The organism is Vibrio sp. Y176, assembly GCF_033438945.1.
On record NZ_JAWOQS010000002.1, the window covers coordinates 346,028 to 403,698 of the forward strand.

The window sequence follows — 57,671 nt, forward strand, 5'->3', positions numbered from 1 at the left end:
CTGTCCAAACACGCTTAAGATGCTCTAACGTCATGTGTTTCGCAGCGTCAATACGAAAACCTTTCACACCAATAGCTTTCAGCGCCGTTAGGTACGCTCGCTGCTGTTCAACGACATGGTCACAAACACGAAGAGTTGGCAAGCCAGGGTCGGTTGGCCCACCTGTGATACGTCCGTTTTGAACCTGCCACTTATCTTTCCAGTCTTTGATGCCGAATGCTTCAACAAAGTCCTCTTCATCAAAAAGTGGTTGAGATAGATCGCCAAACAACGCTAGCGACTGATATTTCTGTTTGTTGTTCTGGTATTCCTCCAAGACCTCTTGTCTTGGGTACTGAAGGTCTCTGCGAAGGTGGGCCTCATTTGCCATATGGTTAAACACTACGTCGGCATAAACCCACACACCAACTTGCTCCAGTTCACGAACCATATGAATAAAATCTTTGGTATCACCCAAGGCATTATCGATAACACGATAATCCTGTGGTTGATAACGCTGCCACCAGCGCTCATCGTGTGCGCTTTTCATTGGTGGCGAAACCAACACAGAGCCATAACCAAGCTCGCGGATTTCTTTTGCTCGTTGGGCAATGTCAGCATACTTCCAATCAAACGCATGTAAGATAACGTTTGCACCGAATGATTGTGTTTCCTGTGAGCCACTCATGTTGTTCTCCTGCTCGTTTCCACTCACGATTACTTGTTTGCATTTTTTTGTGAGTGAATTCAATAATCGAAATTATAAAAGCTATTCATCAGAGGCACTCACCCTTTTAGCACTAACTCAAGGCTGAAATCGAAGGCGTAGCGACTCATCCATTGCACAGCGATAAATCGTTCTGAGTGAATAACGGGCACACGACATACAACCCGAACAGACCAACACAAAACTAAGGCATTGTTTTGATTAACAAAAACTTAAATTCAAAAAGATAGAACATAAGACCTATGTACGCCCTAAAATAGGCCCAAAGGATAAAAATAGCCAAGCCAACCCGTTGAGTAATCAATTGTTAATAAAACGAAACTGGCAGATGGATCACGTTTGGCGCGTTTCAAAAATCCAGTAAATCACCATACCTAGCGTTAAAAGACTAAAGATTTCTGTTTGTATCTGTCCCGAAATGACTTCAAAATGCGAAACTTAGCTTATCTCTATGGGGTATGCTCTACCTTGGAGGATAATAATGAATATCAAAGAATTTTCTGACCTCGTCGGGCTATCTGCTCATACACTTCGATACTATGAAAAAATCGGTTTACTTAAACATGTCCATAGAAACGCGAGTGGACATCGAATGTATAGTTCGAAAGATCTAAACTGGATAAGCTTTGTTAAGCGTTTAAAAGAAACTGCAATGCCACTTGAAGAGATTCTAGAGTATGCCAAATTAAGGGAAGTCGGCTCTCAATCTGTACCACAACGTCAAGCCCTGTTAGAACGCCACCAAGAAAACCTCAAACGCCACATTGAACAACAGAAAAAGCACTTATCGGCTCTAGAAGAAAAAATTGCCTTGTATAAAAGCGGAAAAGTTCGTTGACTTAGAGTTAACTCTAACGATTAAGGTGTGTTTACGTTTATTCACTAGGAACATACCGATGGAACAATCACGCTTTAACAAAGGATTAGAACTACTCTCTCAAATTGATGGCGACGCTGGTCATAATGTCATCGAAAGCTTACAAGATATTTGTCCAGATTTAGCTCAGTACACCATTGAGTATCCGTTTGGCGATATTTATGCTCGCCCGGGCTTAGACCTAAAATCGAGAGAAATCGCAACCGTCGCCGCGCTAACGGCAATGGGGAATTGCGCGCCGCAACTAAAAGTGCACTTAAATGCAGCGCTGAATGTAGGCTGTAGCGAGGATGAGATTAAAGAGATCATTTTGCAGATGTCCGTCTACGCAGGGTTTCCCGCGGCATTAAACGGCATGTTTGCATTCAAAGAAGTGCTAGCGGAAAGAGCAGAGCAATAACGACGTTGAAATCAATTTAACCGCAATTAAAAACGGCCCTTGGGGTTCGGGCCGTGATTAAAACAACGAGTGAATTAGCGCTCAGGAGTTTCAAGCAGTTTAACCGCGCAATCTACCGCGTTGTTAATGCCTTGACTGCTCTCCAACTTGCCTGAACTTGCAGGACCAAGAGCACAAGAATACAAAGCCAGCTGCTTATCGAACGGCAGATCCAACTGTTCATAGAGATTTTGTCGGATTCTTGCATGTTGTTCTGGTTCTTGGTTAGCAAGGCTAATCAACGTTTCATAAATAAGCGTTTTCATGTCTTTCCCTTTTCACTTTATTGCACGGGGTGCATATATATTGTATCCATTTGGGAAACACAAATCAGAAGCTAGGTCACAGAACGCGTCGCTAAAAAAGTTTATGTGCGCGGTAAATTGCAATACAAACCTAAAGCCGTTTAGAAAAAGGGCAACTGATAACTCGATAGATCAGCCGATTAACTAGCATTCGCCGCTGTTTGTTTATAATCGTGTCCGATATAAACAAAAACGTCGCTGTATCAGCGACGTTTTATCTCGACTTTAGTTAATCGAACCTGTTTAGTCGAAGTGCACTAGCATTTCAACGTCATCGCCTTGCTCTGGAGCCTGAAGAGCGAAGTGCACGTACCCTGCTTCAGTAACAGGAATCGCAAGGTATTCATTGCTGCCTGCATAGTTGGACGCATACTCGTGCTGCTCTACTGTAGGCCAATGCTCCCTACTCGCGTATAGATCGACATTACCAGTTTGAGAGTGAGCCGTTAGCCATACACGAACCTCTTCAACACCTTCAGGCACATAAACTGCTGCATAACGCTGCTTGTGAACGGTAAGCATTTTGGCTTCACCAGACTCTAATACCACAGGTGCTAAATCATCTTGCACTTGGGTTGGCGGTGTTTGCGCTTCCACTTCTAACGCAGCCACAAGATTCACTGAGTCATAGCTATCACGTCCAGTTAAGCTGATGTAGTAACGACCCGCTTTAACGTAACCATCTTGCTCTGGTTCAAACACAATCTCTTCATTGCTGCCATCAGCATATTGACTCATTTCGAAATCATAGTAATGCGCGACTTTGTTGTAGCTCATGTAAAGATCCGCATCACCCGCACCCTCAATAGATACATTGAAGTTAACGGTGTTGGCTGGAACATCAACGTAGAACAGTTTTTCGCTGTATGCTTCGCCACTGAGCTGAAGGCTTTGGTTCGCCGTCAATTCAGTCACTTGTGCTTCAGGGCTTGTTGGTTCTGTTGGCTCTTCTGGGTCTGTATCAGGTTGCTCAGGTTCCACTTTTAATGTGTCCAACCAACGTTCAAACTCAGCATCGTATTGTTGACCTAAAGACGTCACCTGCTGTGCCCATTGTTCGAACTGGCCAGAGCGCGACAATGCCAACAAGCTTTCGACGTCTTGTGGATGATTTTCTAACATGAATCGAACAGCTAGATAACCCCAACGATAGATACGATTGGTATCGTGAGAGTACGTGGTATCAAACACAGTGGAAAGGCTCAGTTTACCATCTGCAATCAGCTCAATCGCAGCTTGGTAACCTTGCTTGTAATGCATGTATTCAGCAAAACCTTCTAGCCACCAAACAATATGACCATGAGCCAAGTTATCGCTGAACGAACCGTATTGGTTAAATCGTGCATCTAAATAGTGCGTGTATTCATGTTCTAGGTTCAAGATAGAGAGATCTTCACCATTCGCGTAGCGATAAGCGACGAAACGCGCAGTATTGTCCGCTTTTGAAGGGTCACCTTCTAGGTACTGACCACCGTTGTCCGTTGTATTACCAAATAGGAATGAAGAGTAATCAACGTAACTAGTGTTACTCGCGAATACCGCCACTTCAACACGATCATTCAAATCATCAGCGACAGGTTGATTACCCGTATTCGCAACTCGATGGAAGTCGGCTTCTTTTGCCGCTAGCACTTCACACGCTTTCGCTGCTTGAGCATCGGTCAGATCCTCAGAGCGAATAATGGCAGGTCCCTGACATTCAAAACGATTTGGCATTACACGTGCAGCTAAATCTTGCTTGGCTTGCTCAATATTCAGACCATTTAGGCCTTCTGGTGCGTAGTAGCTCATCATTTCAACGGCAGCAAGCCATAGTTTGTCATGCTCACTACCCAGTGGATAACGCTGCATCACCTGTTGCATTACTGCCAATGCTTTGCGTTTGGTCTCCTGATCTGGGCTCGCGAGCAAACGACCAGTTTCACGTAATGCATTGAAAACGATAAAGCTTGCATCCGTATCTAATGCCCAAGCATTATCAGATGCGAATTTCACCAACGTATCAATATGGTGTGTATTGTTTGCCATGTATCGGTAGAACGCATCGTTCGCCGCATGGCCTGCCATAGAGCGGAACAAGTTGTTTAAACCATCGACCCATTGCGTGTCCTGCGCGGTTTCACGATTAAAGTGCATCAACGCGGCCATCATGCTATCCATGGTCAGCGGCAACTGCTTAACGTTATCAACCATCAAAGTCAGGCTCTTCATTGCACCAACTTGTTCACGACCTTGATCCAAAGCATGAGGGTTGTTTAGGAATAGGTTCGTCGACTGAGCAAAACGCTGACTCAACGCTTGCGAAAACTCAGGTGTACCAGTACCAGCGTTGTAGCGAACGTAGTAGGCCGCTCGAATAAATTCGCCTAGGTTCTCTAGAATACGAGCTTGATCTGCTTCACCACGATAGCGAGCGATTTCTTGATCCAGCGCGACTTGGATACGGCTTAGGCTCGCTTCACTATAGATATCATTCAGCGTTTCTGAAGGTGCTGAAAACCAAGCGTGGTAGCAATCATACTCAGCACCAGAAACGGCAGTAGCCAGATCTCGCGATTGTTGTAAATCAGCAACAGCACACTGATTTTGTGCAAAAGAGAAGCCAGACACACTCGCTAGCATACAAGCAAGCGCCAAACGATGGCGCGGGAAAAAACGGATATGAGACATAACAACACTCATTGATTATTAACATACATTGAGTGGGGATTTATATTCTTTACAGCTCAAACAGTGAAATCAGTGTCATAAAATTTATGAAACCGCTCCCAAAAATAGGTCTTTTACTCTAATTAAATGGGAGCAATCCCACTCCCCAATAACTCACAATTATCAATAAAAACATTAATTTACCTTTTTCTAAATAACGACTTTATGAGGAAAATTGACCTTAAACACCCCCCTTAACTCTTCCAGATAGAGTTCACGACAATCAAAGGTTCTAAATTAAATTTTGATGCTTGATACCATCTATTTTTATTTGTGACTCATTCCCAATAAGTCATCGAGTGCATATCAAAAGGCTGGCATTAATGGTAAATTCTCCGCCAAATCAAACACATTTACTCCTCCAGTCATTGATGAGTGAATAAAGCAGATATTTGGCTAGGGATAATACATGTCACTTTGGGGATTTTTGGGAGCGGGGATTGCCTACTTCATGACAACGTTTGCCTTTGTTTTTGGCGGCATTTTTTGGTTATGTGCTGAAGGTAATACATTAAGAGAAACTAAGCGCCAATCATCAATAATGTCCGGGGTTATTGCTTGTACTATTGGAACTTGGGTGCTTGCTTTTGGTGTTTACGTTTACGGTTACTTTTGGGATAACTCTTCTCACTATTATTTTTATTTGCTCGCTCCATGGGGACTTGCCATTTTTGGGGTAAAACTTCGTAACCGCTGGGTTAAGCAATACGCGCGTGTAAAACACGCAAAAGAAGAACAGTGGCAAAAGCGCTGGCGAGAATTATTAGGGGAAGATACTGAAGATCTTCCACCATATACACATGATTACGAGCTCTACTCGGGCATTTGGCAAGCCAATGAAGCGCTCCGAGAACAGTGTTTTGCGGCCCTTCCTCACGGGAAAGCAGTCTACGAGAGAGTGAAAGCCTTCCAAACGATGGCCTCCCACGCTGGTGACATAAACAATCAAGTTTTGCTGAGTAAACTCGATCAACTAGAGGATGAAATCATTCAAGTTCTTGAGCAACACTCGCAAAAGAAAGTAAGCATTGAAACTGGCGCTGGTACTTTACGCAAAGAGTCAAAACGCAATGTTTATCACCATGAGAATGGCCCAACAGAAGAGCAACTGTACGACTCAATCAACCTCCAACATGATTTGGATCGAGAGCTACGCAACATTATCTATGATCGGCTCGGTTACGATGGCGAAGATGAGTACTTTTTCCTCCAAGCGCCACTCGAAGAGCTTACCGAGAATGAAACCGCAATCAACTGGATGCTCTGGGGGTTAGTAAGCGACCATTTTGCTGTTGACCCATACCAAACGGCGTTGGATCTCAGCCTAATGAATGCGGAACCAAGATGGGGGCAAAATGAACGGTTTGTAATGATTACGGCTCAATAAACGCAAGTACTAAGTCTAACTTTAATACAACCTATTCTGAGACCACCCTCGCGTTGGTTAACTTAGCCAATAAGCGGCCAACGCGATCGCGCATTTCACGTCTATCGACAATCATATCTAGCGCACCATGCGCTAGTAAAAATTCACTTCGCTGAAACTCGTCTGGTAGCTTTTCACGTACCGTTTGCTCAATGACCCGTCTTCCCGCAAAGCCAATACTTGCTTTAGGTTCACCAATATTGATGTCTCCTAACATGGCTAAACTCGCCGAGACGCCACCATAAGTTTGGTCCGTCAATACTGAGATATAGGGTAATCTGTGCTCAGATAAGTGGTTTAACGCGGCGCTGGTTTTTGACATTTGCATGAGTGCCACCAAAGACTCTTGCATGCGCGCCCCTCCGCAAGCGGAAAAACATACTAACCCAGATTTTGTATTAATTGCGCTTTCAACTGCTCGGACAAACTTCTCGCCAACCACTGCGCCCATCGAGCCTGCCATGAAAGAGAATTCGAATGCGCACGCAACAACAGGCAGCCCCAATAACTTACCCTCCATCACCACCAACGCATCTTTTTCTCCAGTCGTTTTCTGTGCTAAAGCAATTCGCTCTTTATATCGCTTTAAGTCTTTAAAACCCAAAATATCTTGTGGCTCCAACTCACTTGCCAACTCTTGTTGTGTTCCATAGTCCAGAAAAGAGATCAACCTTTGACGCGCAGCCATTCTCATGTGATATGAGCATTTAGGGCATACTTCCAAATTTTCTTTTAACGCGGCACGATAAAGTATTTGTTCACACTCAGGACACTTTGTCCAAACTCCCTCAGGGATAGATGCTTTGCGCGAACCTATTATATTTTTATTCTCAAATAACCGTTCTAACCAGCTCATAAATTCACCACTATTGATTACGTTCTAGCGCGATATCTCGTTGTTTGTTCGCTTAAACTTGTAAATAAAATTGTATGTAACTTAGTACAGGGATAAAGTGCGATATGCTGGCTTGATAATCCAATAAAGTGGGATAATGAAATGTTTGATAACGTTGACCAAATCTGGTTAAAAAGTTTTCACTGTGTTTATGAGAACAACAGCTTTAAGCGAGCCGCTGAGTGTTTGAATATACCAACATCAAATATCAGCCGACACATTGCCCTGCTTGAAGAAAAGTTAAACATTAGGTTGTTCAATAGAACAACAAGGCGAATGACGCCTACCGAGGCTGGAGAAGAGCTCTATAGCAGCACTCGTCCGTTATTGGAGCAACTCAACGCCGCACTAGAAACGGTAACGCGCCACTCGCACACGGTAACAGGGGAACTGCGAATTCTTATGCCAGACACACCTGTACTGGCCAAAGCGGTTGTCACCTTTTGCACGCAATACCCGTCAATCTCTTTGTCTTGCGATACAACGCTAAACCCTAAAGATGATGTTATTGACAGCTTTGATGTCATTTTGAGTTTTCATAGAGGGACTTTGTCAGACAGTAACTGGGTGGCGAGAGAGATAAAACGCTGGCCCAGTGCCATTTTAGCCGCGCCTCAACTAATTGAGAAATACGCCACCCCTTACAAAATTACGGATCTAAGTCATGTTCCCTGCATCACGACGCTTACCGCAGTAAATGGTGCACCATGGGTATTCAGAAACCCTGCTGGGGGCCATATTACTCAAACTGTGCAATCTTCATTCAAAGTAAACAGCGGTCATCTCGCCAGATATGGCGCGTTATCAGGGCTTGGATACGCAATATTGCCAATTGAGTCATGCCAAAATGAGATCAAAAATGGTGAGCTAGAAATCGTCACTCTAGAGTACGAACCTGAGGATTTAGTGCTTTACGCCTTTTACTCGTCAAGAAAACATGTAGCTAAGAAAATATCTATGTTTGTTGAACATTTAAAGCAAAACGCAAAACTTAACGCCTAGCTAAGCTTTACTCGACTAATTTATCGTATTCTGTTTTATCGTCTAGAAAGGACAAACACCGCTAAGCGATTTGAGACTCGATTTTTTCAAATAAAAAAGCCAGCAATTAACATTTACTGGCTTTTATTAAAGAGGGTCAGTTGGCGTTTAGATTCTAAACGCTCCTACGTGACGATCGAGTGTTCGCGATAGCTCCGCGAGTTGTTGACTTGATTCTTCTAGTTGCTCACTCGCTGTTAGCGCACTTTTCACTGAGTGGCTGACGGTATCCATGTTCATATTAATTTCGTTTGCTACCGTTGATTGCTGTTCTGTTGCGGTTGCTACTTGAGTATTGATATCTGAAATAGTCGTCACTTGTGCAGCTATTGCTTCTAAAGCCTGTCGAGCTAACTCAGTTTCTGCCGTTCCTTCTTCAATAAGAGTCTTACTATTACTCATTGAATTCACCGCACTTTGAGCTTCAGTTTGTAGCTGGTGAATCATATTGTCAATTTCATCGGTAGAATGAGCCGTTTTAGTCGCTAGGTTGCGAACTTCATCAGCGACTACTGCAAAACCTCGGCCGGCATCACCAGCGCGTGCCGCTTCGATAGCCGCATTGAGAGCCAATAGATTGGTTTGCTCCGAAATACCTCTAATCACCTCTAGAATACTACCAATCGACTGAGTATTTTCAGCAAGACTCACGATAATGTTGGAAGTGCTGTTCATCTCGTTTTCAAGATTCGTCATCGCCGTTTTGGTTCTTTCTAGCGTCGTGTAGCCATCTTGCGCTTCATTACTTGCTGCACTCGCAGCATTTGCTGCTCCGGCAGCATTGGAGGCAATTTCATTGACCGTAGCAATCATTTCGTTCATGGATGTGACAACCAGCATGGTTTGCTCGTTCTGCTCTTGCCCTCTTGTGAGCGCTTGTTGAGATTGCCCACGCAAAGCGACAGCTGAACTATTAAGCTCCACACCAGTATTTACAACTTGTGTAATAATCTCATGTACTTTCCCAACAAAAACGTTGAAAGCAGAAGAAATTTGCGCGACTTCGTCATTACCTTTCGCTGGCAAACGAACGGTTAAGTCTCCGTCTCCTTTTGAGATGTCTTGTAGAGCGTCTTTAAGCGCAGAAAGCGGTCTCATCAGTTTATTTAGCAGAAGTGACAGAATCAAAACACACATAACGAAGATCGCCACCATAGAGATCAACTGGTAAGTAATAATTCCATTCGTCGCTTGGCTCACTTCGGTAATAGGAATACCAATATCAAAAGTACCGTATAACTGACCATCCACATAAATTGGTGCCATGATGTCAAACACCCATACTTTCTGGACATCGGCATACCACTTTGAGTACTGTTGAACACCTCTCGTCGCGCCTTCAACAGTATATGCATCGTTATAGGTTTTGTTCAGCTTGTGCTTATCACTGTGGGCTACTGCCGTTACGTTACGGTCAATTACAACGGCATAACTCACGTCTGAACGTTGTTTCAGCCCTTCAACAAGCGATTGTAAATCTTGCATTGGATTGGCTGAGTTCTCCAAAATATAACTCGCATTTCCCGCTAGAAACTCAGCTTGAACTTGGGATTTGTTTAAGATGATGTCATCGATTTTCTGACTCGAAATTAGGTACGTTGATGCCATACTCGCCACGACAGCAATACCAAACATGGCGCAGACTGCTAATAAGATGATTCTTTTCATTATAATTGTCTCAATACAATTCAATTGATGCTCATTAATCGAGCGCTAAGCCTTTCTTCTCCAAAACCAACCAAACTGCATTTTGGGTCTGTTTGGCAGAGCAAGACATAACTTTATAACTATGTATCTGCTTGGTTCCCGATTACTTTAGACAGAAGGAAAAAAAGTCTTCAAAACGTCACATTTCTACGAGGTTTGGCGAAGGGACGAGTACGCAAAAGGAAACGTTTGCATAGTTAAATTTAACTATGCGACCAAATTGGTATCGAACATTAAAGAAAAGAGTTCTAATTAGCGTTTTGCCGTCGGGAGCGCTGTGGTCAGTGCTCCCGTTTTATCATTTAGTATCTCAGGTTCAGATATTAGAGCCACAATCGCAGCGGTTGTAATCCGAGATGCTTGGTGAAGCGAGAATGACTTGGTTTGTAGATATGGCAGCGATGTCAGATCGAGTGATTCTCAATCAAGAATCGGCAGCAAAATATGCAAACCAAGGCATGAAGCCATTGCCCATAAAAAAGAAAGGAAAAAAATCTTTACCACAGAGTTTAACTCGTCAGCGATATGTATCCATGCATACCCATGTATAAACCAACTGCACTGATCAAGACGCCCGATAAGTAAGGAGCTCGACGTGCAACATCATTCAAACCGCTCCATTTAGATGTCGCTTTTTGCACGCCCACTGCTGCCACAACGCCAACAGCAACCAGAGTCAAGGCTAAGCCAATACTGAATGACACAACTAAAGTCGCACCAAGAGTGATTGCCTTAAGCTGCAAACAGATAAGCAAAACCGTTACCGCAGCAGGGCATGGAATCAAACCGCCCGTTAATCCAAACAGCAGAATTTGCCCATTCGTCACGTCTCGATTCTCAAAGCGCTTTTGAATGTCTAAAGCGTGAGCGCGCTCGTGAGCATCTTGATATTCCTTATCTTCGCTTTCTAAATGAGAACCAGGACGGAAATGTACATCAAAGTCATGGGTATGATCATGGTGCCCGATGATCAAAGTGACAGAAAGTCCATTAGAGACTTCAATGCAAGACGCCGATTCCAAGTATCCATCACGCTCTATAAAGTGATAGATATCAGCAGGTTGATAACCATCACTCGATACCGAAACCTTGATACCTTCAGCAGTTGAAGGTTTACCGCTGAGTGTTCGCAATTGGAAACGGTGATGCTCCCCTTCCTGTGTAATCGAAAGCGAAACATGCCCATGTCCTGTATCCACAACTTGCGTCGTCCAGTCGCGAGCATGATCCTGAGCTTCGTTCCAAGCTCGCTCATCGCTCCATGTCCGCCAAAACATCCATACGCCGGTTGTCACGATAATGACCCCAGAGATAAGTTGCATCCATGGTTCAGCCGCTTCAGCGGTGAATTTCTGGCTAATATACATCCCGCCAACAGCGATTAACCATACAATTGCAGTGTGAGAAAGTGTGGCAGCTAAACCCAGCATCACGGCTTGTTTGACCGTTCCTTTCACAGCGACAATGAACGCCGCCATCATCGTTTTAGAGTGCCCAGGTTCTAAACCATGCAAAGCGCCAAGCAAAATGGCACTGGGAATAAAGAACCACCCATTACCTTGTTGTAGTAACGCGACAAAATCCATTGTTGTTCTCTGTTGTTGATTCTAATTTATCGCAAACTATACTCCCCCCCAGTATTAAATACTACCCCCCAGTATAAATTGAGTGCTACATTATCAGTTAGAATAACTCGGCCCGTAACTTAAAGAAGATAAGACATGTCGCATACAACCAGAGATCAAAAGAAGCTCAACACTCGAGTCAGTAAAATACAGGGTCAGGTGAATGGACTTAAAAAAATGCTGGAAGAAGAGCATGAATGCCAAGATGTATTGCAGCAGATTGCCGCTATTCGGGGAGCAGTAAATGGTTTGATGCGAGAAGTAATTAAAGGTCACTTACTTGAGCACGTTGTACTTGAGGAAGACAAAACTCAACGTGAAAAAGATATGGAAGTCGTATTAAAAGTACTGGACTCTTATATAAAGTAACCCTACTTCGCTAGAGTAAAGTCACTAGAGTTAAACTCGAATAGATCCTTTATAGGTAATCGCTTACTAAGCGGGAAATAACAATTCCATTTCATATTGATTAAGTTGAAAACGGAACCTATATCGGTTCAAGTTAAATAGTTTATTTATAAGAACTAAAACGGCCCAAACATAGGGCCGTTCATACTATTAACAATCTCTAAACCATCTGATAAAAATACATGTTGTGATAGGTTTTTACTTTATGGAAGAGTACAAGTAAACCTTTATACCTCTTGTAATTCGACGTGCTTAGCGCTGTAAGATTTTGTAAATGCAACACACCCCAAAAGTACAGCAAGTGGTAACACGGGATCAAAGATTGAACCATGAGATCCGAAGAATAAGTTAAGAATCATGACTAATGAACCACCAATAGCCCAAGCAATTGTTGTTGGAATAGTCCAAATAATGAGTTGTTTCTTAACCTCAGTCACCCCCATTAGTCGATTAACAATATGGAATAGCGAGTCATTAAAGTAGCCAGCAAATAGAGATCCCATCGTAGCTGCCGTCGCTGCGAATAAAAGGTTAACGTCAGGAATATTTACTAAAACTGGGGCAGATATAGAAGCAGCGGTTATCATGGAGACTGTACCAGATCCCTGAATAATACGAACTAACGTCGCAATAATAAATGGAATCATAACCGCAGAAATAGGAAGCCCTGCAACTTGGTTAGCAATCTCTGCGCCCGCACCCGTTTCACGCAATACGGCACCTAACGCGCCACCAGCTCCTGTTACTAACAAAATGATGCCACAAGTGGAGATTCCTTGTTCCATCTTTTCATTCGCTTCTTCTTTGGTAAGGTTATTACCCAATGTGTAAACCGCTAATAACGTCGCTATTGATAGTGCAATAGTAGGGCTGCCGATAAAAGCGATAAATTGACCAAATGTTGTTGCAGTCAGCCCTTCGAAACCGAAAGTCCCCTCTAATAAACCCATCACTGATTTCGCAAGTATAAGTAAAATAGGGATAATAATTGGAGCGATAGATTTACTTAAAGATGGTAGGTCTTTCGCTTCTTTACTTGCAATGTACTCTTTGTGATCATTAATCAGTTGCTCACTAGACTTCGAGAAATGTTCGGTTGGAATGAATTCAGGAAACTGCTTTTCTAACCATCTTGCATACCAAACAATACCCATGACACAAGGCGCTGCGATCATCAAACCAAAACCTAACATGCTGGCAAGATCGACACCAAAGATACCAGCAACGCCCAAAGGCCCTGGAGTCGGCGGAATAGCGTGATGCGCTACGACCAAGCCGCCCGCCAGAGCAACCGTAAGCGTTAAAATCGAGCGATTGGACGTTTTTGACAAAGACTTCGCAATTGGATAAAGAATGATAAGCGCGCTATCCACAAAGATTGGGATGCTAACAATATAGCCAGTTACAGCAAGAGCGGCCTCTTCTTTCTTTTTTCCTAACCACTTTATAAAATTATAGGCAATACTTTCTCCTGCTCCAGAAGCCTCTAAAATAGCCCCCATCATAACGCCGAGACCGATGACAATCCCTATACCGCCTAATGTTCCACCAAATCCTTTGCTAACGGTCGCAATCGTGTCGTCAACACTTAACCCACCAATAATACCTGCGATACATGCCGCAATTAACATCGCAATTAACACATGTACTTTTGTACGTAATACAAGAAAAACAAGGACTGATACGGCTACTATTAGTCCAATTACTGAGGTTGGTAACATTAGACAATCTCCATATTGTTAACAGAAATAAATTGTTGTAATACATCCTTGAAATTACTGTCTGCTTTAAATCCAAGCTCCAGTTCTTTAGTACAATCAATTTTTTGTGGCCAACTACTCACAATACGATCAATACCCGCATCATGCTCATAAGTAATATAATTAGAAAGTTGTTTACCCATTAGAGTGTCCATTGTTTGAATCATCTCAGCTGGTGTAGTTTGAATACCAGGTAAATTAAGCGTTCTATAGGACAGATTATTTAACTGCTCATAAGGCATTAGCCCTGCATATTGAATATTGTCCACCACTCTAGACGGGCTCGATATCCAAAGTTTTAGCGTAGGGTCTACAGGACAATTTGATTCTTGAGCATTCAAAGGCTCACGAATAATTCCGCTTACGAAAGAGCTAGCGGCAAGGTTTGGTTTCCCAGGGCGAATACAAATAGTCGGTAAACGTACGGATACAGCTTTAACAAAGCCTTTACGGGCATAGTCGTTCACCAATAACTCACCTATAGCTTTTTGCGTCCCGTAGGATGACTGAGGATGAAGTGCTGTTATTGGTGTAATCGTTTCCGGAAGATCACCACCAAATACAGCTAAAGATGAAGCAAACGTAAAACGAATATTAGGGTTTACTTTACGGCAACGCTCAAGCAATAACTGTGTGGTCGTCAGGTTTACAGCTACGCCTAAATCAAAATCTTGCTCAGCATGGCTCGATACAATTGCCGCTAAATGAAAAATGTGTGTCGTTTCGGCAGTAATAACTTGGTCTATATTTTCTCGCTTTGTCATATCCATGACTAAAGAAGCGACTCGGTCATCAATGCCCTCTAAGCGCGACTTTTGAATGTCGACAATAGTAATACTTTCAGCTTTGTTTTCTTTTAGTAGTGATTTGGCAAGTAGGGTTCCGAGAAAACCCGCCCCTCCAGTTATGATAATATTCATAGTCACGACCCTTTGTTTTTGTAATTGGTTTCAAGTTATTTATGGATAGAAATTAAAATTGTTATAGGTATGGTTTAACCCAACTAAGGCCCAGCTGCGTGCTATGCCTTGGGTTGTATTCACAACCGATCCAGCCTTGGTAACCAGAGTCATCCAAAACATTGAATAGGTGTGGGTAATTCAGTTCGCCTTCCGATGGTTCGTGCCTTTCAGGCACAGAAGCAATTTGAATATGGCCTGTGTATGGCGCCACATCGCGAATCAACGTACTCAGATCACCGTCCATAATTTGTGCGTGATAGAGATCGAGCTGCAATTTCACGTTTGGACGAGCCACTTGTTTGATGAGTTCCACCGCTTCACGTTGATGTGCAACAAAGTAGTTCGGTACATCGCGATTGTTGAGTGGCTCAATCATCAGATCAACACCTTGTTCGGCAAACTTATCCGCTGCATAACGAATGTTTGAGATAAAGGTTTCAATATGCTGATCACGAGTGAAGCGTGAATCAACAATGCCAGACATAGCGTGAACCTTTTTACAGTTCAGTGCCTTGGCGTACATCAGCGCAGTCTCGACGCTCGTTTTAAATTCATCCTCACGCCCCGGAATAGCTGCAAAACCTCGTTCACCTGCATCCCAATCACCTGGAGGCATGTTGAATAACGCTTGCTCAAAACCAAACTGCTGTATCTTGCTTGCTAGTTCTTGCGCTTCGAATGCGTATGGAAAAAGGTATTCCACCGCTTTGAAGCCCGCTTGGTGTGCTTTTTCGAAACGATCTAGAAAAGGAACTTCTGTGAATAACATTGTCAGATTTGCCGCGAATTTAGCCATTACTTACCTCTCCCTTTTAGGTCTTGAATCTCAGTATCCGTTAAGTAGCGGATGTTGCTATCTTTAAGAATGAACGCTAGCTTCGCTGTCTCTTCTAGCTCTTCTGCGTTATCCACTGCATCTTCAAAGTCCGTACCCGTGATCACTGGACCATGGTTCGCCAGGAGGAAAGCTCGGTAGTCACTAGCCCGCTGCGCAAGTTCTTCAGCAATCTGAGGGTCGCCCGGGCGCAGGTACGGAATCACTGGCAGTTCGCCAATGCGCATTACAAAGTAAGGTGTGAAAGCTTTGATGGCATTCTCGCGATCTAAACCTTCAAGACAAGAAAGCGCCGTCAAGTAAGTAGAATGCAGATGCACAATCGCATTACACTTTGAGTTATTTCGATAAATCGCCAGATGAAAAGCCACTTCTTTTGATGGCTTTTCACCAGAGATATGGTTGCCATCAATATCCACAACCGAAAGCTCTTCAGCAATCAAGCGGCCGAACGAAGAACCAGTTGGCGTTGCCAGAAAGTGTCCATTAGGCAGTTTTAGAGAAAGGTTGCCAGCGCCGCCAGTCGCATAGCCACGTTCAAACATAGAGCGCGCCATAGTGACCATTTGCTCTCGCAGTTGTTGTTCTGTCATCAATTCTTTATTCATCACAACCTCACCTATTCAAAAAACGACTGTGCTTTGGCAAAGAAGTGTTCATCGCCGAAGTTGCCCGATTTCAGAGCCAAAGAAAGCTCGCCTTCAAGTGACTTCACCCAAGGTACACCTGGTGCGATTTGAGGACCGATATGAAAACCTTTTACGGCTAGGCTTTGGGTTACAACCCCTGAGGTTTCCCCACCCGCAACGATGAAATTTTTCACACCGTGCTGCTGAAGTTTGATTGCAAGTTGGTTAAAGAATTGTTCAACCGCGTGACTTGAAGCATGCGCGCCAAACTCTTGTTGAATCGCTTTTAACGCCGCTGCATCTGCGGTTGCGTAAACCAGTGGTGCGAACTCGCTTTCGATGTTGGTCATGACCCAATCAAACACTTGATTTGAGTAATCTTCTTCCGTCAGACACGCCTTCACATCAATAGCAAAGTGTGGCGCTTTTTCTTTGTAAACAGCGACCTGTTGGTTGGTCATGACAGAACAAGATCCAGATAACACAACGGTTGGTGCCTTTTTAGGGTTCCCCTCTTGCTTCGCATCACTTTGATCTTCAAGGTTCTCTATCCAGTTCTTAGCAATACCCGCAGCCAAACCAGAACCACCAGTTACCAGTTTTAGAGACTTCGCCGCTTGGCCAAGTGTGACAAGATGCTCTGCATTGAATGCATCAACCACTGCATAGCGGTTGCCTTGTACTTTTAGCTCTTCAAAGCGCTCAATTACCGCTTTTGGACCTTGTTCAATTATTTGGAAGTTCACCAGGCCAGATTTGCCTTGAGATTGAGCATCCATCATACGAACTAGGCTTGAATCAGTCATTGGGGTCACAGGGTGATTACGCATACCTGAGTCGCTTAGCAAGTCTTGGAATACAAATAGATGGCCGTTGTAAACTGTGCGACCATTCACTGGTAATGATGGGCATACAATGGTGAACGCTTCACCTAGCTCTGCAAGCAGTGCATCCGTTACAGGACCAATGTTACCTTCTGCTGTGCTGTCAAACGTTGAGCAGTACTTGAAGTAAAACTGCTGACAGCCATTTGCTTGCAGCCACTTAAGCGCAGCTACTGAATCCTCGATTGCCTCATCTACAGGACAGGAGCGAGATTTAAGACTGATCACGACCGCATCTGCGTTTACATCAATCTCTTCTTTTGGAATACCGTTAAGCTGAACTGTGCGCATGCCGTTTTCTACAAGAAAACCTGCGATGTCTGTTGCGCCAGTAAAGTCGTCTGCGATAACGCCTAATAACATCATTTTTTCTCCGTTTTACGTGCGCTTACTTCTGTTTGTTTTCTACACCTGGAAGCTCAATACCATCAAAAATCTTGATAACGGCACTGTCGTCTTCCTGGCCAAAACCAGCATTGCTTGCACTCAAAAACATGTTTAGTGCTGTGCTTGATAGAGGAAGTGGAAATTTGAGATCTTTTGCTGTGTCCGATACGAGGTTTAGATCTTTCACAAAGATGTCGACCATAGATTTAGGGGAGTAGTCACCATCAACTACATGCTTCATGCGGTTCTCAAACATCCAAGAGTTACCCGCTGCATTCGTCACCACGTCGTACATCAGGTCAAGAGGAATGTTTGCACGTGCCGCTAATGCCATTGCTTCAGCACCAGCTGCGATATGAACACCTGCTAGCAATTGGTGGATAATCTTCACAGTTGCGCCTAGGCCAATCGCTTCACCGATGTTGTAGACTTTAGCTGCCGTTGCGTTGAGTACTGGTTCAAGTGCATCAAATGTGCTTTGCGCTCCCGACGCCATAATAGTCATCTCACCTAATTCTGCTTTTGCAGCACCACCAGATACCGGTGCATCAAGCATCACAAGATTGTGTTCTGCCAATTTCGCTTCAATTTGTTTTGCGTCTTCTGCTGAGATGGTTGCTGAAACCATTACTGGCGTATTCGGCTTAAGCACTTTAGCAAGACCGGTTTGGAACAAGACCGTGTTAACTTGAGCTGCGTTCACAACAAGAACTAGAACCGAATCAAGCTTATCTGCAAACTCAACTGCATTTGCAGAAACTGCTTTTGCACCGAATGAACCTAACTCTTCAAGCGCTTGAGAACTTAAATCGAAACCATAGACATCTAGGCCTGCACGCACACATGACTTTGCGGCGCCCATTCCCATAGAGCCTAAACCTATAACACCTACAGATTGAACTTCACTCATAAAAACAATGCCTTCTGGTCTATTAAACTTTGTTAATTCTTGTTTGGTTGATGTGATTATATGTGAAGATTAATACTAAGACCTCGCTTTGAATCACATTTTTTCACACAAATTAACAATGTCGTGATATATACCTCTTTATGGGCAGAGATATTCCGAGCAGTTAACACAAGCGAAGGCTGTTCTTACAACGTTGAGAACATAATTCACAGATATTCACAACAAATGAAAAGATTGGTAGGATACTGAAAAACAAGAATATAGAAGTGAAACTATGATCCCAGCAGAACGTCAAAGAACCATATTATCCCTGTTATCACATCAAGAAGTGTTAAGCATTTCAGATTTAACCGACCACCTTGGCGTATCACATATGACCATTCGTCGTGATATCGTGAAGCTTGAATCCTCAGGTAAAGTCGTTTCTGTTTCTGGTGGAGTGCAACTCGCTCAAGCTCTACATTCCGAACTTTCCCATGATGCGAAGGTCGAGCAACAAGCGGATGAAAAAATTCAAATTGGTAAGCTGGCGGCTACGTTAATTGGTCAAGACGCTACGATTTACTTGGATGCGGGAACAACCTCTCTAGAAATCGCCCATCAAATAGCAAATCGTAATGATCTTTTAGTGATCACCAATGACTTCTCTATTGCTGCTTTCCTTATGACGCACAGTGAATGTGAGCTTTACCACACTGGGGGAAAAATTGACCGCGAGAACCAATCCACCATTGGAGGAAAAGTCGCAGAGTTCTTGAATGGGCTAAATATTGATATCGCCTTTATTTCGACTTCATCTTGGAGCTTGAAAGGCTTATCAACACCTAATGAAAATAAAGTTCTCGTTAAAAAAGCAATCATCAAGGCGGCACAAACCAATTATCTGATCTCAGACTCAACTAAATACGGTCAGATAGCGAGCTTTCATGCATTAGACATCGAGCAATTGGACGGAATTATTACCGATCGAAACCTATCCGAAGTGGTCACTCAAGAATTAACGGATAAAGGATTACGTGTGTATAAAGAGTAACACTACCTAAACATCTGAGTTCGCGTAACTTTTATACTCGTTAATTTATAGGTGCTTCCAATATACATAGACCGTGCTGTGTACTTTCTGGCAGAAAACACATCCTTTTGTTTTCTAAATTACCAAATTACTGATTACATCTGGATATGGAAGCTCACTTCGCTTTATCGCTGCTCGTCACTTGTCATCAAAAATCAAATTCACCGCAATTGCCATCAAAACTAAACCTGAGATTGGCAGCAAGACGCCCAATGGTGAGCGCTCGATATAAGGCAAGTTTTCCGCAATCAATAAACCCCACTCAGGTTCTGGTGGCTTAACGCCAAGTCCGATAAAACTCAGAGAAGTCAGGCTAAGCGTAATGTATGGCAAACGGAGAAACGCGTGACGAATCAATGGCGGTAGTACGTAAGGCAACAAGTAGTAACGGAGTACTCGCCACTGACTGGTTCCCCAAATGGGCGCAAGATGCGTGTAAGGCTGCGCTTTGGCTTCCATCAACAAACTTGCACAGTGCGCTGCTAATGGTGCCCATGACACCATAACAATCGCAATCAAAGCGCTGTTTGGGTCCATCCCCGTTAGACCAGCAATCAGCAGACCCGCCACAATGTACGGCACACCTTTGGTGATCTCAATTAAGCCTTGGCTATAACGAGTCACGAAACCGAGCAGCAAGCCAATCACCAAACTTAGGAACGTCGCGATGATGCCCATTTTGATTGTCGACATCATACCGCCGCCAACGCGAGCAAGCAGATCTCGCCCGACCGCATCGGCACCAAACGGGGCAGCTAAGCTTGGCGATTCAAGGCGGGTAAATTGGATGGTGTAAGGATCGCGCATTAACGCCCATCCAGCACAACCAATCAGCAAGACAAAGATTGTGGCACTGACGATACGTTTGGTGGTGCTTTGGGTAAAACGGAACGTACTGTGACTGCTGATCAGCTTGCCACTTGTGACACTGTGCCCGAGTAACCAACGTTGCAATAAGATGCTCGCACTGCTGATCAACATCGAGAACACCAGCAACACCAACAAGCCACCTTGCAGCATTGGCAGATCTTGTGACTTCGCCGCGCCTAAGATCAATCGTCCGATACCCAGAATGGAAAACACTTGCTCCACAGCAACCGCACCGCCGGTTAAACCAATCACCGTCATTGCGATTTGAGGAATCAAGTTACTAACGGCACGCCACAAGGCAAAGCGTAAGATTTGAAACTTACTGACGTTCGCCGATAGCCAAGTGATCACCCAAGGCTCATCTAGTACACGCTTGAGGCTGTCATTGAGCAAGCGACCGAACAAGCCAGCAGCAGGCAATGCCATTGCCAAACTTGGTAGCCAGAGGTTTTGCACGCCTTGCCAACCATAAGGTGGGAACCAACCCAACCAGATGGAAAATACCATGATCAGCAATGAAGCAATCACGTATTCAGGCAATGAAACCAACACCGAACTGAGCGTGTCATGATGCTTGTCTAAACGATTCTGTTGCCAACGACGCACGGTGTAAAGCACACTCGCCATGCACATTACAAATGCCATGCCGAGCGCTGTAAGCATCAGTAATAGTGACGTTTTTGCGGTTTGTTGAACGCTCTCCATGACGGATGCCCCGCTCACCCAAGAGACACCTAAGTCACCTTGCATGGCAAGCGTCAACCAATCCCACAGTCGCTCAGCTGCGCTGCGGTCAAGTTGAAGATCTTCTCGAATGGCTTGTAGAGCTTCTGCCGTCAGCAATTGTTGAGCACCCGCACGGGCACGGAGGATTGATTGGCTTGGGTCGATACCGGCAATATCCGGCATCAAACCCACCAGCACAACCACTACCCCGAGTGACAGGAAGCGCGACAAAAAACGCGTAAACCATTCAGGCATACAAGCGCTCCAACGAGAACGCATGTTGGCAACAGACGACATCGAGTTAGTTCACCTCAGTAAACTGGTCGATCAGGCGACGCTCACGTGGGTCACGTTGTGCATTCTTCACGCGATCACTCTCACCTTGGATTACACGCTCGTGAAGCAGTGGAATCACAGCGTATTGCTCAAGGATTTTGCTTTCTGCTTCGATGATCGCTTGTTGGCGTTTCTCACCCAAAGGCTGACGATCAGCGTGTTTCAATGCTGCGTCCACTTCTTCAGAGCAGAACTGACCTAGGTTGTATGAACCTTTACAGCTAAAGTCACTTTGCATGTACGCCACTGGGTCACCAGAATCCAGCACCGTTGCACGTGACAACAAGAACGCATCGAACTTACCTGCTAGTGCATCGTTTTCGATTTGTGCGTATTCACGAACATCTAGCTCAACCACAAAGCCAGCCGCTTCAAGTTGTTGCTTTAGCAGCACCGCCACTTCTGGCAACTCAGCACGGTCGGTAAATGTACCGATGGTGATCTTCTCACCGTTCGCGTGGCGCATTTCCATGGTTTCCATACGAGGGTTCGCATCACGAATTGGTTGAGCCCATGCCAATGCTGGACCTAACAGACCTTTCGCTGAATCGGCGTGGTTCTCGTAAACCGTTTTGATGATTTGCTCACGGTTAACCGCTTGAGCTGCTGCTTTACGCAAGCCGAACTGGCTAAACACATCTGATTTATTGTTTAGGTAAAGCGTGTTGGTACGCGGCATTGCGACTTCGTGCAGCTGTGAAGATTCCATCATCGCGATTTGCGAAACAGGAACGGCTTCCACTACATCCGCCTCACCAGTACGCAGTGCTGCAGCACGAGCAAAACCGTTTGGTACGTATTCAGCAAAGATACTGTCTATTTTTGCTTTTTCACCCCAGTAACCGTCAAAACGCTTCAGTTTTGCGCTGGTTGTCCCGTTGATTTCTGTCAGAACGAATGGGCCCGTACCTGCTTTGATTGGCACAACACGACCGTTTTCTTGATATGCAGCACCAGAAAGGATCGCTAGCTGTGGGCTAGAAAGACGGCTTGGCAACAGTGGATCGTTAAAGGTCGTTTTGATTTCAACAGTGAAGTCGTCCAATGCGCGAACTTGCCATTCGATACCATCCAAAATACGTGGCTTAGGTGCAGCATCTAATGCTTTTTGTAGAGAGTTCACAACCGCGTTGGCGTCAAGGTCAGAACCATCGTGGAATTTAACGCCCTTACGTACCGTAAATTGCCACGTCATCGGATCAACTTGTTCCCATTCCGTTGCCAGCATAGGCTCTGCTACCGACTGATCGTTTAGGTTCACTAGCGTTTCTGCTGTGCTCCAACGTGACAGTTTGAACGCGTCATCTGAAAGTGGCGACAGACCTGTGCGTGGTGGTTGCATCATGGCAACGCGAATTTCCGTTGCTTGCGGTGCAGCTGCTTTTCCCGCTTCTGGCTTGCTTTCGCCAGAGTCAAAACAACCCGTCAGCAGTGCGCTTAAAGCCAGCGACAAAGCTAACTTGGGAGTACTAAGGTGCATAAGAAACCTCTCCAATGGTTTTTGTGAATTCATTACTTTTGTGTTGAGCGCTCATCAAGGCTCTCGTGATCAAGTGTGATGGGTTATTTGTCACGTTCTGTGCTGTGCCGTGCTCGACAACGCGTCCTTTGTCTAACACTAGGATTTCATCGCATAGGGTTTGTGCCGCATCGAGGTCATGAGTCACCAAAATCAGGCGCATCTGACGACTCTTTTGAATGCCTGCCAACAATTCGAGAATCTGTTTACGACTGACGGGATCTAGGCTGCTGGTTGGCTCATCGGCAACCAACACACAAGGCTCGACAATCAAAGCTCTAGCGATAGCCACGCGTTGGGCTTGCCCAACTGATAATTGCTGCGGGTTACGATCCAACAATGTGAGATCCAAACCGACATCCGCCAACACCTTTTCCACCTTCTCGTTGAGCTCTTGCGTCAAACCAATGTTGCTTAGCGGCTCCAGTAAGATCTGGCGAACGGTGTAATAAGGATTCAAGCTCGATTGCGGCTCTTGCGGAATCAATTGAATGTGCTGACACAACTCTTGGCGCTGCTTAGCCGAACTACGCGATAGCGGATAACCACACACATACACTTCACCAGATGTGGGTTTACGAAGACCAAACAGAAGTTCAATCAAGGTCGATTTACCCGCACCAGACGGACCAACAATCGCAATGTTCTTTGTGTCGATGGCAAGATCCAATTGTTCGAGCGCTTTGAACGGTTTGCCCCCTAACCAACTTGGTTTGGAGTAATAGTGAACACTGGCTTGCTCAAAGCGAACTTCCGCCGATTTAGGCTGCGTGTGCCCGCTCAAGTTGTGCTTAGTCAAAATAGGCTCCAGAGATGAGGTTAAGGCAGCAGTTTCGCAAGTTGTTGGCAGAAAGGATGCGAACTTTGCTGAATGGCTTGCCATGGTGCGCCATAAGCCACCATGGTGTTGTCCGCAATCACCAAGACTTTGTCACACGCCAAAGCCGCAGACAGATCGTGCGTGATCAACAAACCACTGATGTTGCGTTGCTGAACACTGCTGCGGAACAACTCAAGGATCTCCGCTTCGGTGATTGGATCGAGCGCACTGGTGGGCTCATCAGCGATGATCAAGTTGGCACTACCAAGCAATGCAATGGCAATACAAATACGCTGGCGCTGACCACCAGATAGCTGACTTGGATGCTGCGCCAATGCTGCTTTTGGATCCGCAAATCCGAGTTGAGACAGCAAGGTCGTCACCGTTTCTCGGTTTGCTGAAGACAAACGTGTTTTGTTGCCCGTCAATGCCAAACACAGTTGTTGCTCGACAGAGGCCAATGGATTCAGTGCTTTAAGTGCATCTTGGAAAATGACCGCAGGACGCTGAGATTGACTCCGTTGCAGCATGGCAGTTTGTGCTACCTCACTGCTGTTAAGCTGGATACTTCCGTCTACCCAAATATCTAACGGCAAAAAACCTGCGACGGCTTTCGACAACATGGATTTACCAATGCCGGAAGGTCCCATAATGGCAAGAACTTCACCTTGAAACAGCTCAAAAGAAATGTCTTTGAAGAGTGTACGCTCTGAGTCTGTAAGGCTGAGATTATTAACGGAGAGTATTGGTTGAGAAATCACGGCATAAACTAAAATGTAATAATATAACATCACAAATAATATCATGCGGGTTAAAGCAAGGAAACCAGTCGGAAAGGTTATTTCATCACCTTTTTCAGATTTATCAACAAGGGCAGATGGCTCCACCCTTGTTATAAGAACATCTAAATTAGGTCGTTTGTGACAGTGTGAATTAAAGACACTTTTGTTTAACTTGACCGAGGTATCGAAACAAGAAGACAAAGCGCCCAACGTAGAACAAAGTGAATGCCAGCCATAAACCGTGGTTGCCCCAATATTGCACCGCAATCAATTGAGTCACTAAGAACAACACCATGGTTAGAAAGGTAGAGTTACGCACTGGTCGCGTCGTCCCTGTACCGGTAAAGATGCCGTAAAACGTAAGACCAAAACCAGCAACCAACGGGAATGCCAATAACCAAGGGCTCATGTCTAGATACAGTTCAACAAGGTTTGGCAAGGTGGTAAACAACATCACCACTTGGTGTTTGAACAGCACTAACAGCAAGGTCAAGACAACAACGAACGCCGCGGTCCATTGCGTGTTTAGCTTAATCACGTTATCAAGCAATGTCGGATTCTTCTGCCCTACCGCTTTACCTGCAAAGACGCTCGACGCGTTCGCTACACCGTCGAACATGTAGCTGACGATAAAGGTCACTTGCATCATGATTGCGTTCGCAGCAAGCACATCAGAACCAAGCTGAGAGCCTACACGCGCCATCATGTTGAAGAACACCAATAGACACACAGTACGAAGCAGCAGATCCATATTGGAAGACGCAATGACTTTGAGATCTTTACGCGTCATTTTTGCGGTCTGAATGTGATCAAACAGCGGGAAGCGACAGGTTTTCAACACCAGCACCGCACCAATAACAAACGTTGAGATTTGCGCGATAAGTGTCGCTACCGCAACGCCAGCAATGCCCATATCGAAGTACAACACAAAGACGATATCCAGCACGATGTTCAGCACGTTACCAAACACTTGCGTGAACAAGGTTTCTTTGGCTTTCGCCTGCCCCATCAGCCAACCAATCACGGTGTAGTTCAGCAGTACAAACGGTGCACCAAAGATCATGATATCGAAGTAAATCTTCGCGTTTTCGGCCACGACTGCATCAGGGGAGATAATCAGCTCTGCCCCCATCCAAATCACGGACTGCAACGCAATGAAAATCAAGCCAAGGCAAAGCGAAAGCACGAAAGGACGAAATAAGCTGCTCGCTTGATCTTCTGGGCTATTTTTACCTAATGCGATTGCACTTTGCCCCGTAGTACTTACGCGGAAAAAGCCAAACAACCAATACAAGGTGTTCATGATGACGGTGCCGATCGCCACACCACCAATCATCTCAGCCACACCGAGTTTACCGATCACCGCGGTGTCCACCGCCCCCAACAATGGTTGGGTAACAGTAGAAACAATGAAAGGAAATGCGATTTTAAAATAGTCTTTATGAGTCAGGGACATCTTAAATTATGAACGGGGTTAATTTTTATAAGGTCGCTATCATATGCGAATGGCGCCCGAACATGAACCAAAGTTCGCCAGCAAGGAATAGCATTGATAATTGATACAACCAGCAAACGTATTCTCATACCAAAGCTTGAAATAGGATAACGACTTATGAGAAAAGCCAAGTTAACTGCATATAAATGAGTTTCTAGTTTGGAAAGATTAGCGTTTGGTTGAGCATGGCAGATCAGAATGTATCTGCCATGTCATGACGGTAGTGATTGGTGAAAAGAGACCGTACAGATGATATTTAATGCTTGTGGGTTTCATCTGACAATGTTTAGGTCGATACCAAGCCTTATGTTCTGTAAAGCACCTTTACAACATGCCAACCGAACTTGGTTTTAACTAAATGCGGCGTTAACACTTCGCCAGAAAAGCACACTTTGTCGAATTGAGGTACCATTTGACCACGGCGGAATTCACCAAGGTCACCACCGCGTTTGCCTGACGGGCAAGTTGAATACTTCTTCGCTAATGTCTGAAACTTTGCGCCTTTTTTCAGTTGCTTGATTATGTCTTCCGCTTGCTCTTTGTGCTTCACAAGAATATGTAATGCGGCTGCTGTATTTGCCATTGATCTATCTCTCACTATTCTGGTCGCGCAAGTGTACCCAATCCTTTTTAACAGACCAAACATTTCTTAATAATAGCTCAGCGGTAAAGGCCCAAATACACGAGGAATATAAAATCGTCTACATAATGAGTTTAAAATACAAACAAGTTTTGCTCAGTTAATCACTATTCTCTAAAAGATTGTCTAAAAAGCTCACATTTGTCTCTCCGATGGTTGAAGCCTTCGTCTGATAAGATTAGATTAGACACAATTCGGTGGTATTTATAAGGTTATTTTCATGGCAAAAGTCGTTAGCAAAGCGAATCAGTCTCAGGGCATGTTGATGTTTAAGCTCACCCTGCAACAGAGTTTCGCTATCGGTACGCTAAAAGTCCGTGAAATCGTCCCATACATGCCAACGACGAAGATCCCTTACTCGCATCATCACGTCATTGGAACCGTTACGATACGTAACTTAACAGTACCAGTGATCGATATGTCAGCGGCTGTTGGCTTTCGTCCTATAAGTGAAGAAGAATATAAAAGCTGCTACTTGATCGTGACAGATTGCTTGCGAACCGTGGTTGCTTTTATGGTTCGTAGTATAGAGAAGATCATTGAGTGCGATTGGAAAGCTATTGAAACGCCACCTCCGAGCGCTGGAAAAAATATTTTCGTGACTGGAATTACTCGCTACGAGGACAAAACTGTTCAAATGCTGGATGTGGAACTGCTACTTTCCAAAATTTATCCGCAGTACGAGAATTCAAAGATCCCAATGCTGACAGATATTGAGCGAGAACGCCTAAAAGCACTCAGTATTCTATTGGTGGATGACTCTTCCATCGCTCGTAAACAGCTGTGTGACGCACTCGATAGCATCAATATTGGGTATCAAATCTGTAAAAATGGTTTAGATGCATTGGAACTGATGAAAAGTGACGCTGCGGCTCATCGCCCAATTGATATTCTGGTCAGCGATATTGAAATGCCCGGATTAGACGGTTATGAGTTAGCATTTGAAGTTCAGAATAATTCCTCTCTGAACCATTCATACCGCATTTTACACACATCGTTATCGAGCGAAATCTGTGTAGACAGAGCTCACCAAGTTGGCGCGCATGAGGCACTTGAGAAATTCAATGCAGGAGAACTAATCGAAGCGATGCTTCGAGGAGCAAAAGAGCTAGAAGCCAAAGCTATGACTTCTTAACTCTTATTGGGCGACTTGATTTGAGAATATAATGCAGTGCTTGTCCTATCCCTGATGCTCACATCCGCTAATTTCTCAGCTCACTTCTTTGGCATCGCGTAACTACGAGAAACGAATTCCGTCTCTTTGACTTGATGAGTATGATTAATATAAGAAGCTAGGCTGTAAAGTACATTCGCTAATAAGTTCGCGTAACGAAACAAAATAGGTGCGGGCTGCTTCTTACCTGTATGTTCAACGGCAACTAATGCTCGTACCGTTTTTTTAGCTTGGCAACGGCACAAATGCAATTGACTGGCTGCCGGGTGCCCTCCGGGTAGAACAAAGCCTTTGAAGCCGCCATCAATACGTTGCTTGAGCAAAGCATAATCGGCCTTTAACTCTTCAACTTCCGTCTCTGTAATCGCTAATTTTCCGCGAACCGAACCATTTAGATGATAAACATTAGGCTGCATTCTTGTCAGTATATCGCGGCTAAACTCGTCCAACTCCATAGCGAGAACAAGGCCAATACGACTACAAAGTTCATCTGCTGTAATTTCAAAGTCACAAACCGGACTGTCCTCGTAAATAAACGGATAGCAAATCTCGCTCAATTCCTTGCTTACAGGTTTCATGCTTTTGTTCCAATATAAAAAAGGGAGTCAGTATAACCTAACTCCCTTTAAACGTTCATTATGCCAAATGATCGACATTCATATGATCGGTTTACAATCAGGCACTTTCGACTTTCTTGTGACCTTCTTGAAGGTGAACAAAATCTACTAAATCATCACCAGACACTTGATACGCCTGACCAAAACCTTTAACAAATAGCCCCGATTCTGGCTTTAAGTTGAACAAAACGAAATCCTCTAGCTGGCTTAGACCATCAATAATCTCACCAAAACGCTCTTTCATTTGTCCAACAACTTGTTGCCACATCTCTGTGTCTCGCTCAACTACATTTGCTACCGCATCAAAAGTTAAGCGCTTACGAGCAAACAACTGCTTTGAAGACTCTTCATCTTCGATCATCATCAATGAAACATTTGGATTTTCTAAAAGGTTACGGGCATGACGAGCGATTTTAGAAATGAGAACGAAATAACCTTCCTGGTTTTGGACATAAGGCGCGTAGCTTACATTCGGGCGACCTTCTGCATCGACAGTTGCAAGCTGAAGTGTACGGCGCTCCTGACGAAACTCTTTGATCTCTGGCCCTAAACGACCTTGCAAACGCTCTTGTTTAACTTGTTGATCCATATTGATACCTGACTTTACTAATTAGTATTCGAGTTAAGCCTCGATTATGTTTGTGATTACTTTTTTAATTCGGCTTGTAGGGCGCGAAATGCGGTTACTTGTTCTTCAATCAACTCGCGCTTTTCGTTACGGCCTAAATAAACCTTGAAAATATTGCTTCCGCACTCCGAGAAAAAACCAAAATAGTGACTCTCTCTACCCATAAACGGTTTACTGACTAATGCGACATTTTTAACGTTATCTAATTTAAGGTGGCCGTGCAGTTCACCTTCTCTACCCATTAAATTGTAATAGCCACGCGCCACTTTTCCTTTTGGAAACGGCGCTTTAACTTCAAAGATAGAACCAAAAGAGTGGACGATGGTCGTCACCGGGCCAAAACCAACCAAACTTTCTAGGATGCTTTGCGCTTGCTCTCCTGGTGCAATAGCCACCATTTCCTGAGGTAGAGCCGCAACAACCTCAAACTCGGAAATGCCAAGACGCTCTGCCATCGCAGCTGGCAATAATTGTGGTTCTTGCTCTAGTAATACTTCAACTTGTTGCTTGATTGATTCCATTGTGTCTTCCGTTTTTGTTCAATTTGTTTTCATTAATTATTGGATGCTTTCGGTACGGTTTCGTTCATCTCTGACGTGAGTACCTGAATACAACTTTGAGCCAATGACACAGCCCAGAAGCTGCCTGCAAGAGTAAGGACTGCGCTACGTTCATGTAGTTGTACTAAGCCTTTCGCTTGCCACACTTTAAATAGAGGCAATAAAAACCCGAACGCGTCCTCTCCCATAAATGATGGAAGTTGATTTGCTTGAACAATGCCACGGTCAAACGCAGATTTGAGTGCAGAAAAAAGTGGTTCTAGAGGGCTTTGCTTCATCATCATCGCGATGGTGCTTTGACCTTCTTTGACCGCTTTAATATAGGTCTCTAGTGTGCGGTGTTGCATCATCCCGTAGCCACCGATATTACCTCCAGCACCACAGCCAATTGGCAATACCTCTGCATAAGTCTTGGCTAAACTATTGTATAAACTACGCTCGCGGTTATCGATTGCCCAATGGTTCACACTCAGTTGCTTCATATGGTGTTTGGCCATAAAGTTCACACCGAGCTCATACATTCCCGCTTTTTCTGGTGTGGTCGCAGGTGGCGGGATTTTTCCCTTTTCTACGAGGTTGAGCATGGGAGCTGACCCACCAACCACTAACTGATACAAGTCCAGTCCGTGTGCGCCAGTCGAGAGGAAATCATTTAAATCTTGCTCTAACACTTCTTTGGTTTGATAAGGTAAGCCATAGAGTAAATCGATAATGACCGGAATTTTGTCTTCTTTGGCGATCTCGCTCACCCGTTTGAGGACATCTTCTCTATCATCTAAACGTTTTGCGCTGCGGCGCACTTGTGTATTAAAACTTTGCACACCAAAAGAGAAACGATTAAACCCACCGTCTAAAGCGCCTTGATACAACTCATCAGAAAAACGATTGATGCGACCTTCTAAGGTGATTTCGCAGTCTGCAGCCAAAGGAAAGTGGTCTCGGATAGCCTGGCCTAACACACGAACCTGTACTGGAGATAGATCCGTTGGCGTTCCGCCCCCGATATATACGGCGTGAAAAATACCATTTTGTGTCCAAGGTAATGCCGCTTTCTCTCTAAGCTCCTGCATTAATACTTCAAAGTACTCATCAACCAGTGTGCGACTTGCAGCATTTTGAAAGAAATTACAAAAAGTGCAACGAACGCGACAAAACGGAACATGAATATAAAGACAGCGTTTATTGGTCGCTTTAATTGAGTTAGCCGTAATACTCGAAAAAATCGCCTGTTGTTGAGACGAGGGCACAGGTACGCTCGCTCCCCCGGCATGTGCAGAATGCTTCTTAACAAAAGCAAATCGCAATGGATCAGGACTATCACTGCCCAACACTGATTCATCAAGCTTATCGATATCGACGCTCATATATACTCGCTTAACTCCCATCATGTAAGGGATGGAAGCTGATCTTGAAAATTCTGCAAGAATCATAATTTGAGCGTAATGATAATGCAATTGATAATTGATCTTATTTCCATTGTAAGTAATAATCTGCCCAAGTTTTCATAGTTTCCCGAGATATTCCGTGAACGTACAAAGATATGTCATTGCAGGAGGTGCTTCCCTTGCCATCCATGCCGCACTTCTTTTTGTTTCTCAAGAGACAAAGGTGTTCGCGATGCCGGCTGGAAACCCAGCAAGTTCGGTAAGTCTAAATCTTGTGTCTGCTCCTCCAGCTGTCGAAAAATCTACACCAGAAAATGTAGCACCACCAAAAGAGCAGCAGCCTCAAGACCAACCTGAACCAGAAAAGAAGATTGTAAAAAAACAGGTCGTCAAGAAAGACGCTGTTAAGAAGAAGGTAGTAGAGAAAAAACCTGAACCGGTTAAACAATCTAAACCTAAAGCGGTCGAGCCCACCAAAACCGTAACAAAGCAAAAGGTTCAGCCCGAAGCGAAACCAAAGAAAAAAACGGAACCAGTGAAGAAAGAGACGGTAGCTCAACAATCCGCACCTGCGAGCCAATCCAAAGGGGCAACGTCTCAGCCTGTCTTGGTAGACAAACCAACGTTTGTGAGTCAACCAACACAACCCCGTTACCCAAGGTCTGCACAAAGACGCGGTATTGAAGGTGTAGCCTTGTATGAGATATGGCTAGATGAGAATGGTAACCAGATTAAACAGGTTTTGATTGAGTCTTCCGGCACAGAGTCGCTAGATGCCTCAGCACTTCGTGCGATCAAACAGTGGCAATTTACACCACATATTTCAGGTGGGCTAAAAGTCGCTCACCGAGTACAAGTACCTGTTCGTTTTAAGTTGGATGGATAATGGAACAACTACAAGAATTACAAACTCAATTTGGGCTGATGACATGGCCTTTGATCATTTGCTCAGCTCTAACCGTGATGATCATCGCCGAGCGATTATTCCATGTGTTAATTAGCCTTGGTGTAGGAAAACGAGCCATTCGCCAAAAGCTCACAGGATTAGACCCAACAAATGGGAGCGAGCTTGAAGCACTTGCTGAAGAGTTGTCGAATAAGAGGCCGCTTCTGTACCGTGGTGTTGCGATGTTGCTTGCTCATCATTCTTTCTCGAAATCTTTAAGAGAAGATGCCGCAGGTATTTGGCTGCAAGAAAAACGCCATCAGCTGCATTCCGGCCTTCGTTTGCTGACGCTGATTGGTGTCATCAGTCCTTTAATTGGCTTGCTTGGTACGGTACTTGGCTTAATTGACATGTTTAAAGGCATCGCGGTTTCAACGGGGAATATCACTCCGAATGATTTGGCTGACGGCCTAGGTCTTGCTATGCGCACCACTGCCGCGGGTCTCATTATCGCACTTCCTGCCATTTCAGGAGCGCAGATCATTGGTTTGTGGGCGGATCGTGTAATCGCCAAGCTTGAGCACACTTTAAACTACGTCAACTTATGGCTTGAAGGTATCTCGTTACAGCATGTCTCGCCAGACCACTCAAAAGTAACACTGCGCTCTTCTGAGAAGATTGAGGCTGCAACTCAATGATTAAAACACCACAAGAAAATAGTCGTAACGGTTTAACCCCCGATTTAACACCGCTGTTAGACATTATTTTTATCGTCATGGTTTTCCTGATGTTAACCGCAGCGGTCAAACTCGATTCATTAGACGTCAATTTACCGAGCACAGAATCTCAGGCTGTTGCAGATGTCGATAAGCAATCCATCACGGTAAATATTCTTAAAGACGAGCCTTACTGGGCTATTAACGGCAAGACATATATCGATTGGGACAACTTTACCCTCGCGCTGTTAGAAGAGAGTAAGTCAAGCGATAAACCGATTGTAATTGGAGCAGAAAAAACCGCGAATATTCAGTCGCTAGTACAACTTCTCGGCTTTTTACAAGAAAACGGAATTCAAGCAACTCAGTTACTCACTGAAGAGCCATCATAAAAATAAGTAAGATAGAGATCCTTTCAAAATGAAGAACACACGCATCACTATTCATGCTGTTGTCACGGCAGCTATTTCCCTACTTGCGAGTAGTCAACTTTTTGCCAATGAAACGCCATCCTCAGAGCGCGTTGTTAGCGCAGGCAGCGCCGTCACTGAACTCTTGCTTGAACTCGACGCTAAAGATAGCTTGGTTGCTATCGACGTCACCAGTCAATTACCAAAAGGAATGGAACTGCCTAAAGTGGGCTACCATCGTCGTCTTTCAGCGGAGGGGTTGCTCGCCTTACGTCCGACAAAAGTCATTGGTTCTGATGAGATGGGGCCGAAAACAACATTGAGCCAATTGAAATCGGCTGGCGTAGATGTAGAAATCGTTAATACTGATGCAAATGTCGAGGGCCTTTATCAACGTATTGATCAAATTGCGAACCTTATGGATCGCAAAGCTCAAGCTGAAAGCTTAAAGCAAGATGTCCAGGCGCAAGTACAAGCACTCAATGCAAACCAACCTGATCAAGCGAAGAAAAAGAAAGTGCTCTTTCTGCTGATCCATGAAGGGCGACCTGCAAATGTTGCGGGCTCACAAACGACACCCGATGCAATTATTCAACTCGCCGGCGGACAAAACCCAGCCGCTACACAACTCTCGTCTTACAAGCCTCTATCCACAGAAGCGATGGTAGAGATGCAGCCTGACGTGATTCTTGTTAGTGGTCGCAGCTATGAAACGTTGGGTGGTGCCGATGCAATTTTAAAAGCAATGCCGCTTCTTGCTGCAACACCCGCTGGAAAGAACAAAGACATCATAACGATTGATGGCCATGCTCTGGTAGGTGGTTTGGGCCTTAAAAGCCTTGCAGAAGCTAAACGCTTGAATGCACTGCTTTACCCATAGAGACATGACATGTTGTTAAGACGCATCCCCCTTTCAACGACGTTATCAGTGCTTAGTGGATTTTTAGCATTTATTGCTATCGCCTCTATTACCGTTGGCCCAATGAACATTAGCTTTGCTGACAGTTTGCGTAGCCTAACGGGAGGCAGTTCTGATCTCGCTCCTCACATTCAGTTGGTCATTAACGAAATCCGATTGCCTCGCACCATTTTGTGTATGTTCATCGGCGCCATTTTAGCAATTTGTGGTGTGGTTATGCAGGGCTTGTTCCGTAACCCATTAGCCGAGCCTGGTATCATTGGTGTGTCTGCTGGCGCTGCTCTTGGTGGTGCATTCGCTATTGTTGTATTTGCTGAATTTAGCCAAAACTATCCGCAACTAATGAACTTAGCGGCTCTGCCTCTTTTTGCTTTCATTGGCGGTGCACTAACGACTATTCTCGTTTATAAACTCGGCACAAGTAAGTTTGGTACCTCAGTTACAATTATGTTGTTAGCCGGCGTTGCCATCAGCGCGCTCTCGGGTGCTGCGATTGGCTACATGAACTTTATCGCAGATGATCAGATGCTGCGAGACTTGACGCTTTGGTCGATGGGCTCATTAGCTGGTGCAAATTGGTCAGGGATTGCTCTATCTGCTGTAACACTCGTCATCCTATTGCTCTGGTTTCAGAAGAAGTCGATGGCGCTGAATGCTCTGTTGTTAGGGGAATCAGAAGCAAGACACTTAGGAGTTCCGGTTCAAAAACTCAAACGTCAGCTTATTTTACTTTCTGCACTGGGTGTTGGTATTACGGTGAGCATCAGTGGTGCAATTGGCTTTATTGGGCTCGTGATTCCTCACTTAGGGCGCATGCTCGCTGGGCCTGACCATCGAACGCTATTACCAATATCTGCCTTAATGGGAGCACTGCTTCTTACTGCCGCAGATATGTTTGCTCGTGTTGCCGTGGCACCAGCTGAATTACCAGTTGGAATCGTGACCGCATTGATTGGCGCACCCTTTTTCATCTACTTATTGTTCCAGCAAAAAGGGAAGATTTTGTAATGAACCAGATCGTTTTATCGGGGAAAAACATTTCGATGACGTATGGCAACCGTGTGGTGCTCGATGACATCAACATTGATATCCGAACTGGTGAAGTGACCGCCCTACTCGGCCCCAATGGCGCAGGTAAAAGTACTTTACTCAAGCTTCTATGCGGTGAGATCTCTTCGAATCATCACATCACCTACTTCGGTAAACAAAAGCATGATTGGGAGCCTGAAAAAAGCGCCAAACATATTGCAATGCTCCCGCAGCACAGCACCTTAACCTTCCCATTTCTAGCCAGAGAAGTAGTAGAGCTGGGGGCAATACCGCTATCACTGTCCAATAAAGAAACCACTAAACTGGCTTTACATTACATGGAACAAACCGACGTATTGCATTTAGCAGAAAGCCTGTACCCGTCTTTATCTGGTGGAGAAAAGCAACGACTGCATCTAGCACGAGTGATGACACAACTACATCAATCTGGCGAAAAACGAATCTTAATGCTTGATGAACCTACCTCAGCGTTGGATCTCGCCCATCAACACAACACGTTAAAGATTGCTCGTGAAACGGCAAAAGCACAAAACGCAGCGGTGGTTGTGGTGTTACATGACTTGAATCTAGCCTCTCAGTACGCAGACCGCCTTGTACTCTTGCATAACGGGAAACTAGTTTGTGATGACACGCCATGGAATGCACTAACGTCAGAGCGCATTGAGCAAGTTTATGGCTATCGATCTATTGTGACAAAACATCCGACGCTAGACTTCCCTCAAGTGCATGCCGCAGCATAAAGCGTATCTCCTCTAAGCCGTCTCTAAAACACTTTGATACGACAAAGGCCCGCAATATGAGAATTGCGGGCCTTTGCTTTGATAGTGGCAGAATTTGGTGCTTTAAAGGCTATTACTTGCTCATTTGGATCAATGATCGACCAATCAACCACTCAAGCTCTTTGTCACCACCCGCACCAAACTGGCTTTCAACCATTTTGTATAAGCGGTCAATACCATTAGCAGCAAATTCTTGCGCATTTTCAGCGGTGACAATGTGATGGAATAGCAGTCGTAAAATCGCGAGAAACTCAGCATCTTCCAGCGCTTTAATCCAACTTTGTGAAAATGCATTTAATCCTTTATCAAACTCTAAGTGTTCAATAAACATTTTAAAGATACGGCCATCCAGTGCGGCGGTGAAGTCCGTTTTCTTAGGGAAGTGGTGGCTAATACCGGTACGCGATATACCTGTCTGCTGGCTTAGCGTCGTGTACGACATTTTGTCGTAACCTAATCTGAGTAGCTGATCAATAACGGCATCCATGATCTTTTGGATAGTGATTTCGGTATCTTCTTTACTACGCTTTGGCATATTTTAAGCTCTTCTCTTTGTAAATCCATCTAACTCACTATTAAATGAGGCCAGAATGAAATCATTCTTAGCATTATACCCGGCTCGCCGATGCGGTTCGATTAGCGAAAACCTAGAAATCAGGTTGCTAAGCGCTGCACTTGAAAGCGCTTTGGGTATATGTATTGCGACTATTTAATATCATGTCGAGTTCCAAACCATAACGTCTTTACACTGCGTAATGTGTAATTTTCAGTTATGTTTTTGTCAATACATGCTACTCAAAATAAGGCGAAAAGTTAGTCTCATCAAAACCTTGCGCCAATTATTCATCGAAACTATTCAAAGACCAAGAATGATAATTATTAAAAATAATCAATCAAGAAATAGTCTTATAAATTAACCATTAGTTCAACTGGACTGAGCAAAATCTCGTCACTATGTTCGTTAATTGATTTTAAATGTTGATATATATCACATTAACGTTCTTGATGATTTAGTAATCCAATCTTTAACCCTTACTTAACAAGTGCCTATTCTGTTCCTTTTTTACGCAAAAGTCGTCATTTTTGTAGATACAGATCAAATACCTGATAGAATACCCTTAGTATTTACAAGAGGATTCGTTATGAGTGTCGAATTAGAAAAAAACCAAGTATGTGAGGCCTGCGGCTGTGCTGGCGAGATTGGCTTTATCATCAAAGAAGGTGACGAAGTTACCGACGTAACGGTTTTCGCACAGACAAAAACAGAGCTAGAGTCTGAACTACAAAAATACATCGAGCTCGCTAAATCAGTATGTGCTGATGTTGAATACAATGTTTCAGAAATAACCGAAGAATTGAACCAAGCGACGGCTCGATTCAAATTTGAAGTAAGTGCTGAAAAACTTATCTTTGAATTAAAAACTCGCTCACTCGCGCGTTAATGAAAAAAGCGAGCATTATGCTCGCTTTTTATTTTTCCAATCTCTTAATCTTAAACCGCTCTAAATGAAACAGACAACTTCGGCGCGTTTATTTATCTTTTTTGAACACGACCCACTTTAACGAGCCATTGGTTTCAAAATCGTTCTCAGCGGTACACATCAGTAATACGCCTTCAACATTAATCACGGCCCCTGTGGTGTAGGCTTTATCATCGTAGTAACAGATACGCTGACCTACCTTACCGTCAGCAACTATTAGCGCTTTGTTTTCTGGTGTACTGTATGATTTAGCAAAAACGGAACCCGACAGCAGTACTGCAAAAACACCAGCGGTAAAAATAGATACACTTTTTAACTTCATGAAAATCTCCCTCAAACCTCAATAATACTAACAAGGACCCTTGTGAAGTTCTTGGAAGAATCTCATATTATTCAAATATCTACTGATATTTTTCTCACCTCTACGCTTGAATCTGCTTCACATTCAATCATTTAATTTATCTCATTTTAGTAAGCTTGAAGTTACTTAGCGCAGTAAAGAAGCGCACACTTTTAGCGTGCATCTCTAATTTGAATATTTAAGTTATGAATCAAAAACTGTGAGCAAAAAATGCATAATAGGTTTATTTAAGTATAAGATAAGCACCTGTTGATCTCGGTATTTAACTAAATCTTTGACTATGCGTTTTGTTTCCCTATGCCTTACTTCAATCCTGCTCTGCTCGTCTCCTTTGGCATATGAGCTAGATTACTATTCTAAGTTTGGTCACATCGATAATTACGGCAATCTTGACCTTAGAAACAAGCCTTACACCCAACTACCCTCTGGCCTAGTGGTAAAGGGCAACTTAAACATCTCACAAACCCCTATCAAAACCTTGCCTAAAGGGCTTGATGTTGAAGGCAGTCTGGAAGCAACTAACAGCGCACTCAAAGTTATTCGCTCAGGAACAAAGATAAAAGGCTATGCAAACCTACTAGGTAGTAAGATCGAAAACTGGCCTAAAGGCATCAAACTAGGCGGTTACCTAAATCTGACAGATACACCGTTAAAAGCGCTTCCAGCTAAACTTCGAGTAAAAGGTGATCTAAGTGTTATTCGCACTCCCATTTCTGATCTTCCTGAAGGATTGGTGGTTGATGGTAATCTCTATATTGGAGGATCAGCGCTGAAAGTATTTCCAGACACAATGACGGTGAAAGGGAATATCTATTTAGGTGGTAACAGGATCACAAAATGGCCCAGCAATTTAACCCTTGGTGGTGCCGTCGCACCTTAAAGAGCAGATAAACAAAAGCCCCGGCAGACCGAGGCTTTAAGGCATTCTGAATCAACGAGTTCAGTGACGAAAGTTACTCTTGGTTATTCACAGGATTAGCATAGCTCGCCACCAAATAAGGTCTTGCGCCTTCAGGTAGCTGATCCAACTTATCCGCGAGATGACGCTTAACCGCTTCCGTAATGATGCTCGAATCTTCATGCCCAGCAGCTAACAAGTTGATTGGGTACAACTTGTAGTTGTTGTGAATTTGGCGGTCGATTTCACCAGCAAGAGATTCCGGCGTTTCAAACTCTTGCTCAATCACATCACCAAACGCAACATGTACACGGCCTTTATAGCCAACGATACCTTGAATGATGCTTTCGATATCTTCAAATTCGCCTTTTTCATAGCGGCCATTTTCTGCTTTTTCGTACAGCTCTTTTGCTTTGGCAATGTCACATGGATCATTTTCATAGGCAATCGAGACAGGAACGATTTTCAGAGAACGCGTGTACTCACCAAAGCTGATCTTTTGTTTACGACCTTCAACATGGAACATTTTTAAAATCGCAGGATCAGTAAAGTCGTTTCCATCTTTAGCACGGCCTTCCTTTTGGGCAATCCAAATTGAATTGCCAGTATCAAGCGAATGTTTGATATAGCTTGACAGTTGTCCCAATGCTTTCATCATTTCTCTAGGCGCTTTAGCAGAGCGCTTAACGATGAAGCTCTTATTGAGTCGCATCAATTCTGTCGCACATGGCTTCTTCAGCAGGTTATCGCCAATCGCTATACGAACTGTACGGTGCCCACTTTGGTACAAGCCATAATTTACGAGCGCAGGGTCCATCGCAATATCACGGTGGTTAGAAACGAATAGGTATGACGTGTTTTTATCCAGCTTATCCAAACCAGAAAAAGTGACGCCATCCGTTGTCTTATGCAATGTATCTTTCAGATACTTCTTCACTTCAATCTGAATTGCTTCGACAGAATCAAGCTTGCTCCACTTGGCTTTCAGGTAGATGCGCAGGATCGGGCTCATTAGCGTTTTGAACCACGCTGCTTTATTAGCAAAGCGATGTTCTAGGATAGCAGTGATAAATTCATCATCTTGGATTAGACGATCCAGCGCTGCTGGAATTTCTTCGTCGTTGTAAGGACGAATTTCAATATAAGGATCGGTATTGGCTGTCATTGTTCATTACATATCAAAAAAAGCTGGCACATTTTACGCATAGTTTTGCTGACAAGCAGCATTTCAACCCATACTTTTAACATGGTCATACCAGTTAAGCCACCATTTATCATGCTAAAAAATTCTCTCAGCAGGTTGGAATCGTATGGGTTTAACGTTACCCTTAGCGCCAAAAAACACTGGTACTCATAATGAACTACGCAATTGAATTTCACGACGCTAAATACCCCTTCCTTGATGTAGCTGCGCGTAAAAAAGCACTGAAGCACAGTCTACTGTCTGTCATCGAAGGGTTAGCCGTCATTAAATTGGGTAAGCAGGAGTATGCCATTGAACCAGGCCAATATTTTTGGATTCCTCAAGGATGTTTGAGCTCCCTCACCTTTTTACCTAATTCTCGTGTATATCGTTGTGATTTTTCTGTGCGTTTAAATGACGACTTCTCACAACAGGCGGGCTTTGTGAAGCCTTCACCGCTACTAAAAGCGCTCGTCGAGAAGCTAGCAACAACTGCCGAACGCTCGGATCTGCAAACCGATCTACTGACAGTAGTAAGACATGAAGTATTGACGCTGTCTCCTAAACTAGCGCACTCAACGTTAACGAGAACCATCAATCAATGGACTCCTGGCTGTGACATGAATATTTCTAAAGAGCTTTGCTTGGTACTAACACTACGTGAAGCAAGAAAAATGAAACTGTCGGGGAAGAAGGAAGAGCAAATTGTTGACTCTCTTTTTGCTGGTAACACCGAAGAATATGAACAGCTTTGCTTTTTAGTCTTTGGAGAAGCGCTATAATTTGCTCTTCAACAAGCTACGTGTTCAGCATTACGTAGAGTTACGGATACAGAAAGTAGAGATTCAAGTAAAAACAAAAAGGGCGTACATTGATAATGTACGCCCTTTTTTCATTTGCTTGAGGTGTCTAGAAAGGTACCTCTATTTGCATCATCCAGTCAGCGTCATAATATTCGTGCCAACGATAATCAAACCGCATTCTTGGCTGTCCGTCGGATTTATCACCAAAACCAACGCTGAACATCAACCCGTGACTACGAAGCCACTCTTCTGTATCCATTTTACTCTCTTCGTCTCGAAGCTCTTCCGGCATCCAAAAACCAAGACCAAAGTAATTCTTTTCTAAGTTTTGAGTTAGAAGTGGGGTGTCTTCCGGCTTAATCGCCCACTCCTCCCAATAGTTTTCTGTTGGTCCTTCAAGCTTCGCTTCCGCTGCATACCAAATCAATGCTTCAGTACTTAACACGCCGATGGAATCTAAAATTTCTTCACAGATAGGAAGAGTGTTATCTTCAAACACCACGGAACGATCAGAAAAATAGTTACACGCGGAATGAGCTTGTGTCACCACAAGCAGCGCACATGCACTAAATAAAACGACTCTGACCATGAAAATCTGACCTCTCAGTTCCCAGACAATGTTTCTCTGTATAAGCCTTTACTAAGTAATAAATCACGTACGGAAGGTGTTGTATAGGCGCCGATCTCTTCACCCTCGGCCAATGCTTTGCGAATATCTGTGCTTCTGACTTTTACTTTTTCAGGACATGCCATAACAGTCCAACGTTCCGTAATCTCTTCAGCTCTACTAAATTTAGCAAATTTGAAGAAATTATCAGGACCAATGACAAAAGTTATATCGGCAGTTGGGTAGATTTCTTGAATTTTTTCTAACAACGCATAGGTCGTCACACTTTGTCCAGGTTGGTATAAAGCTTGCTCCACATCAGAACGCTGAACATTAGAAAGCCCCATATCCTTGATGAACACATCAACCATTTTGCACCGAGTTGGGTAATCAAGCATGTTCTTGCCCCAAGCGTGTGCAATGCTTGGCTCAAGTAGCACAAGATCAAAGTGGCTCAATGACTCAATAACACTTTTATGCCCTAAACTAGGTGGGTTAAATGCACTACCAAAAATGGCGATTTTTTTCATATCCGGTGATTACCTGGTTGAAGAGAGTTTTCTAATCTGATGATTTCGGTATGATACTACTAATCTTTACAGCTTTTGACCCTAAAGTCGCGTTTAATGAGCCTCAATTGTATGGTTTATCACCATTTGAGCAAATGTGCTTTAGAGTCTGAAATATTTGCAGGAAAAGGAACCCTAAATGGAACAATCCATCCGTGACGAAATGCGCGTACTCCCTTCAATTGATCCGCATTTTGAAATTGAACGCCGTGTCGCTTTTATTAAGCGTAAATTGCAAGAAGCAGGCTGTAAGTCTCTTGTTCTTGGCATCAGCGGTGGCGTTGACTCAACGACATGTGGTCGTTTAGCTCAGTTGGCTGTAGACCAACTGAACGAAGAAGCGGGCAACAATAGCTACCAATTTATCGCAGTTCGCCTGCCTTATGGGGAGCAAAAAGATGAAGATGAGGCTCAGCTCGCTCTGTCTTTTATCCAGCCAACCCATTCTGTATCGGTGAACATCAAAGCAGGTGTTGACGGGCTTCATTCGGCTTCTCACGTTGCATTAGAAGGCACAGATCTTCTACCAACTGATGCAGCAAAAGTCGACTTCGTGAAAGGCAATGTAAAAGCGCGTGCTCGCATGGTTGCTCAATACGAGATCGCGGGTTACGTAGGCGGCCTTGTTCTTGGTACTGATCACTCAGCAGAAAACATCACTGGTTTCTACACTAAATTTGGTGATGGCGCTTGTGACATGGCACCATTGTTCGGATTAAGTAAGCGCCAAGTTCGTGAAGTAGCTGCTACATTGGGTGCACCTGAGCAACTAGTGAAGAAAGTGCCAACAGCAGACTTAGAAGAGCTTGCTCCACAAAAAGCAGATGAAGATGCCCTAAGCCTAACTTACGAGCAAATCGACGACTTCTTAGAGGGCAAACCTGTTCCACAGCAAGTGAGTGACCGTCTGGTAGCGATTTACAAAGCAACGCAGCACAAACGCCAGCCAATCCCGACGATTTACGACTAAGCGATATTTTCAGCTCTCTTTAAAACTCAAAACGCTGCTAAAAATAGCAGCGTTTTTTGTCTAGGAACAGTTTTTGTCGAAGGACAAAGGTGCTCTCGCCTAGTTGGTTACTGTTACGTCCGTCTCTGGCACAGCACAACACGCCAATACGGTTCCCATTGCACGTTCCTCATCAGTCAGCGCGGGCACGTCCGGATGATGAACTTGCCCCGACGTAAGCTGAACTTTACACGCGCCGCATAAGCCAGCACGACAGCTATTGCTGATGACCTTCCCAGCATCTTCGAGCTGATCTAACAACGTTTTTTGGTTGTTGCCTACGACTTTAGTTCCATTAAAGTCAATAGCGAGACTTTTCTCTGGCTTTGACGCAAGAGAAGAAACTCCAAACGCTTCTTGATGGTAGTTTTCCTCTGGCAGCCCTTTTCTTAGTAGAAGACTTTTTGCTTTATCCATAAAGCCATCCGGGCCACACACAAACACCTGCCGCTGTTCAACATCTTTGATTTGCTTAATGTGTGACAAACTTAAACGCCCTTTCAAACCAAACCAATCAACAGCAGGTTGCGTTAAACAGACTTTTACTTCTAGCCCTGGGTGCTCACGCTTTAACTGCTCCAACTCTGAGCGACAAGGAATATCATTCTCGGTCCGACATTGATGGTAGAAAACCACGTTCTCCAACTGATTATGATCCGCTAAGTAACGTACCATCGATAGCATTGGTGTTACTCCGCTACCCGCAGAGAGTAACAGCAGAGGCTGCGCTTCATGCGTTTTAAGGTGGAACTGACCGTCAGGTTGTTCTGCCTCTAAAACATCACCGACTTGTAAGTTGTCTAAGAGTGAGTTAGAGACTCTTCCACCCGCGATACGCTTTACAGAAATAGCATAACGACCCGGGCGAGAAGGACTGGATGATAAGGTATAGCGTCGACCCACTTTCTTACCATCAATATTCACCTCTATTGGCAGGTGTTGTCCTGGCAAGTAATTAGGCAACGAACCTTTGTTTGGCTCTAACCATAAGGTCACAAAGTCTTGGGCAATTTCTTCACGCTCAACACATGTAAGCTTCATGCGCACTGGCGAGTTGTCTGCGTAAAACTCCGGCTCTTTGTACTCCAATACTTCAACTTTATCGCCTTGACGAATAATGCCTTCATTTCGCGCGACAAGATTCTGGCCAAAGAACACACCACCGACATCGTTTGCACGGAACTGTTGCAAGGTTTTGAGCGGCTCTTTGCTCTCACGGAATGTGCCTCTTTGGGTATTCACCGTAGTCAGGATACAGCGCTCGCAAGGTTTGAGAGACTCAAACTCTACCTCACCGATTCGTATGCGCTTCCATGAATCTTCTTCAAATGGCTTAGTATCAGAGACAACTAAGTTAGTACGAAACTGATCCATTGAGTGTAGCTCTGAACTTCTTCGGTTCAGCTCATCAAGTGAAGCTTGGCTGATCACTAAAACCGGATAACCATCAGCAAAACTGACGTTTTGACCTAGCTTTTCACGGACACGATTCGATTGCTCACCACTAAACAACAACTCAACGCGTTGCCCCAACACACGACTAAACCAGTCATCTGCATCATCTGTCGTGGTATAGGCAGTAAATGTATCTTTCCAAACCGTTGCTGGTGTCTCCTGCATTTTGAAATCTTGGTAACGGATTTTAAGTGGCTCCATACCCAAACTACTAAACACCACTCCATCGGACAATAAGGCAGACTTAATGGTTACCATTTGCGGATACTTTCGCGCAGTGATCATCGAGCCATCAGCTTTCGCAATCATAAAGCGACGATCGAAGCTCAATCCTTGCTTCTCAACCCATACGGACGACAGCGATAATCCGCCAACTGACTTAACCGGAAAAACATTAATTTGGGATAAAACGGGTTGCGACATGGCCTTCTTCCTACGGGTGTTTTTTATTTGTTGCGGTATTGTATACTCAAATCACATTAAGTTGCAGAGTCTACTGCCTCTTCATCCATCGCAACTTTCTCGAAACCATATTCTTATAAATTTGGTTTTAGTGACAAGTATTTACTACACTCAATATTCGCGTTTTTTAACACCGTTCTGACCAAATACCGTTTGATAAAGTGTGATACGACACACATAATTCACCCAAGTTATCACTACTCCCATTTATCGATTTGGAGCTTAATTATGGATACAAGAAAACTGGTTCTGATTTTGTTATGTATCTTTCTTCCGCCTGTCGCGGTGTTTATGGAGAAAGGTCTAAATAAAGACTTTTTGATTAATCTAATATTGACGTGTTTCTTCTTTCTACCAGGTACGATCCACGCGCTTTGGTTAACAATGAAGTAACCACTTACACTCTCACTCTTTATAAAATTGAAAAATGGGATGAAATATGAGGGCAATTCCTCTATCATCCTGTCGCCTAAGCGCAAGCGTTTGCTCAAAAGCAAATACGGCGCTTAGGCTCCAATCAGACAACTTTTCAATGGTGGGAGCAATTAATGACAACACTGACTATCACTCGTCCTGACGACTGGCACGTTCACTTACGCGATGGGGAAGTTCTTAAAGACACCGTTCGCGACATCAGCCGCTACAATGGCCGTGCGCTGATTATGCCAAATACCGTCCCACCTGTTACTACAACTGAGCTCGCCCTAGCCTACCGTGACCGAATTCTCAAAGAGCAACATGGCGAACAGTTTAAGCCTTTAATGGCGCTTTACCTTACAGATAACACGACACCAGACGAAATACGTAAGGCTAAAGCAACCGGACACATTGTTGCTGCCAAGCTCTATCCTGCTGGCGCCACAACAAACTCAGATTCCGGTGTGACCAATGCGAAAAACATTTATCACGTTTTAGAAGCAATGGAAGAAGTAGGAATGTTACTTTTGGTTCATGGGGAAGTAACACATCACGATGTTGATATCTTCGACCGAGAGAAAGAATTCCTTGATACTGTCCTCGCTCCTATCGTCAATGACTTCCCTAATCTTAAAATCGTTCTAGAACATATCACCACCGCCGACGCAGCAAACTTCGTTAACAACGCCTCAGACAACGTAGCGGCTACCATCACTGCCCACCATCTTCTTTTCAACCGTAACCACATGCTTGTGGGTGGTATTAAACCTCATTTCTACTGTTTGCCAATTCTTAAGCGCGGAACCCACCAGCAAGCGCTGATCGAAGCAGCAACTAGTGGTAGCAAGAAGTTTTTCCTAGGTACAGACTCAGCGCCACATGCGAAAGGGGCAAAAGAATCGGCTTGCGGTTGTGCTGGTTCTTACACTGCACACGCAGCGCTAGAGCTTTATGCAGAAGTCTTCGAAAAAGAAGGCAAGTTGGAAAACTTGGAAGCTTTCGCAAGCTTCAACGGTCCTGATTTTTACGGCATTGCACGTAACACAGATACAGTAACGTTAGAAAAATCCGCTTGGGATGTGCCAGAAACGATGCCATTTGGCAATGATATCGTTGTGCCTATTCGAGCAAATGAACAGATCGAGTGGAAAGTGAAGTAAGTACTTTACTGACGTTTCACCCATAAAACAGGGTCATGCTTTTTGTAAAAAGAAGTCATGACCCTTGTTATTATCGTCTCATGTTTTAGATGTGATTATTGACCACGAAGCTTTTCAACCATCGTCCAGACCGCAACCACAACCAACCCCGCCACAAAGCCGATAATACCGTTCAGTAAAATAGGCAAAATGGCTGTAGCAACCGAATGACCACTAAAGTTCATAATAATCGGCTCTACAAAGTGATGAATGGCTGGCACGTTGTGCACCACAATTCCTCCACCCACCAAAAACATCGCAGCAGTTCCTACAATGGTTAACAACTTCATCAACTTTGGTGCAAAAGCGACCAAGGCCCCTCCGACTTTCGCCACCCAACCTTTACCGTTTGAGCGACTTTCAAGGTAAAGGCCTAAATCATCTAGCTTCACAATCCCAGCGACTAGTCCATAAACTCCAACCGTCATAATCACTGCAATTAAACTGACAACTAAAATTTGCGTAACAAGACTGGCTCCTGTCACGGTACCTAACGCAATCACGATGATTTCTGCTGAAAGGATAAAGTCTGTCCGAATCGCACCAGAAACTTTACGCTTTTCATACTCTTCTATCGACTCGCCAGTATTAACTAGCTCATCTTCTTCTTCGTGCGGATGCGAGTGAGGAAACACTTTCTCAAGTACTTTCTCTGCCCCTTCAAAGCAGAGAAATAAGCCGCCAATTAGCAATAATGGCATGATAAGCCATGGAATAATCGCGCTAATAAGTAAAGCTGAAGGAACTAAAATCAATTTATTTTTGAATGAGCCTTTTGCAACCGCCCAAACCACTGGAATCTCTCGCTCAGATGCAACACCAGACACTTGTTGAGCGTTTAACGCTAGATCATCTCCCAACACACCTGCGGTTTTCTTTGCCGCCATTTTTGACATTAAGGCGACATCATCAAGCACCGTGGCAATATCGTCCAACAGTGTGAGTAAACTTGCTCCAGCCATTTTTTGTCTCTTATATGAAATTGAGTAAGTAACAAAATGTAACACCAATGAATCACTCATCAAAGTGATGATTTTGCAAAGAATACCACCCCAAATGGTGTTTTATATTGCCGTAAAGATAAGACAGGTCTAGTCTTGTGATACCTTTCAGCAGTCAAAAGAAAAAGTATAGATGAAAAGTGGATACATTTACCCGATCGGTACTCCTGGCCAACCTTGGAACGAAGAAGAACGTAAAGCTTGGTTAGCAACGCAAGAAGTAAAACGTAGCTACCAAGATGAAGTCGTCAGTAAAATCGATGCCCTACGCGAGCGTTTTGATGTTGAACAATATGGTGCGCTCTCATACAACGAGGCACGCTTCCCTCTGTTTTGTATCAAAACACACAATTGGGATTCAACTAAACCTGTTGTGTTGGTCACAGGCGGCGTGCACGGTTACGAAACCAGCGGTGTACATGGCGCATTAAAGTTTGTAGAAACAGAAGCAGAGCGCTATGCAGAGCATTTCAATATTGTCGTTGCACCCTGCGTAAGCCCTTGGGGTTACGAGGTGATCAACCGCTGGAATCCAAACGCGATTGATCCAAACCGCTCTTTCTATAAGGATAGCCCTGCCGAAGAGTCCGCTAACCTCATAAAGCTAGTTGCAACTTTAGGCGATGTGTTAATGCACATTGATCTACATGAAACGACAGATTCTGACGAAACTGAGTTCCGTCCAGCCTTAGCTGCTCGTGATGGTATTGAGTACATTGAAGGTATGATCCCAGATGGCTTTTACACGGTGGGAGATAGTGAAAACCCTCAGCCTGACTTCCAAAAAGCGGTCATTGAGTCAGTTGCAAAAGTGACTCACATTGCACCAGCAGATGAAAACGGCGAAATCATTGGTTCACCCGTCGTACAGTTTGGCGTTATCAACTACCCAATGGTAAAACTGGGCCTGTGTGGCGGCGTAACAAATTGCGTTTACGGCACGACAACGGAAGTGTACCCAGACAGCCCAACAGTGACCGACGAAGAATGTAACGATGCGCAAGTCTTCGCTATTGTGGGTGGTCTAGATTACCTAAAAAATAAGCTTGTATAACCCGAACTAACAGCGCCTTGCAATATAAGTTCGTATAACTTTATAGCACAAAAGCTTGCAATCTTTCATATGAGATACATTTCAACATTAACAAATGACCACATTAATATGGCTACTTCTGAAGAGATTAAAACGCCATGACTTCATGTGGCATGATTGATATTACATATGAGTTGCGTTAAAACGCAAGCACTGGATAAGCTGCATGCTCAATATGCACCTCTGCTGTTAAAGCTGTACTCGCCACCTACAGTGTAAATTAATGAAGTTTTACTAGTTTAGGTCACCCTAAACTAGTAAAACCGATTAAGCAGATTAATAGCAATATATTAAGCCTGATGTTCTTTAACTCTTGTTCGTTGAGGTACTCTCGAACGTTCACTTTTCTAGTAACCTAATCAAAGACAATCGATAATTCTAGTTTCTACGTCATCAACAAATCGCCTAAAGAACACTTCGACCTTCTTTCCCTTATAAAAGGCACACGAAAGATCTTGGGTCACCTCAAATATTAATCTACCCTGCGGCCAGTCGACAAAACAAAGCTGAACAACGAAAAAGTCGACATAGATTTTTATACTTGGAAACATCGCCTTGAATAAACTCTCTTTAGCAGAGAATACCGTAGTTATAAATTCAGCGTAATTAGAAAACAGCGTAGAAAACGCATACTCCTTCGCACACAAAACATTAGGAGAAATAGAGCGCGCAATTTCATGGGGTAACCACTCCTGCCTATCAATACCAAAATACCCCTTTTCATCGGTGGCAACTATCGCCACGGCACATGTAGCACTATGACTAATGGAACCATAATAGCCTTCCGGCCATAGAGGCTCTCTATGAGCTCCAATTTGGGGCAGCTCTACGTTTGACGCCTCAAGTAAACACATTGCCATTTGTACGCATGCGCGACCAGCCATAAACTCACACTGCCTAGACTGAACGGCTCGGTGTAAGTTCGAAGGCAAACTCACACCTAGTGCCATTAAGTTACTTCTAAACTTGGTGGAATAGTCAATGTTCAAAGACACTTTTACGATGTTCTTGGCGATCCATTCCGTTTCAAACTTCAAGTTAAGTGCGTTGGCTGCCAGAGTAGATTTCATCTCAACCAAAAGTGCTCACCTCAATAATAGAACTGGTGTATAAATATCTAACATGACGAGCTTTCCAAATGCGCCAAACCATAAGAAATGCGTATTCTTTCAGTTGTCCAAGGTTGCCCCTCCATCAACTCGCAAGTCATGCATCGTGATATGGTTTGCTGCATCCGAAAGTAAAAACAAAATAGTGTTAGCAATGTCCTCTGGTCGAGCCAACTTTGCAAGTGGGATGCCCAACCTAAACTGACTTGAATCACCCGCGATCACTTCAGCCTCAGCATAATTTTCAGTCCACAACTGTCTTTGCATTGGCGTATCTGTTGAACCTGGGCTGACAATGTTGCAGCGAATACCAAACTGAGCAAGTTCGATTCCCATGCATTTCACCATCATATGAAGCGCTGCTTTTGAGGCTCCATAAGCACCAATCGCGTTCCTTGGTGTATTAGCTGCATTAGAACCAATAATCACCATGCTTCCAGAGCCTTGAGATTTCATCCCCTTGGCAAGGGTTTGCATTAATGCGAGGACACCAAAAGTATTTATCTCAAAAGTCTGCTTCACCACATCGATAGACAACTCATGGAGAGCTCCAACATGTAGCACTCCAGCGCAACAGACTAAATGGTCAAATGCAGCTTGTTGCTGCCAAGACTCCACTATCTCAACAATTCCGCTTTGATTGTTTAGATCTAACCAACGGCATTCAAACTGCGTAGGGTATCTTTGAGCCAAAACTTGCGTATTTTTATTCAAGAGGTCTATTTGCTTATCTGCCACGAGCACTCGAGCACCTGCGTTCAGTAAATGTTCTAAAGTTGACAAACCAATGCCAGTTGCCGCTCCAACAAGCAATATTCTTTGATTATCTAATGACATCATGATTTCCACTAAAAACAATGAGTCTACTTCTTAGAAAGTAAACTCTTTTAATGTTGGGGACTTAAAAAATTGACATACTAGGCAAGTGACATTCACTGGCCGTTACTATGGCAATACTGTCAATAATACGTTTTAGGTTAGTGTTGCCTGAAGTACGGCCTGGCTGATGAGGACTTCTTTCATTTTCTGTCCAATGCTAGAAACCTGTTCAGCGTTGTAACGAGCAGTCTGATAAGTAACAATTAAGCGCAAACTACGCGCTTCGTTGACCACGTTTTCCATAATTTCAAAGTGTAAACCAAAAAGTGACTCAGTTTTATTTGGGAGGATTTGCTGGTACGAAACCGATTCACCCTGAGGATTTTGTAGTGAGCCATACAATGCATTATCAGCATGAATCTGAGCATACACATCAAACAATAATCCGTTGTTGGGCTCAAAACCAAGCTCGCGTTGAACCATATCAATCGGCACTGTTGCGTGGGGCAAAGAGTCATTGATGATTTCAGTTACATGTTCAATCAGCCTCACAAAAGATTGCTCAGGGTCAAATACCACTCGGTGAGCGACCATTGTGGTGTAGTAGCCGACTGAGCCGAAGTATTTTGCATCATCGCGTCCTGATGCAGATGTACCAATCACCAAGTCCTTTAAGTCTCCTGCGTCCTGCAGAGCATATGCAATAGCAGAATAAATAACACTGAAAATAGACGAGTTGCACTCTCTAGCTAAGGCAGAGACAGCCTGATGAGCGAGTGAACCTAAATCGACTTCTATCCAATTTGCTTCAATTGCATTAATAACAGACGCCTTTTGCTCAGGTTTATGTTCGGTCAGGCAGAGGCCTTGAGTAGCGTCTTGCAAATGCTCCACCCAGTAACGCAGATCTTCTGGACTTGCGCCACGATTCTTCTGCGCGACAGCATAATCATGGACGCTAAGCGCCGGTTTTGTCCAAACGGGTTCTAAGCCTTGAACTCTCGACATGTATGCATTTGAAAGCTCAGACATCAAACTATTTAATGACCACTCATCGATGATCATATGATGAATCAGAAAAGACAATACCTGCTTTCCTGTTTGCTTATCTCTAAAGAATCGTACGCGCAGAGGAAGCTCTTTAGATACATCAAACACATAAGCCGCTTCAGAAGCCAAGTTCGCATTACCAGCGTCTGTGCTTCCCCAAAACCAAGAGTAATTTGGCAAGTCTTTCTCATCAATTATACGCTGCCCTACGCCACTCTCGTCATCAACAAACAAACTCCTGAGGCCAGTGTGGCGAATCAATAAATCTGAAAATGCGAGCTCAAATGACTCCTCGTCCACTTCTCCATCAAATCGCATTGCGAATGGCAAATTAAAAATCGCACACTTGCCAGTAGCAACATGTGCGTCCCATAAGAATTGTTGTGCGAATGACAATGGATAGCAACTTGATACCGTTGCCTCCTGCATTTCGAGTTCTTCTGAAGGCGTTGACAGCGGCGACTGATGAGGCACCGAAGCACACTGAGCAAGAGCTTTCACGCTCGGAAATTTAAAGAAGTCATTAAAGCTAACTTCGATACCATGATTATTCATTAGGTTCCCAATAATTCTAGTTGCCAACAGTGAGTGCCCACCAATTTCAAAAAAGTCGTCATCTAATTCAACATCAGGGTCATCGAGACTATCCCTAAATTCAGCTAATATTATTTCTTCAATATTACTTTCAGAGTCATCATGGTAATAAAACTGAGCGATATCTATACCTTTCGGATTAAAACCAGCACAATAAGAGTGGTTATTCAAAGCTTCGTAGTTAGCACTTAATAAATTAATGATAGTTGTATTGTTAATATGTGGTTCTAATATCGGATGAGTAACAATAAACAAATACTTCTCTTGCTCAGTTTGTAAAATAACTACTCTAAATGGCGACTGAGACTCTGGGTCCCACTCGCGCATTTTCATTGCTTTGATCAACTCTGGCAACTGCTTACTGGCTAAATCTAAAGTGTCAATGAACTGGCTTTCTTCCGATAGATGCCACTTCTCTAACTCAAAGTCTTCAGATAATCCGTATCGAAGGTTTAATCGCATATCGACTAAAACAAGCTTGTGTAACGCTCGTTCAATTAGAACGTTTTTGCTTTTTTTATCAATAATATAGCAAAAAACCCTCCATTCAATACTCTGTGAATCTTGAAGCTGTCGCATCCAAACTTGCTCTTCATATTCGCCGATTGGAAGTAGGACTTTAGGCTCTTTAGTGACGTTGTTCATATAAAATCTAACTCTTACTTGGCCGCTTGACATGTTAGCGACCTGATTTTTTAGGATTATGTGTTAATTTGCTTACACATCGACAATAATGGTGATAGGATTGATTATCATTTAGATTTGCATTTCACGTCAAGCCAATAATTATATTGAGTTGAAAAGGGAGTTTTTTGTCAGCTAATCCGAGTTAACTGACGAATTAATCCGTTAAATTTTAAGTTGTAAAGTGGCTCTGACAACATTTTGAGAATTAAGTTGTGATCGTATTGTTTATTAAAGAAAACCTTGGTTATGATTTATTGAAATTGGACTTCATCTCAGTAAAAAGTATCCATTATGCGTATTCCTCCCCACTTTTATTCCAACTAGAAACTAATTGCAACTCTTTGCCTTTTTGTTTCGGGGCACGTTTTTCATGAATACTCGGATAATTATCACATTTACTTTATTGTGCTTAACTTCAATTTTCGTCGGCGCAAACCAACTAGATTGGTCGTTATTGCTGACCATGGATGACAAAGCTTGGCTACCGATTACTGCTAGCAGATTACCAAGGCTAATCGCACTAATTCTTACCGGATCTGGTCTCGCAATATGTGGTGTTATTCTTCAACATATTGTTAGAAATCGTTTTGTTGAGCCGGGCACCACAGGCGGTATCGATGCGGCAAAGCTCGGTATTTTGGTATCTATCGTCATGCTTCCATCCTCAGACAAGCTTGAACGTATGCTCTTCGCCGTACTATTTTGCTTCGCCGCTGGCCTTATCTACATTGCCATCGTACGAAAAATTAAATTCAGTAACTCTGCGTTAATACCTGTGATTGGGCTTATGTTTGGTAGTGTACTAAGTGCCATAGCGGAGTTTTATGCTTATCAAAACAACATCTTACAGAGTATGTCCGGTTGGTTAATGGGAGATCTCTCCAAAGTGGTCCAAGAACACTATGAAATAATTTTCTTGATTTTACCCATCACCCTACTGACTTACTTATATGCACATAAGTTTACTGTGATGGGAATGGGCGAAGATGTTGCGTCCAACTTAGGAATTAATATTGCGTTCACTGCCGCCTTGGGTCTAATGCTAGTTTCCGTGACAGTTGCTATAACAGTGGTGACCGTAGGTGCCATTCATTTTATCGGTTTAGTCATACCTAACCTAGTCGCACTAAAATATGGCGATCACCTTAAAAATACCCTACCAATCGTTGCACTAGGCGGCGCTTCGTTACTTATTTTTTGCGATGTCATAGGCAGAGTTGTTGCCTTTCCTTTTGAAGTCCCAATTGGATTAACAGCCAGTGCTATCGGGGGAGTCATGTTTCTTGTGTTTCTTTTGAAAGGAGCACGAGTATGAGATCACATTACTCAAACATGCGAGTGAGCATTATACTCGTTTGCATACTATCTATCGCCTTTATCTTTACAAGCTCTGGGTGGGATTTTGATTACGTCATCCCCAAGAGACTGATTAAACTTGGTGCCATAGTTATTGGGGGCAGCTGCGTGGCCATCTCTGCTGTTATTTTCCAAGCTTTGGCTGGTAATCGTATTCTTACGCCATCCATTATGGGATATGAGTCGGTTTATCTGGTTTGGCAAACCCTACTCTTATTACTAGCGGGCACTTCTGGCATCGCTACATTAGGCGTTGTCGGTAATTTCGCTGTCTCTGCAATACTCATTCTGTTGTATTCCTTAGCGATTCAATCTTGGGTACTCAATAGATTTAAACATGACATGCACCAAGTTCTGCTGATTGGCTTTGTTTTGACAATGGTGCTGACAACTCTTGCTCAATTTATCCAGCTCAGAATAAGCCCTGGAGAATTCTCTATCCTTCAAGGATTCAGCTATACCTCGTTTGAGCGAGCGAAACCTTCTACGTTACTTTTTTCCAGTATTGCGTTAAGCGTTTTGGCACTCTTTGCTAACAGATGGTCACGCGAGCTAGATGTGATAGGTCTAGGTCGAGACCAAGCGATGTCATTAGGACTAAATGATAAGCAATATGTACCAAAGTTCTTTGCTGTAATCGCCATTTTGGTAGCAATTTCGACGAGCTTGATTGGCCCAACGGCTTTTATGGGAATTTTTATTGCCAATATTGCTTATTCCATTACTAGCGCACCGAACTACAGACACATATTGCTCGTTGCTTGTGCTATTGCAATTGTCATGTTCTTGTCTGGTCAACTTCTGGTAGAGCACTTATTTAACTTTAAAACCACCGTCTCTATTTTGGTGAATGTCCTTTGTGGGGGATATTTCCTAGCCATCACGATAAGAGCAAGAAGCCAAATATGAAAACTGTTACTCGCCTGTTTAAAGGCAACTCACTGACAAAAAGGAAATACCCCATGTTTAAGAGCCCCCTACGTTTGAGTATCGTGCTTGCTTGCTGCGCTCTAGGAACCTTATCAGGTTGCGAGCCAATAACTAAAATTGAAGATACTCAGCCATTAGAAAAGCTCATCGTGATTGAACACAATCTCGGAGCAACTACTATTTCTCATCGCCCTCAACGAGTGGCAGCATTAGATATGAACGAAGTGGACTTTTTAGATCAGCTAAATGTTCCAATCTCAGGAATGGTGAAAGACTTTGTTCCTCACTTTCTAGCGAAATACAAAGACACACCTGAGATAGCGGATCTTGGTGCGATAGTTCAGCCTAATATGGAAAAGATCTATGCCCTAAAACCAGATCTCGTATTGATGACTCCGCTACATGCTAATCAGTATGAAGAACTCTCTCAACTCGCTCCGACTTTACATTTTGACATCAGCTACCGTAATAGTCGTGACCATCACGTCGATACCATTAAGAAACACCTTGTAGAGCTTGGTGAGATCTTTGAAAAGCAAGAGCTAGCCCAACAGAAAGTTGCCGAAATCGATGCAAAAGTCGCAGAAGTGCGCGCTGTTACGAAAGAGCGTTCAGAAAAAGCTTTGGTTGTCATGCATAACAATGGTGCTTTCAGCTCATTTGGCGTTGAGTCTCGTTATGGCTTCGTTTTCGATGTTCTGGGGGTAAAAGCAGCGAGTGAAAAAGTGGAGACAGGTTTGCATGGTCAGCCAATTTCTAGCGAGTTCATTAGCCAAGCTGATCCAGACATTCTTTACATCATTGATCGAACAGCAGTAATGGAAGGAAAGCCTGTCATTGATGCGGAACACTTAGCAAACCCGCTACTCCGTCAAACCAAAGCATGGAAAAACGACAACGTCGTTTTTGTTGATGCCGATGCTTGGTACATCACTTCAGCAAGCATCACATCTCTGAAAATCATAATTGATGACATCCTAAAAGGTTACCAAAGCTAAATCTAATAACAATGAGTTGGATCTTAAGTAATTCAACACTCAACCGACGTCAGAACGGATGTGAGCTAGCCCAAACAAAGAAAAGGAATCTATAATGACTCATGACTATCATCAGATAGCGATGGACTCTTCACAGAAAAACAAACCAAGCCCGTGTCATATCGCCCTCTTTATTTCACTTCAATTTAGTACTTTTGTCGTACCAATTAGTATCGCTCAAGCTGAAGAAGTCGTAGATGAATCAATGACAGTTTATGGTGAAGCAAACAGAGTTTATGCCGCTGGCAAAGTTTCTCACGCGAGTAATATGGGAATGCTTGGCGACAAAAACTTCATGGAAACGCCTTTCAATACGATTGGATACACAGAAAAACACATTCAAGACCAACAAGCACGCGATATCTCAGATGTAATCTCAGCTTCTGATCCCTCTGTTTTCACCAGCGGTGAAACCGGCTTAAACAAAGAAAGTTTCAAAGTAAGAGGTTTCAACTCAGACATTAGCGACGTTATGTTTAATGGATTGTATGGTATCGCTCCTTATTACCGAACCTCTCCTGAAATGTATCAACGTATTGATGTACTTAAAGGTCCTGCTTCTTTGCTCAACGGTATGCCACCGAATGGATCTGTTGGTGGCACCATCAACTTAGTGACAAAAAGAGCACAAGAAACACCAATCACATCTTTCACCGGCAGCTACTTATCGGACACTCAATTCGGAGGACATATCGATATTGGACGTCGCTTTGGTACAAATGAAGAATTTGGTATTCGTTTCAACGGTGCATTTAAAGATGGAGACACCGCGATAAACAACCAAAGCAACAAAACTCAACTTGCATCATTAAGCCTTGATTGGCGTAATGACATTGCTTTCCTTGAAGCAGATTTTTACTACAGTACAGAGCGAGTTGAAGGTGCAAACCGTGGGTTAAGCATCGCTTCTGGTCTCAAAATCCCATCACCTCCTCCATCTGACACATTATTGACGCCAAGTTGGGCCTACAATAATAGCGAAGATAAAGGGATGATGATTCGCGGGGAGCTAAACGTTAGTGACTCTGTAACTGTATACAGCGCATTGGGTGGTAGCCGTACAGATTTTCATTCAAATGTACCGCAACGAATCAAAATCATCGATAACGAGGGTAACCTAGAGGTATCTCTCGGATCAGTTAAGCTTGAGAACAAACGAACTTCAGGTGAGATAGGTGTTCGTAGCAACTTTGACATTGGCCCAGTAGAACACCACCTTGTACTGAATAGTACTTACTTTAGAGAAGATAAAAATGATTCTCCAACAGGTAATAATAATCCAGCCCCTTGGAACTCGAATATTTATGATCCTGTTTGGGGACCAGAAAATTCAGTTTACGACAACTACTATGGTTTACCTGTCGATTCAACTCAGGTCAGCTATGGCATTGCCGATACGTTATCTTTTGTTGATGGGAAATATCAAATCACGCTCGGCTTGCGTTACCAGAGCATTGATTATGAATCTGGAATAATAATGAACGGAATGTCGCTTCCTACCACCAAGTTTAAGGAAAGTACTTACACTCCCGCACTTGCAGCATTATACAAAGTTTCGAGCTCAGTTTCGCTTTATGGTAACTACACCGAAGGCTTAACGAATGGGAAAACAGCAGGCTCTAGCGCCGCAAACGCAGGAGAGGCTTTTGAACCCCAAAAAAC

At 43.8% G+C, this 57,671-nt stretch carries 56 protein-coding genes (2 of these 56 running past the window's edge); 24 read left to right on the top strand and 32 right to left on the bottom strand.

Annotated elements, in window-relative coordinates; genetic code table 11:
- Positions 1-667 carry the 5' portion of an alpha-amylase family protein gene (locus tag R7O13_RS05755; RefSeq protein ID WP_258515296.1) on the bottom strand. The gene continues 683 nt to the left of window position 1, outside the view, so only the first 667 of its 1,350 coding nucleotides appear in the window; it begins with the start codon at positions 665-667; the stop codon falls past the left edge of the window.
- A 520-nt stretch (positions 668-1,187) separates the two neighbouring features.
- On the opposite strand from R7O13_RS05755, the gene R7O13_RS05760 reads away from it, so the two are divergent.
- Both R7O13_RS05760 and R7O13_RS05765 read left to right on the top strand, forming a co-directional pair.
- On the top strand, positions 1,188-1,544 hold the full coding sequence (locus R7O13_RS05760; protein WP_047101703.1) for a MerR family transcriptional regulator: 357 nt from the start codon (positions 1,188-1,190) through the stop codon (positions 1,542-1,544).
- 58 nt (positions 1,545-1,602) lie between these two features.
- The gene (locus R7O13_RS05765; protein WP_054728771.1) at positions 1,603-1,983 is read left to right on the top strand and encodes a carboxymuconolactone decarboxylase family protein; all 381 of its coding nucleotides are present in this window, start codon (positions 1,603-1,605) and stop codon (positions 1,981-1,983) included.
- Positions 1,984-2,057: 74 nt separating this feature from the next.
- On the opposite strand, the gene R7O13_RS05770 is transcribed toward R7O13_RS05765, so the two are convergent.
- Together R7O13_RS05770 and R7O13_RS05775 are read right to left on the bottom strand one after the other, a co-directional pair.
- Positions 2,058-2,288 (bottom strand): PAS factor family protein, encoded by a 231-nt coding sequence (locus tag R7O13_RS05770; RefSeq protein WP_005375384.1) that lies wholly within the window; start codon positions 2,286-2,288, stop codon positions 2,058-2,060.
- 282 nt (positions 2,289-2,570) lie between these two features.
- Positions 2,571-4,997, bottom strand: a complete 2,427-nt coding sequence (locus tag R7O13_RS05775; RefSeq protein ID WP_167415911.1) for a M9 family metallopeptidase — start codon at positions 4,995-4,997, stop codon at positions 2,571-2,573.
- Positions 4,998-5,445: 448 nt separating this feature from the next.
- Between R7O13_RS05775 and R7O13_RS05780 the strand changes: the two genes are divergently transcribed.
- A complete protein-coding gene (locus tag R7O13_RS05780; protein WP_318122725.1) occupies positions 5,446-6,423 on the top strand; it encodes a hypothetical protein in 978 nt (325 codons plus the stop codon).
- 31 nt (positions 6,424-6,454) lie between these two features.
- Here R7O13_RS05780 and accD read toward each other — a convergent pair whose 3' ends face one another.
- Positions 6,455-7,318, bottom strand: coding sequence for an acetyl-CoA carboxylase, carboxyltransferase subunit beta (accD, locus tag R7O13_RS05785; RefSeq protein WP_193837195.1), 864 nt, complete (start codon positions 7,316-7,318; stop codon positions 6,455-6,457).
- Positions 7,319-7,459: 141 nt separating this feature from the next.
- Here accD and R7O13_RS05790 point away from each other — a divergent pair, with 141 nt between their 5' ends.
- A complete protein-coding gene (locus R7O13_RS05790) occupies positions 7,460-8,359 on the top strand; it encodes a LysR family transcriptional regulator (protein WP_047101713.1) in 900 nt (299 codons plus the stop codon).
- Positions 8,360-8,506: 147 nt separating this feature from the next.
- On the opposite strand, the gene R7O13_RS05795 is transcribed toward R7O13_RS05790, so the two are convergent.
- Together R7O13_RS05795 and R7O13_RS05800 are read right to left on the bottom strand one after the other, a co-directional pair.
- A complete protein-coding gene (locus R7O13_RS05795; RefSeq protein WP_193843467.1) occupies positions 8,507-10,066 on the bottom strand; it encodes a methyl-accepting chemotaxis protein in 1,560 nt (519 codons plus the stop codon).
- 548 nt (positions 10,067-10,614) lie between these two features.
- Complete coding sequence (locus R7O13_RS05800; protein WP_262671113.1) at positions 10,615-11,691, bottom strand: nickel/cobalt efflux protein RcnA; 1,077 nt, start codon at positions 11,689-11,691, stop codon at positions 10,615-10,617.
- Positions 11,692-11,826: 135 nt separating this feature from the next.
- Between R7O13_RS05800 and rcnR the strand changes: the two genes are divergently transcribed.
- The gene (rcnR, locus tag R7O13_RS05805) at positions 11,827-12,099 is read left to right on the top strand and encodes a Ni(II)/Co(II)-binding transcriptional repressor RcnR (RefSeq protein WP_005375370.1); all 273 of its coding nucleotides are present in this window, start codon (positions 11,827-11,829) and stop codon (positions 12,097-12,099) included.
- Positions 12,100-12,365: 266 nt separating this feature from the next.
- Here rcnR and R7O13_RS05810 read toward each other — a convergent pair whose 3' ends face one another.
- The 6 genes from R7O13_RS05810 to ltnD form a co-directional block, all read right to left on the bottom strand.
- Positions 12,366-13,859, bottom strand: coding sequence for a GntP family permease (locus R7O13_RS05810; protein ID WP_005375369.1), 1,494 nt, complete (start codon positions 13,857-13,859; stop codon positions 12,366-12,368).
- Positions 13,859-14,818 carry a D-erythronate dehydrogenase gene (denD, locus tag R7O13_RS05815; RefSeq protein ID WP_318303265.1) on the bottom strand — a complete coding sequence of 320 codons (960 nt, stop codon included), beginning with the start codon at positions 14,816-14,818 and terminating at the stop codon, positions 13,859-13,861. The genes R7O13_RS05810 and denD overlap by 1 nt, the downstream gene beginning before the upstream one ends.
- 61 nt (positions 14,819-14,879) lie before the next feature.
- On the bottom strand, positions 14,880-15,656 hold the full coding sequence (gene otnI, locus R7O13_RS05820; protein WP_250654580.1) for a 2-oxo-tetronate isomerase: 777 nt from the start codon (positions 15,654-15,656) through the stop codon (positions 14,880-14,882).
- Positions 15,656-16,303, bottom strand: a complete 648-nt coding sequence (locus R7O13_RS05825) for an aldolase (protein WP_005385078.1) — start codon at positions 16,301-16,303, stop codon at positions 15,656-15,658. The genes otnI and R7O13_RS05825 overlap by 1 nt, the downstream gene beginning before the upstream one ends.
- A gap of 11 nt (positions 16,304-16,314) precedes the next feature.
- Complete coding sequence (gene otnK / locus R7O13_RS05830; RefSeq protein WP_250654694.1) at positions 16,315-17,571, bottom strand: 3-oxo-tetronate kinase; 1,257 nt, start codon at positions 17,569-17,571, stop codon at positions 16,315-16,317.
- A gap of 25 nt (positions 17,572-17,596) precedes the next feature.
- On the bottom strand, positions 17,597-18,505 hold the full coding sequence (gene ltnD / locus R7O13_RS05835) for an L-threonate dehydrogenase (RefSeq protein WP_258483894.1): 909 nt from the start codon (positions 18,503-18,505) through the stop codon (positions 17,597-17,599).
- Between the two features lie 274 nt (positions 18,506-18,779).
- On the opposite strand from ltnD, the gene R7O13_RS05840 reads away from it, so the two are divergent.
- Complete coding sequence (locus tag R7O13_RS05840) at positions 18,780-19,538, top strand: DeoR/GlpR family DNA-binding transcription regulator (RefSeq protein ID WP_005375354.1); 759 nt, start codon at positions 18,780-18,782, stop codon at positions 19,536-19,538.
- A gap of 177 nt (positions 19,539-19,715) precedes the next feature.
- Here the strand turns inward: R7O13_RS05840 and R7O13_RS05845 are convergent, their stop codons facing one another.
- From R7O13_RS05845 to ppiC, 6 genes are all read right to left on the bottom strand, one after another.
- Positions 19,716-21,470 (bottom strand): ABC transporter permease subunit, encoded by a 1,755-nt coding sequence (locus R7O13_RS05845; protein ID WP_412125712.1) that lies wholly within the window; start codon positions 21,468-21,470, stop codon positions 19,716-19,718.
- A 4-nt stretch (positions 21,471-21,474) separates the two neighbouring features.
- Positions 21,475-22,989: an ABC transporter substrate-binding protein gene (locus tag R7O13_RS05850; protein WP_318303268.1), complete on the bottom strand. Its 1,515-nt coding sequence runs from the start codon at positions 22,987-22,989 to the stop codon at positions 21,475-21,477.
- Positions 22,979-23,827: an ABC transporter ATP-binding protein gene (locus R7O13_RS05855; RefSeq protein ID WP_021036047.1), complete on the bottom strand. Its 849-nt coding sequence runs from the start codon at positions 23,825-23,827 to the stop codon at positions 22,979-22,981. Before R7O13_RS05855 ends, R7O13_RS05850 begins: the two co-directional genes overlap by 11 nt.
- A gap of 20 nt (positions 23,828-23,847) precedes the next feature.
- Positions 23,848-24,609, bottom strand: coding sequence for an ATP-binding cassette domain-containing protein (locus tag R7O13_RS05860; RefSeq protein ID WP_318303532.1), 762 nt, complete (start codon positions 24,607-24,609; stop codon positions 23,848-23,850).
- A gap of 172 nt (positions 24,610-24,781) precedes the next feature.
- Entirely contained in the window at positions 24,782-26,086 is a 1,305-nt protein-coding gene (locus tag R7O13_RS05865) for an MATE family efflux transporter (RefSeq protein WP_161441156.1), read from the bottom strand.
- A gap of 343 nt (positions 26,087-26,429) precedes the next feature.
- A complete protein-coding gene (gene ppiC, locus R7O13_RS05870; protein WP_080276970.1) occupies positions 26,430-26,771 on the bottom strand; it encodes a peptidylprolyl isomerase PpiC in 342 nt (113 codons plus the stop codon).
- 214 nt (positions 26,772-26,985) lie between these two features.
- Between ppiC and R7O13_RS05875 the strand changes: the two genes are divergently transcribed.
- A complete protein-coding gene (locus R7O13_RS05875; protein ID WP_005385059.1) occupies positions 26,986-27,900 on the top strand; it encodes a chemotaxis protein in 915 nt (304 codons plus the stop codon).
- Between the two features lie 80 nt (positions 27,901-27,980).
- Here the strand turns inward: R7O13_RS05875 and R7O13_RS05880 are convergent, their stop codons facing one another.
- The 4 genes from R7O13_RS05880 to hutW all read right to left on the bottom strand — a co-directional run bounded on the left by R7O13_RS05880 (position 27,981) and on the right by hutW (position 31,108).
- Positions 27,981-28,517 carry an ATP:cob(I)alamin adenosyltransferase gene (locus R7O13_RS05880; RefSeq protein ID WP_033906781.1) on the bottom strand — a complete coding sequence of 179 codons (537 nt, stop codon included), beginning with the start codon at positions 28,515-28,517 and terminating at the stop codon, positions 27,981-27,983.
- A 97-nt stretch (positions 28,518-28,614) separates the two neighbouring features.
- Positions 28,615-29,145, bottom strand: coding sequence for a heme utilization protein HutZ (hutZ, locus tag R7O13_RS05885; RefSeq protein WP_005375331.1), 531 nt, complete (start codon positions 29,143-29,145; stop codon positions 28,615-28,617).
- A gap of 56 nt (positions 29,146-29,201) precedes the next feature.
- The gene (gene hutX, locus R7O13_RS05890; RefSeq protein ID WP_005385051.1) at positions 29,202-29,705 is read right to left on the bottom strand and encodes a heme utilization cystosolic carrier protein HutX; all 504 of its coding nucleotides are present in this window, start codon (positions 29,703-29,705) and stop codon (positions 29,202-29,204) included.
- A gap of 32 nt (positions 29,706-29,737) precedes the next feature.
- On the bottom strand, positions 29,738-31,108 hold the full coding sequence (hutW, locus tag R7O13_RS05895) for a heme anaerobic degradation radical SAM methyltransferase ChuW/HutW (protein ID WP_318303269.1): 1,371 nt from the start codon (positions 31,106-31,108) through the stop codon (positions 29,738-29,740).
- A 160-nt stretch (positions 31,109-31,268) separates the two neighbouring features.
- On the opposite strand from hutW, the gene R7O13_RS05900 reads away from it, so the two are divergent.
- Genes R7O13_RS05900 through R7O13_RS05925 form a run of 6 tightly spaced genes read left to right on the top strand, consistent with a single transcriptional unit; the run spans position 31,269 to position 35,850 of the window.
- Positions 31,269-32,015, top strand: coding sequence for an energy transducer TonB (locus tag R7O13_RS05900; protein ID WP_064354554.1), 747 nt, complete (start codon positions 31,269-31,271; stop codon positions 32,013-32,015).
- The gene (locus R7O13_RS05905) at positions 32,015-32,713 is read left to right on the top strand and encodes a MotA/TolQ/ExbB proton channel family protein (RefSeq protein WP_005385044.1); all 699 of its coding nucleotides are present in this window, start codon (positions 32,015-32,017) and stop codon (positions 32,711-32,713) included. Before R7O13_RS05900 ends, R7O13_RS05905 begins: the two co-directional genes overlap by 1 nt.
- On the top strand, positions 32,710-33,123 hold the full coding sequence (locus R7O13_RS05910) for an ExbD/TolR family protein (protein ID WP_005375322.1): 414 nt from the start codon (positions 32,710-32,712) through the stop codon (positions 33,121-33,123). The genes R7O13_RS05905 and R7O13_RS05910 overlap by 4 nt, the downstream gene beginning before the upstream one ends.
- A 28-nt stretch (positions 33,124-33,151) precedes the next feature.
- The gene (locus R7O13_RS05915) at positions 33,152-34,021 is read left to right on the top strand and encodes a heme/hemin ABC transporter substrate-binding protein (protein ID WP_005375320.1); all 870 of its coding nucleotides are present in this window, start codon (positions 33,152-33,154) and stop codon (positions 34,019-34,021) included.
- A gap of 9 nt (positions 34,022-34,030) precedes the next feature.
- Positions 34,031-35,068 carry a FecCD family ABC transporter permease gene (locus R7O13_RS05920; RefSeq protein WP_054578656.1) on the top strand — a complete coding sequence of 346 codons (1,038 nt, stop codon included), beginning with the start codon at positions 34,031-34,033 and terminating at the stop codon, positions 35,066-35,068.
- Positions 35,068-35,850: a heme ABC transporter ATP-binding protein gene (locus R7O13_RS05925; RefSeq protein WP_318303272.1), complete on the top strand. Its 783-nt coding sequence runs from the start codon at positions 35,068-35,070 to the stop codon at positions 35,848-35,850. Before R7O13_RS05920 ends, R7O13_RS05925 begins: the two co-directional genes overlap by 1 nt.
- Positions 35,851-35,962: 112 nt before the next feature.
- Here the strand turns inward: R7O13_RS05925 and R7O13_RS05930 are convergent, their stop codons facing one another.
- Complete coding sequence (locus tag R7O13_RS05930; RefSeq protein WP_005385033.1) at positions 35,963-36,424, bottom strand: TetR/AcrR family transcriptional regulator; 462 nt, start codon at positions 36,422-36,424, stop codon at positions 35,963-35,965.
- A 607-nt stretch (positions 36,425-37,031) separates the two neighbouring features.
- Between R7O13_RS05930 and R7O13_RS05935 the strand changes: the two genes are divergently transcribed.
- Complete coding sequence (locus tag R7O13_RS05935) at positions 37,032-37,331, top strand: DUF406 family protein (RefSeq protein ID WP_234499285.1); 300 nt, start codon at positions 37,032-37,034, stop codon at positions 37,329-37,331.
- Between the two features lie 88 nt (positions 37,332-37,419).
- Here the strand turns inward: R7O13_RS05935 and R7O13_RS05940 are convergent, their stop codons facing one another.
- On the bottom strand, positions 37,420-37,692 hold the full coding sequence (locus tag R7O13_RS05940) for a YnjH family protein (protein WP_005375306.1): 273 nt from the start codon (positions 37,690-37,692) through the stop codon (positions 37,420-37,422).
- Positions 37,693-38,011: 319 nt separating this feature from the next.
- Here R7O13_RS05940 and R7O13_RS05945 point away from each other — a divergent pair, with 319 nt between their 5' ends.
- A complete protein-coding gene (locus tag R7O13_RS05945) occupies positions 38,012-38,611 on the top strand; it encodes a hypothetical protein (protein ID WP_005375305.1) in 600 nt (199 codons plus the stop codon).
- A gap of 73 nt (positions 38,612-38,684) precedes the next feature.
- On the opposite strand, the gene R7O13_RS05950 is transcribed toward R7O13_RS05945, so the two are convergent.
- Positions 38,685-39,794, bottom strand: a complete 1,110-nt coding sequence (locus R7O13_RS05950; protein ID WP_206957815.1) for a 1-acyl-sn-glycerol-3-phosphate acyltransferase — start codon at positions 39,792-39,794, stop codon at positions 38,685-38,687.
- Positions 39,795-39,985: 191 nt separating this feature from the next.
- Here R7O13_RS05950 and R7O13_RS05955 point away from each other — a divergent pair, with 191 nt between their 5' ends.
- A complete protein-coding gene (locus R7O13_RS05955; protein WP_005375302.1) occupies positions 39,986-40,594 on the top strand; it encodes a hypothetical protein in 609 nt (202 codons plus the stop codon).
- 127 nt (positions 40,595-40,721) lie between these two features.
- Here R7O13_RS05955 and R7O13_RS05960 read toward each other — a convergent pair whose 3' ends face one another.
- Together R7O13_RS05960 and R7O13_RS05965 are read right to left on the bottom strand one after the other, a co-directional pair.
- A complete protein-coding gene (locus R7O13_RS05960) occupies positions 40,722-41,204 on the bottom strand; it encodes a hypothetical protein (protein ID WP_017635276.1) in 483 nt (160 codons plus the stop codon).
- A 14-nt stretch (positions 41,205-41,218) separates the two neighbouring features.
- Positions 41,219-41,752, bottom strand: coding sequence for a nicotinate-nicotinamide nucleotide adenylyltransferase (locus R7O13_RS05965; RefSeq protein ID WP_137283073.1), 534 nt, complete (start codon positions 41,750-41,752; stop codon positions 41,219-41,221).
- A gap of 178 nt (positions 41,753-41,930) precedes the next feature.
- Here R7O13_RS05965 and nadE point away from each other — a divergent pair, with 178 nt between their 5' ends.
- Positions 41,931-42,761 (top strand): ammonia-dependent NAD(+) synthetase, encoded by an 831-nt coding sequence (gene nadE / locus R7O13_RS05970; protein WP_005375299.1) that lies wholly within the window; start codon positions 41,931-41,933, stop codon positions 42,759-42,761.
- A 99-nt stretch (positions 42,762-42,860) separates the two neighbouring features.
- Here the strand turns inward: nadE and R7O13_RS05975 are convergent, their stop codons facing one another.
- Complete coding sequence (locus R7O13_RS05975) at positions 42,861-44,678, bottom strand: hybrid-cluster NAD(P)-dependent oxidoreductase (protein WP_213968283.1); 1,818 nt, start codon at positions 44,676-44,678, stop codon at positions 42,861-42,863.
- Between the two features lie 267 nt (positions 44,679-44,945).
- On the opposite strand from R7O13_RS05975, the gene R7O13_RS05980 reads away from it, so the two are divergent.
- Together R7O13_RS05980 and pyrC are read left to right on the top strand one after the other, a co-directional pair.
- A complete protein-coding gene (locus tag R7O13_RS05980) occupies positions 44,946-45,110 on the top strand; it encodes a YqaE/Pmp3 family membrane protein (RefSeq protein WP_005375297.1) in 165 nt (54 codons plus the stop codon).
- 155 nt (positions 45,111-45,265) lie between these two features.
- On the top strand, positions 45,266-46,294 hold the full coding sequence (gene pyrC / locus R7O13_RS05985; protein ID WP_042521573.1) for a dihydroorotase: 1,029 nt from the start codon (positions 45,266-45,268) through the stop codon (positions 46,292-46,294).
- A gap of 95 nt (positions 46,295-46,389) precedes the next feature.
- Here the strand turns inward: pyrC and R7O13_RS05990 are convergent, their stop codons facing one another.
- Positions 46,390-47,295, bottom strand: a complete 906-nt coding sequence (locus tag R7O13_RS05990) for a DUF808 domain-containing protein (protein ID WP_025768513.1) — start codon at positions 47,293-47,295, stop codon at positions 46,390-46,392.
- Between the two features lie 172 nt (positions 47,296-47,467).
- On the opposite strand from R7O13_RS05990, the gene R7O13_RS05995 reads away from it, so the two are divergent.
- A complete protein-coding gene (locus R7O13_RS05995; RefSeq protein WP_318303277.1) occupies positions 47,468-48,388 on the top strand; it encodes a M14 family metallocarboxypeptidase in 921 nt (306 codons plus the stop codon).
- Between the two features lie 398 nt (positions 48,389-48,786).
- On the opposite strand, the gene R7O13_RS06000 is transcribed toward R7O13_RS05995, so the two are convergent.
- The 3 genes from R7O13_RS06000 to R7O13_RS06010 all read right to left on the bottom strand — a co-directional run bounded on the left by R7O13_RS06000 (position 48,787) and on the right by R7O13_RS06010 (position 52,644).
- Positions 48,787-49,497: a 4'-phosphopantetheinyl transferase family protein gene (locus R7O13_RS06000; protein WP_052767693.1), complete on the bottom strand. Its 711-nt coding sequence runs from the start codon at positions 49,495-49,497 to the stop codon at positions 48,787-48,789.
- Positions 49,498-49,596: 99 nt separating this feature from the next.
- Positions 49,597-50,373: a 2,3-dihydro-2,3-dihydroxybenzoate dehydrogenase gene (locus R7O13_RS06005; protein WP_115386762.1), complete on the bottom strand. Its 777-nt coding sequence runs from the start codon at positions 50,371-50,373 to the stop codon at positions 49,597-49,599.
- A 135-nt stretch (positions 50,374-50,508) separates the two neighbouring features.
- The gene (locus R7O13_RS06010; protein ID WP_318303279.1) at positions 50,509-52,644 is read right to left on the bottom strand and encodes a condensation domain-containing protein; all 2,136 of its coding nucleotides are present in this window, start codon (positions 52,642-52,644) and stop codon (positions 50,509-50,511) included.
- Between the two features lie 412 nt (positions 52,645-53,056).
- Between R7O13_RS06010 and R7O13_RS06015 the strand changes: the two genes are divergently transcribed.
- From R7O13_RS06015 to R7O13_RS06030, 4 genes are all read left to right on the top strand, one after another.
- Positions 53,057-54,001, top strand: a complete 945-nt coding sequence (locus tag R7O13_RS06015) for an iron ABC transporter permease (protein WP_047101759.1) — start codon at positions 53,057-53,059, stop codon at positions 53,999-54,001.
- Entirely contained in the window at positions 53,998-54,951 is a 954-nt protein-coding gene (locus R7O13_RS06020; protein WP_047101760.1) for an iron chelate uptake ABC transporter family permease subunit, read from the top strand. Before R7O13_RS06015 ends, R7O13_RS06020 begins: the two co-directional genes overlap by 4 nt.
- A 53-nt stretch (positions 54,952-55,004) precedes the next feature.
- Positions 55,005-55,970: a siderophore ABC transporter substrate-binding protein gene (locus R7O13_RS06025; RefSeq protein ID WP_318303281.1), complete on the top strand. Its 966-nt coding sequence runs from the start codon at positions 55,005-55,007 to the stop codon at positions 55,968-55,970.
- Between the two features lie 94 nt (positions 55,971-56,064).
- Positions 56,065-57,671: the 5' portion of a TonB-dependent receptor gene (locus tag R7O13_RS06030; RefSeq protein ID WP_115386763.1), read on the top strand. It continues 574 nt past the right edge of the window; only the first 1,607 of its 2,181 coding nucleotides appear in the window; the start codon lies at positions 56,065-56,067; its stop codon lies beyond the right edge, outside the window.

What these genes read in the sequence shown, in the direction of transcription:
- R7O13_RS05760 (WP_047101703.1), top strand. Translation starts at nt 1,188, where the DNA reads ATGAATATCAAAGAATTTTCTGACCTCGTCGGGCTATCTGCTCATACA.
- R7O13_RS05765 (WP_054728771.1), top strand. Translation starts at nt 1,603, where the DNA reads ATGGAACAATCACGCTTTAACAAAGGATTAGAACTACTCTCTCAAATT.
- R7O13_RS05770 (WP_005375384.1), bottom strand. Translation starts at nt 2,288, where the DNA reads ATGAAAACGCTTATTTATGAAACGTTGATTAGCCTTGCTAACCAAGAA.
- R7O13_RS05775 (WP_167415911.1), bottom strand. Translation starts at nt 4,997, where the DNA reads ATGTCTCATATCCGTTTTTTCCCGCGCCATCGTTTGGCGCTTGCTTGT.
- R7O13_RS05780 (WP_318122725.1), top strand. Translation starts at nt 5,446, where the DNA reads ATGTCACTTTGGGGATTTTTGGGAGCGGGGATTGCCTACTTCATGACA.
- accD (WP_193837195.1), bottom strand. Translation starts at nt 7,318, where the DNA reads ATGAGCTGGTTAGAACGGTTATTTGAGAATAAAAATATAATAGGTTCG.
- R7O13_RS05790 (WP_047101713.1), top strand. Translation starts at nt 7,460, where the DNA reads ATGTTTGATAACGTTGACCAAATCTGGTTAAAAAGTTTTCACTGTGTT.
- R7O13_RS05795 (WP_193843467.1), bottom strand. Translation starts at nt 10,066, where the DNA reads ATGAAAAGAATCATCTTATTAGCAGTCTGCGCCATGTTTGGTATTGCT.
- R7O13_RS05800 (WP_262671113.1), bottom strand. Translation starts at nt 11,691, where the DNA reads ATGGATTTTGTCGCGTTACTACAACAAGGTAATGGGTGGTTCTTTATT.
- rcnR (WP_005375370.1), top strand. Translation starts at nt 11,827, where the DNA reads ATGTCGCATACAACCAGAGATCAAAAGAAGCTCAACACTCGAGTCAGT.
- R7O13_RS05810 (WP_005375369.1), bottom strand. Translation starts at nt 13,859, where the DNA reads ATGTTACCAACCTCAGTAATTGGACTAATAGTAGCCGTATCAGTCCTT.
- denD (WP_318303265.1), bottom strand. Translation starts at nt 14,818, where the DNA reads ATGAATATTATCATAACTGGAGGGGCGGGTTTTCTCGGAACCCTACTT.
- otnI (WP_250654580.1), bottom strand. Translation starts at nt 15,656, where the DNA reads ATGGCTAAATTCGCGGCAAATCTGACAATGTTATTCACAGAAGTTCCT.
- R7O13_RS05825 (WP_005385078.1), bottom strand. Translation starts at nt 16,303, where the DNA reads ATGAATAAAGAATTGATGACAGAACAACAACTGCGAGAGCAAATGGTC.
- otnK (WP_250654694.1), bottom strand. Translation starts at nt 17,571, where the DNA reads ATGTTATTAGGCGTTATCGCAGACGACTTTACTGGCGCAACAGACATC.
- ltnD (WP_258483894.1), bottom strand. Translation starts at nt 18,505, where the DNA reads ATGAGTGAAGTTCAATCTGTAGGTGTTATAGGTTTAGGCTCTATGGGA.
- R7O13_RS05840 (WP_005375354.1), top strand. Translation starts at nt 18,780, where the DNA reads ATGATCCCAGCAGAACGTCAAAGAACCATATTATCCCTGTTATCACAT.
- R7O13_RS05845 (WP_412125712.1), bottom strand. Translation starts at nt 21,470, where the DNA reads ATGTCGTCTGTTGCCAACATGCGTTCTCGTTGGAGCGCTTGTATGCCT.
- R7O13_RS05850 (WP_318303268.1), bottom strand. Translation starts at nt 22,989, where the DNA reads ATGCACCTTAGTACTCCCAAGTTAGCTTTGTCGCTGGCTTTAAGCGCA.
- R7O13_RS05865 (WP_161441156.1), bottom strand. Translation starts at nt 26,086, where the DNA reads ATGTCCCTGACTCATAAAGACTATTTTAAAATCGCATTTCCTTTCATT.
- ppiC (WP_080276970.1), bottom strand. Translation starts at nt 26,771, where the DNA reads ATGTTTGGTCTGTTAAAAAGGATTGGGTACACTTGCGCGACCAGAATA.
- R7O13_RS05875 (WP_005385059.1), top strand. Translation starts at nt 26,986, where the DNA reads ATGGCAAAAGTCGTTAGCAAAGCGAATCAGTCTCAGGGCATGTTGATG.
- R7O13_RS05880 (WP_033906781.1), bottom strand. Translation starts at nt 28,517, where the DNA reads ATGAAACCTGTAAGCAAGGAATTGAGCGAGATTTGCTATCCGTTTATT.
- hutZ (WP_005375331.1), bottom strand. Translation starts at nt 29,145, where the DNA reads ATGGATCAACAAGTTAAACAAGAGCGTTTGCAAGGTCGTTTAGGGCCA.
- hutX (WP_005385051.1), bottom strand. Translation starts at nt 29,705, where the DNA reads ATGGAATCAATCAAGCAACAAGTTGAAGTATTACTAGAGCAAGAACCA.
- hutW (WP_318303269.1), bottom strand. Translation starts at nt 31,108, where the DNA reads ATGAGCGTCGATATCGATAAGCTTGATGAATCAGTGTTGGGCAGTGAT.
- R7O13_RS05905 (WP_005385044.1), top strand. Translation starts at nt 32,015, where the DNA reads ATGGAACAACTACAAGAATTACAAACTCAATTTGGGCTGATGACATGG.
- R7O13_RS05910 (WP_005375322.1), top strand. Translation starts at nt 32,710, where the DNA reads ATGATTAAAACACCACAAGAAAATAGTCGTAACGGTTTAACCCCCGAT.
- R7O13_RS05915 (WP_005375320.1), top strand. Translation starts at nt 33,152, where the DNA reads ATGAAGAACACACGCATCACTATTCATGCTGTTGTCACGGCAGCTATT.
- R7O13_RS05920 (WP_054578656.1), top strand. Translation starts at nt 34,031, where the DNA reads ATGTTGTTAAGACGCATCCCCCTTTCAACGACGTTATCAGTGCTTAGT.
- R7O13_RS05925 (WP_318303272.1), top strand. Translation starts at nt 35,068, where the DNA reads ATGAACCAGATCGTTTTATCGGGGAAAAACATTTCGATGACGTATGGC.
- R7O13_RS05930 (WP_005385033.1), bottom strand. Translation starts at nt 36,424, where the DNA reads ATGCCAAAGCGTAGTAAAGAAGATACCGAAATCACTATCCAAAAGATC.
- R7O13_RS05935 (WP_234499285.1), top strand. Translation starts at nt 37,032, where the DNA reads ATGAGTGTCGAATTAGAAAAAAACCAAGTATGTGAGGCCTGCGGCTGT.
- R7O13_RS05940 (WP_005375306.1), bottom strand. Translation starts at nt 37,692, where the DNA reads ATGAAGTTAAAAAGTGTATCTATTTTTACCGCTGGTGTTTTTGCAGTA.
- R7O13_RS05945 (WP_005375305.1), top strand. Translation starts at nt 38,012, where the DNA reads ATGCGTTTTGTTTCCCTATGCCTTACTTCAATCCTGCTCTGCTCGTCT.
- R7O13_RS05950 (WP_206957815.1), bottom strand. Translation starts at nt 39,794, where the DNA reads ATGACAGCCAATACCGATCCTTATATTGAAATTCGTCCTTACAACGAC.
- R7O13_RS05955 (WP_005375302.1), top strand. Translation starts at nt 39,986, where the DNA reads ATGAACTACGCAATTGAATTTCACGACGCTAAATACCCCTTCCTTGAT.
- R7O13_RS05960 (WP_017635276.1), bottom strand. Translation starts at nt 41,204, where the DNA reads ATGGTCAGAGTCGTTTTATTTAGTGCATGTGCGCTGCTTGTGGTGACA.
- R7O13_RS05965 (WP_137283073.1), bottom strand. Translation starts at nt 41,752, where the DNA reads ATGAAAAAAATCGCCATTTTTGGTAGTGCATTTAACCCACCTAGTTTA.
- nadE (WP_005375299.1), top strand. Translation starts at nt 41,931, where the DNA reads ATGGAACAATCCATCCGTGACGAAATGCGCGTACTCCCTTCAATTGAT.
- R7O13_RS05975 (WP_213968283.1), bottom strand. Translation starts at nt 44,678, where the DNA reads ATGTCGCAACCCGTTTTATCCCAAATTAATGTTTTTCCGGTTAAGTCA.
- R7O13_RS05980 (WP_005375297.1), top strand. Translation starts at nt 44,946, where the DNA reads ATGGATACAAGAAAACTGGTTCTGATTTTGTTATGTATCTTTCTTCCG.
- pyrC (WP_042521573.1), top strand. Translation starts at nt 45,266, where the DNA reads ATGACAACACTGACTATCACTCGTCCTGACGACTGGCACGTTCACTTA.
- R7O13_RS05990 (WP_025768513.1), bottom strand. Translation starts at nt 47,295, where the DNA reads ATGGCTGGAGCAAGTTTACTCACACTGTTGGACGATATTGCCACGGTG.
- R7O13_RS05995 (WP_318303277.1), top strand. Translation starts at nt 47,468, where the DNA reads ATGAAAAGTGGATACATTTACCCGATCGGTACTCCTGGCCAACCTTGG.
- R7O13_RS06000 (WP_052767693.1), bottom strand. Translation starts at nt 49,497, where the DNA reads ATGAAATCTACTCTGGCAGCCAACGCACTTAACTTGAAGTTTGAAACG.
- R7O13_RS06005 (WP_115386762.1), bottom strand. Translation starts at nt 50,373, where the DNA reads ATGTCATTAGATAATCAAAGAATATTGCTTGTTGGAGCGGCAACTGGC.
- R7O13_RS06010 (WP_318303279.1), bottom strand. Translation starts at nt 52,644, where the DNA reads ATGAACAACGTCACTAAAGAGCCTAAAGTCCTACTTCCAATCGGCGAA.
- R7O13_RS06015 (WP_047101759.1), top strand. Translation starts at nt 53,057, where the DNA reads ATGAATACTCGGATAATTATCACATTTACTTTATTGTGCTTAACTTCA.
- R7O13_RS06020 (WP_047101760.1), top strand. Translation starts at nt 53,998, where the DNA reads ATGAGATCACATTACTCAAACATGCGAGTGAGCATTATACTCGTTTGC.
- R7O13_RS06025 (WP_318303281.1), top strand. Translation starts at nt 55,005, where the DNA reads ATGTTTAAGAGCCCCCTACGTTTGAGTATCGTGCTTGCTTGCTGCGCT.